Origin of the sequence: Alteromonas sp. 1_MG-2023 (assembly GCF_030547075.1) — a bacterium.
Classification (GTDB): domain Bacteria; phylum Pseudomonadota; class Gammaproteobacteria; order Enterobacterales; family Alteromonadaceae; genus Alteromonas.
The window spans coordinates 1-51840 of record NZ_JAUOQH010000024.1; the positions used below are offsets into that span (position 1 = coordinate 1).

46 protein-coding genes and 2 pseudogenes are annotated in these 51840 nt (G+C 42.3%); 13 read left to right on the plus strand and 35 right to left on the minus strand.

Going from position 1 to position 51840, the window contains the following annotated elements:
• Positions 1–287 precede the first annotated feature (287 nt).
• The 6 genes from Q4561_RS18410 (at position 288) to Q4561_RS18435 (ending at position 3503) form a co-directional block, all read left to right on the plus strand.
• Positions 288–953 (plus strand): Bax inhibitor-1/YccA family protein, encoded by a 666-nt coding sequence (locus Q4561_RS18410; RefSeq protein ID WP_303462715.1) that lies wholly within the window; start codon positions 288–290, stop codon positions 951–953.
• Positions 954–1079: 126 nt separating this feature from the next.
• A complete protein-coding gene (tusD, locus tag Q4561_RS18415) occupies positions 1080–1469 on the plus strand; it encodes a sulfurtransferase complex subunit TusD (protein WP_303462716.1) in 390 nt (129 codons plus the stop codon).
• Entirely contained in the window at positions 1469–1831 is a 363-nt protein-coding gene (locus Q4561_RS18420) for a DsrE family protein (RefSeq protein WP_303462717.1), read from the plus strand. The genes tusD and Q4561_RS18420 overlap by 1 nt, the downstream gene beginning before the upstream one ends.
• Positions 1831–2199 (plus strand): DsrH/TusB family sulfur metabolism protein, encoded by a 369-nt coding sequence (locus tag Q4561_RS18425; protein ID WP_303462718.1) that lies wholly within the window; start codon positions 1831–1833, stop codon positions 2197–2199. The genes Q4561_RS18420 and Q4561_RS18425 overlap by 1 nt, the downstream gene beginning before the upstream one ends.
• Positions 2200–2276: 77 nt before the next feature.
• Complete coding sequence (locus Q4561_RS18430; RefSeq protein ID WP_211072141.1) at positions 2277–2624, plus strand: TusE/DsrC/DsvC family sulfur relay protein; 348 nt, start codon at positions 2277–2279, stop codon at positions 2622–2624.
• Between the two features lie 60 nt (positions 2625–2684).
• Entirely contained in the window at positions 2685–3503 is an 819-nt protein-coding gene (locus Q4561_RS18435) for a Cof-type HAD-IIB family hydrolase (RefSeq protein WP_303462719.1), read from the plus strand.
• Between the two features lie 372 nt (positions 3504–3875).
• Here Q4561_RS18435 and Q4561_RS18440 read toward each other — a convergent pair whose 3' ends face one another.
• The 7 genes from Q4561_RS18440 to lrp form a co-directional block, all read right to left on the minus strand.
• Complete coding sequence (locus Q4561_RS18440) at positions 3876–6782, minus strand: TonB-dependent siderophore receptor (protein WP_303462720.1); 2907 nt, start codon at positions 6780–6782, stop codon at positions 3876–3878.
• Positions 6783–7260: 478 nt separating this feature from the next.
• Complete coding sequence (serS, locus tag Q4561_RS18445; protein ID WP_303462721.1) at positions 7261–8562, minus strand: serine--tRNA ligase; 1302 nt, start codon at positions 8560–8562, stop codon at positions 7261–7263.
• Between the two features lie 10 nt (positions 8563–8572).
• On the minus strand, positions 8573–8956 hold the full coding sequence (gene crcB / locus Q4561_RS18450; protein ID WP_303462722.1) for a fluoride efflux transporter CrcB: 384 nt from the start codon (positions 8954–8956) through the stop codon (positions 8573–8575).
• Positions 8957–8961: 5 nt separating this feature from the next.
• Entirely contained in the window at positions 8962–10296 is a 1335-nt protein-coding gene (locus Q4561_RS18455) for a replication-associated recombination protein A (RefSeq protein ID WP_303462723.1), read from the minus strand.
• 10 nt (positions 10297–10306) lie between these two features.
• A complete protein-coding gene (gene lolA / locus Q4561_RS18460) occupies positions 10307–11086 on the minus strand; it encodes an outer membrane lipoprotein chaperone LolA (RefSeq protein ID WP_303462724.1) in 780 nt (259 codons plus the stop codon).
• Between the two features lie 5 nt (positions 11087–11091).
• Positions 11092–13734 carry a DNA translocase FtsK 4TM domain-containing protein gene (locus Q4561_RS19830; protein ID WP_368411538.1) on the minus strand — a complete coding sequence of 881 codons (2643 nt, stop codon included), beginning with the start codon at positions 13732–13734 and terminating at the stop codon, positions 11092–11094.
• A gap of 250 nt (positions 13735–13984) precedes the next feature.
• Positions 13985–14470 carry a leucine-responsive transcriptional regulator Lrp gene (gene lrp / locus Q4561_RS18475; protein WP_013784161.1) on the minus strand — a complete coding sequence of 162 codons (486 nt, stop codon included), beginning with the start codon at positions 14468–14470 and terminating at the stop codon, positions 13985–13987.
• Positions 14471–14616: 146 nt separating this feature from the next.
• Here lrp and ald point away from each other — a divergent pair, with 146 nt between their 5' ends.
• Entirely contained in the window at positions 14617–15747 is a 1131-nt protein-coding gene (ald, locus tag Q4561_RS18480; RefSeq protein WP_303462725.1) for an alanine dehydrogenase, read from the plus strand.
• Positions 15748–15995: 248 nt separating this feature from the next.
• On the opposite strand, the gene pyrF is transcribed toward ald, so the two are convergent.
• The 10 genes from pyrF to gyrA form a co-directional block, all read right to left on the minus strand.
• On the minus strand, positions 15996–16691 hold the full coding sequence (pyrF, locus tag Q4561_RS18485) for an orotidine-5'-phosphate decarboxylase (protein ID WP_303462727.1): 696 nt from the start codon (positions 16689–16691) through the stop codon (positions 15996–15998).
• 7 nt (positions 16692–16698) lie between these two features.
• Positions 16699–17868 carry a lipopolysaccharide assembly protein LapB gene (gene lapB, locus Q4561_RS18490; RefSeq protein ID WP_303462728.1) on the minus strand — a complete coding sequence of 390 codons (1170 nt, stop codon included), beginning with the start codon at positions 17866–17868 and terminating at the stop codon, positions 16699–16701.
• Between the two features lies 1 nt (position 17869).
• Entirely contained in the window at positions 17870–18127 is a 258-nt protein-coding gene (locus Q4561_RS18495) for a LapA family protein (protein ID WP_303462729.1), read from the minus strand.
• A gap of 95 nt (positions 18128–18222) precedes the next feature.
• A complete protein-coding gene (locus Q4561_RS18500) occupies positions 18223–20562 on the minus strand; it encodes a PilZ domain-containing protein (RefSeq protein ID WP_303462730.1) in 2340 nt (779 codons plus the stop codon).
• 156 nt (positions 20563–20718) lie between these two features.
• Positions 20719–21006 (minus strand): integration host factor subunit beta, encoded by a 288-nt coding sequence (ihfB, locus tag Q4561_RS18505; RefSeq protein ID WP_013784167.1) that lies wholly within the window; start codon positions 21004–21006, stop codon positions 20719–20721.
• A gap of 76 nt (positions 21007–21082) precedes the next feature.
• Entirely contained in the window at positions 21083–22753 is a 1671-nt protein-coding gene (gene rpsA / locus Q4561_RS18510) for a 30S ribosomal protein S1 (RefSeq protein WP_303462732.1), read from the minus strand.
• Between the two features lie 121 nt (positions 22754–22874).
• Complete coding sequence (gene cmk / locus Q4561_RS18515) at positions 22875–23546, minus strand: (d)CMP kinase (protein ID WP_303462733.1); 672 nt, start codon at positions 23544–23546, stop codon at positions 22875–22877.
• A 157-nt stretch (positions 23547–23703) separates the two neighbouring features.
• On the minus strand, positions 23704–24984 hold the full coding sequence (gene aroA / locus Q4561_RS18520) for a 3-phosphoshikimate 1-carboxyvinyltransferase (RefSeq protein WP_303462734.1): 1281 nt from the start codon (positions 24982–24984) through the stop codon (positions 23704–23706).
• A gap of 2 nt (positions 24985–24986) precedes the next feature.
• Complete coding sequence (gene serC, locus Q4561_RS18525) at positions 24987–26072, minus strand: 3-phosphoserine/phosphohydroxythreonine transaminase (RefSeq protein WP_303462735.1); 1086 nt, start codon at positions 26070–26072, stop codon at positions 24987–24989.
• Positions 26073–26168: 96 nt separating this feature from the next.
• Entirely contained in the window at positions 26169–28865 is a 2697-nt protein-coding gene (gyrA, locus tag Q4561_RS18530) for a DNA topoisomerase (ATP-hydrolyzing) subunit A (protein ID WP_303462736.1), read from the minus strand.
• Positions 28866–29287: 422 nt separating this feature from the next.
• Here gyrA and ubiG point away from each other — a divergent pair, with 422 nt between their 5' ends.
• The 4 genes from ubiG to yfaE all read left to right on the plus strand — a co-directional run bounded on the left by ubiG (position 29288) and on the right by yfaE (position 34453).
• Entirely contained in the window at positions 29288–29992 is a 705-nt protein-coding gene (ubiG, locus tag Q4561_RS18535; RefSeq protein WP_303462737.1) for a bifunctional 2-polyprenyl-6-hydroxyphenol methylase/3-demethylubiquinol 3-O-methyltransferase UbiG, read from the plus strand.
• 552 nt (positions 29993–30544) lie between these two features.
• Positions 30545–32866, plus strand: a complete 2322-nt coding sequence (gene nrdA, locus Q4561_RS18540; RefSeq protein WP_303462738.1) for a class 1a ribonucleoside-diphosphate reductase subunit alpha — start codon at positions 30545–30547, stop codon at positions 32864–32866.
• 85 nt (positions 32867–32951) lie between these two features.
• The gene (nrdB, locus tag Q4561_RS18545; RefSeq protein WP_303462739.1) at positions 32952–34082 is read left to right on the plus strand and encodes a class Ia ribonucleoside-diphosphate reductase subunit beta; all 1131 of its coding nucleotides are present in this window, start codon (positions 32952–32954) and stop codon (positions 34080–34082) included.
• Between the two features lie 98 nt (positions 34083–34180).
• Positions 34181–34453 carry a class I ribonucleotide reductase maintenance protein YfaE gene (gene yfaE / locus Q4561_RS18550; RefSeq protein WP_057791965.1) on the plus strand — a complete coding sequence of 91 codons (273 nt, stop codon included), beginning with the start codon at positions 34181–34183 and terminating at the stop codon, positions 34451–34453.
• A 76-nt stretch (positions 34454–34529) separates the two neighbouring features.
• On the opposite strand, the gene Q4561_RS18555 is transcribed toward yfaE, so the two are convergent.
• From Q4561_RS18555 to Q4561_RS18610, 12 genes are all read right to left on the minus strand, one after another.
• The gene (locus Q4561_RS18555; RefSeq protein WP_303462740.1) at positions 34530–36017 is read right to left on the minus strand and encodes a cell wall metabolism sensor histidine kinase WalK; all 1488 of its coding nucleotides are present in this window, start codon (positions 36015–36017) and stop codon (positions 34530–34532) included.
• Positions 36018–36021: 4 nt separating this feature from the next.
• On the minus strand, positions 36022–36735 hold the full coding sequence (locus Q4561_RS18560) for a response regulator transcription factor (protein WP_303462741.1): 714 nt from the start codon (positions 36733–36735) through the stop codon (positions 36022–36024).
• 129 nt (positions 36736–36864) lie between these two features.
• Positions 36865–37587, minus strand: coding sequence for a spondin domain-containing protein (locus tag Q4561_RS18565; RefSeq protein ID WP_303462742.1), 723 nt, complete (start codon positions 37585–37587; stop codon positions 36865–36867).
• Between the two features lie 10 nt (positions 37588–37597).
• Entirely contained in the window at positions 37598–38302 is a 705-nt protein-coding gene (locus tag Q4561_RS18570) for a spondin domain-containing protein (protein WP_303462743.1), read from the minus strand.
• Between the two features lie 368 nt (positions 38303–38670).
• On the minus strand, positions 38671–39663 hold the full coding sequence (locus Q4561_RS18575) for an alpha/beta hydrolase (protein ID WP_303462744.1): 993 nt from the start codon (positions 39661–39663) through the stop codon (positions 38671–38673).
• A gap of 342 nt (positions 39664–40005) precedes the next feature.
• Positions 40006–40644, minus strand: coding sequence for a hypothetical protein (locus Q4561_RS18580; RefSeq protein ID WP_303462745.1), 639 nt, complete (start codon positions 40642–40644; stop codon positions 40006–40008).
• A gap of 137 nt (positions 40645–40781) precedes the next feature.
• Entirely contained in the window at positions 40782–41324 is a 543-nt protein-coding gene (locus Q4561_RS18585; protein ID WP_303462746.1) for a hypothetical protein, read from the minus strand.
• Between the two features lie 8 nt (positions 41325–41332).
• Positions 41333–43102, minus strand: coding sequence for a YHYH protein (locus Q4561_RS18590; protein WP_303462747.1), 1770 nt, complete (start codon positions 43100–43102; stop codon positions 41333–41335).
• A 160-nt stretch (positions 43103–43262) separates the two neighbouring features.
• Entirely contained in the window at positions 43263–43667 is a 405-nt protein-coding gene (locus Q4561_RS18595; RefSeq protein ID WP_303462748.1) for a DUF4124 domain-containing protein, read from the minus strand.
• A gap of 34 nt (positions 43668–43701) precedes the next feature.
• The gene (locus Q4561_RS18600; RefSeq protein WP_303462749.1) at positions 43702–44277 is read right to left on the minus strand and encodes a hypothetical protein; all 576 of its coding nucleotides are present in this window, start codon (positions 44275–44277) and stop codon (positions 43702–43704) included.
• 213 nt (positions 44278–44490) lie between these two features.
• Positions 44491–44958 carry a hypothetical protein gene (locus tag Q4561_RS18605; protein WP_303462751.1) on the minus strand — a complete coding sequence of 156 codons (468 nt, stop codon included), beginning with the start codon at positions 44956–44958 and terminating at the stop codon, positions 44491–44493.
• A 94-nt stretch (positions 44959–45052) separates the two neighbouring features.
• Positions 45053–45859: a hypothetical protein gene (locus Q4561_RS18610; RefSeq protein ID WP_303462752.1), complete on the minus strand. Its 807-nt coding sequence runs from the start codon at positions 45857–45859 to the stop codon at positions 45053–45055.
• Between the two features lie 248 nt (positions 45860–46107).
• Between Q4561_RS18610 and Q4561_RS18615 the strand changes: the two are divergent.
• Together Q4561_RS18615 and Q4561_RS18620 are read left to right on the plus strand one after the other, a co-directional pair.
• A pseudogene (locus Q4561_RS18615) lies at positions 46108–46331 on the plus strand (transposase); the annotation flags it as partial.
• A 70-nt stretch (positions 46332–46401) separates the two neighbouring features.
• Positions 46402–46503: pseudogene (locus tag Q4561_RS18620) on the plus strand (IS110 family transposase); the annotation flags it as partial.
• Positions 46504–46525: 22 nt separating this feature from the next.
• Here Q4561_RS18620 and Q4561_RS18625 read toward each other — a convergent pair.
• From Q4561_RS18625 to Q4561_RS18650, 6 genes are all read right to left on the minus strand, one after another.
• Positions 46526–47989 (minus strand): restriction endonuclease, encoded by a 1464-nt coding sequence (locus Q4561_RS18625; RefSeq protein WP_303462753.1) that lies wholly within the window; start codon positions 47987–47989, stop codon positions 46526–46528.
• A gap of 108 nt (positions 47990–48097) precedes the next feature.
• Complete coding sequence (locus Q4561_RS18630) at positions 48098–48460, minus strand: hypothetical protein (protein WP_303462754.1); 363 nt, start codon at positions 48458–48460, stop codon at positions 48098–48100.
• 18 nt (positions 48461–48478) lie between these two features.
• On the minus strand, positions 48479–49642 hold the full coding sequence (locus Q4561_RS18635) for an IS3 family transposase (RefSeq protein WP_303462756.1): 1164 nt from the start codon (positions 49640–49642) through the stop codon (positions 48479–48481).
• Between the two features lie 178 nt (positions 49643–49820).
• Complete coding sequence (locus tag Q4561_RS18640) at positions 49821–50927, minus strand: LPO_1073/Vpar_1526 family protein (protein WP_303462757.1); 1107 nt, start codon at positions 50925–50927, stop codon at positions 49821–49823.
• Positions 50917–51102, minus strand: coding sequence for a hypothetical protein (locus Q4561_RS18645; RefSeq protein WP_303462759.1), 186 nt, complete (start codon positions 51100–51102; stop codon positions 50917–50919). Before Q4561_RS18645 ends, Q4561_RS18640 begins: the two co-directional genes overlap by 11 nt.
• A gap of 110 nt (positions 51103–51212) precedes the next feature.
• Positions 51213–51749, minus strand: a complete 537-nt coding sequence (locus Q4561_RS18650) for a hypothetical protein (protein ID WP_303462760.1) — start codon at positions 51747–51749, stop codon at positions 51213–51215.
• Between the last annotated feature and the right edge of the window lie 91 nt (positions 51750–51840).

The window sequence follows — 51840 nt, forward strand, 5'->3', positions numbered from 1 at the left end:
TTCGCCTGATTTCAAGTCAGGTGCATTAAACCGAGCTCTGCCACCTCTCCAAGTGCTGCGTATCTTAATGATATTTTTATGACTGTAAAGTAAAAATTAAAAAAAATAGGTTAAGTGATGGCAATTCAAACAATTAGTGCGCTAATTGCGCTGTTAACACGTATTTCATACTTACTAACACTATTTTCATTTGAAACTACTTGAAAATGGGAACCAAAACCCATACAACATACACTAATAGTTAGTTTACCGTTTTGGTTAAAGACAAAGTCCTTTTGGAGGAAACAATGGATCAACGTTCGATGTATTCAAGTGCATCTCAACCATCAGTGTTGCAAACGAACAAGGTTTTGCGCAACACCTATATGCTGCTTGCGATGACACTAGCGTTCAGTGCCGTTTGTGCTGGTGTTGCCATGGCTGTAGGTATTTCTCCTATGATGTCATTAGGCATGACCATTGGTGCATTCATTACTTTATTTGTTGTACAAAAGAAAGCTGAATCAGCTTCTGGTATTTACTGGGTATTCTTGTTCACCGGTTTAATGGGTGCCTCATTAGGTTACACCCTTAACTTCTACTTAGGTGTAGCAGGCCCAGGCTTAATCATGGAAGCGTTAGGTGCTACTGCGTTAGTATTCTTCGCCCTTTCTGGTTATGCACTTACCACCAAAAAAGACTTCTCATTTATGGGTGGCTTCTTGGTAGTAGGCTTAGTTGTAGTGATTGTAGCGGCTATCGCGAATATGTTTTTCGCCGTACCTGCGGTAAGCTTGGCAATTAGCGCAGTTATCGTATTTATCATGTCTGGTTTCATCTTGTTTGATACAAGCCGTATCATCAACGGTGGCGAGACAAACTACATCCGCGCAACGGTTTCTTTGTACTTGAACATCTACAACTTGTTCACGTCTATGCTTCACCTTCTAGGTGCATTTGGCGGCGACGACTAAGCTTAACGTAAGCGTTTAAGAAAACACCCCGTTAATGGGGTGTTTTTGTTTCTACAGCGTAGTTTTTTCTACTAGATTTAGCATTAGATTTATCACTAAATTAATCACCAACCATATTGTAGAGTCATGGCACACTATTCAATTTTAGTCACAAGCTCCCCTTATGAAGGTACACATGCACAGCGTGCGGTTACCTTTGTTAAAAGTGCAATTGCACAAGGGCATACTGTTAATAACATCTTCTTTTATGGCCAAGGTGTGCACCATGCTAATGGCTTCATGGTAGAAGTGGGTGATGAGTTCTATCCCATTAAAGCCTGGCAATCGCTCAAAAACGACCATGACATTACCCTACTGCTTTGTATTACTGCCGCGGTCAAACGCGGAGTTATTGGCGAGCAGGAAGCCGCTAGCGCAGGCTTACCAGCTGCTAACGTGGCAGATGGGTTTGAACAAGCCGGTTTAGGTGAGTTTTTTACCGCGCTTCACGACTGCGATAAGGTGGTACAGTTTTAATGGCTACGTTACTGATTCGATTTACGCAAACCCCTTATCAATTTAGTACTAGCCAAGACGGGCTAGACTTTGCACTAGCTGCCACCAATTATGGCCATGAAATTATTGTGCTGTTCGAGCAACAAGGTGTATTGCAGTTAACTAAAACTGAATCAGCGCGCGGAACAAAAAACCATAGCAAACGGTTAGGCTCCCTGCCCTTTTTTGATATTGAAGAATGTTACGTTTGCGAAGAAAGTTTGAAATTGTCGCCACTAAATAACGATAAACATGAATTAATAGCGCAACTAGACGCTTCACTGTTATCGATTGATGAAAAGCTAGCACTGTGTGCGCGCGTTGACCACGTGGTGACCTTCTAATGCTGTTTATAGTAAAATCTTACCCGTTAAATGCTGTAGCAATTAAAACCCTTCAGCAGGCGTTTAGAAGTGCTGATTCTGACCAAGCGCTAGTGTTAATAGATGACGGCGTGTATTACGCCCAACAGACTGATGACGGTTTGTTAAGCGTTTTAGCGAACACATCTGACGCCAATGAAGATGTGCACAGTGCAACAACACAACTGTTTGCCTTACAAGAAGATATGGCGCTACGCGGAGTTGTTCCCAGAATAAGTAACGGGGCAAATCAGGGGTTCAGCGAAGACAATAAAACATCTATCAAGCCTATATCAATGGATGAGTGTGTAATGCTGACAGGTACTTTTTATCCCGTGGTTTGCCTTTAAATAGTTGCGTTTCATCAACACCTAGAATCAACACTGATACGTACAGTACACAATGCGTCAATTACAGAGCTTTATTAATGACCCAAGAACAGTTTCATTTTGAATTTAACGGCACAGCCATTCCCACCGACAAAGCAGGCTATCTGCTTGATCACACGTTGTGGAATGAAGATATGGTGCCAACATTAGCTGCAAACGAAAACATTACGCTTAGTGAGCCTCATTGGGAAGTTATTCGCTTTGTACGTAACTTTTATGAAGAGTTTGAAACTAGCCCAGCTATTCGCGCGCTAGTGAAAGCAATGGCAGCTAAGTATGGGCCAGAGAAAGGTAATAGTCGTTATTTACAACGGTTGTTCCCTAAAGGACCAGCCAAGCAAGCCACCAAACTTGCTGGGTTGCCAAAGCCAGCTAAATGCTTGTAAAACCTATTTCAGTTGGTGCATGCGCTTAGGCACTAATTAAGAGCTAATGAGGAGCTGTACATGGATCTTATCTTTTTCGATTTAGACGGAACGCTGTTAAACAGCGAATCGCAAATATCAAACTACACCCGCGAAACGCTAGCCCTGCTCCAACAAAACGGCATTGCATATACAGTGGCAACGGGCAGAACCATGCTGTCGGCTAACAGCATTATTGCAGAAGATAACTTTCTTCTACCTCATATTTATAATAACGGTGTGGCTATATGGGATCCCACTGCCAATGCATTAACCCTTGAAAATCTAGTGAATGGTAATGAACTCGAATTTATCATTAATCTTGCCCATCAAAATGATATTACGCCTTTTGTGAATGTGATTGATGGCACGTCTCATATTGTTTATCACCCCGCACCGAAACACCCAATAGAACAAAATTTATTAGACAAATATTTTAAGAAAACTAACGCAGTACTTCGCCCGTTAAGCCAGCTTTCCCTTTCAGCTAAAATAACCAACATCAGTATGATTGGCGACAATACAAGGGTTAGAAATATGTACAAAACAATCAACGACGTTGAAAACCTTATTGCGTATTCAGGGCCTGCAATTGAAGGGCAATCTTTTAGCTGGATGGATATTCACCACCGTGCGGCCAGCAAAGGTAGTGCGGTAATGAGTTTGAAACATAAACTTGGCGCTACCAATGTTATTTGTTTTGGCGACAGCGACAACGATTTAAGCATGTTCGAATTAGCGAACGAATGTTACGCCCCCGACAACGCTAAGCCGGTTATCAAAAGCGCAGCCAGTGAAGTGATTGGGCATCATAATGAAGATGGTGTAGCACGCTTTCTGAGGCAACGATTTTCACTGTAAGTCACAAATAAGCGACAAACACTACACGCTCTGCTCTTTGCTACTAGGCATTTGGCATTTACCAATAGACATTTACCAATAAAGATTTAACCTTCCCCCACCTACAAATAAGCCTCGTAGATTCAACATCTACGAGCTTAGATAACACCAGTTCGCGAGAGCTCGCTAGTAAAAAGCGATATAGTCTGGGTTAGCTCGACTTCTTCAAACAGGGCGATGACATCTGAGATGTCAGTTATACGTTGAATAAAGCTACACTTGAGATGAGACTTCAAAGAGATGAATATGGCTAAAAGTTATAAAAAATAGAAGAAGATTGATATAAAAAAAGAGCTATCACTTTGCATGATAGCTCTTTTGGTCATTTAATACTTATTCAAAACGAACAGTAACACCTGCATTTAAACGACGACCTAACAGGTCATATAGCGAATTAAACGTGTAGCCTGGTGGTATCTTATTGAAAGCATTCCTTAAGCCTACATATACGTCAACATTCTCGCTGTATGAATATTCAACGCTGAAGTCATGAGTCCAAATACTACCAACAAATGCCGGAGAAGTATCTTCAGGTGTATCACCACCAGGAGAAACGTCAAACAGCGCAGAACGATCAATAAATCGGCTTGTATAGTTGTAGTTCCAATCATTAATACGGTAATCAATAATTGTTCTTAGTTGATACTCAGGATCGCCAACTTCGCCCACTCTTACATCAATTTCATCAGGACGGTCTTGGAACGCGTACTCTTCAAGTTCGTTAACTTTGTTTCCTTGAAGGTTTAAACGTAATTCGCCTGGTAAGTTAAAATCACTTAGTTCTGTGGTATAGCGAATTTGGAACTCAACACCCGATGTTTTAATAGCTGACGCATTAATAAAACCAGAGCGTACTACTTCAATATTGTTTTCGCCGTTACGATCGATTTGAGAACAGAATCCAGCATCTGGGCCGCCTGTTGCGTCTACACAGTTGTCTAGAATATCCTGCGCTGTAACTTCTGTGATGGCGTCTGAGATTTCAATATCATAAAAATCAAGGGTTACAGAGAAGTTCTCAATAAATTCAGGCGTCCAAACAACACCGACTGTTTTAGACTCACTGCTTTCAGAGAATAAATCAGGGTTGCCGCCAGACAAGGTTTCAATACTTACGTTGTCATTTGCTTCGAACCCTTCAGGGATACCCAATGCTAAACAGTTAGCAGCACGATCTGGATCGTCGTTAATGTTGTCGGCGTCACATGGGTCGTTGATATTTGCAAAGCCTGGAGACTGTGGTGAAAATGCTTCATCAACGTTTGGTGCACGTACCGCTTCGCCCACTGTACCGCGAACGCGAAAGTCTTCAATTGGTGCCCACATAAACCCTACTTGCCATGCATCAGCAGTACCCGCGTGCGAGTAACTAGCTGTTCGATAAGCAGCATCAACTGATAACTCTTTTGCAAAAGTAACGTCAGTTAGCAGTGGTAATCGTAGCTCAACAAAGAACTCTTTAACATCATAACCACCTGAGGAATCAGGTGTAGCGGCGCTTGTGAAGAAACCTTGCTGAGTAAATACGTCAGTAGTCGTTGTAACATCTTCTTCTCGGTACTCATAACCTAGAGCGATGCCTAAAGGACCACCTGGAAGCTCAAACCATTCAGTCGTATCAAAAGCAACGGTTCCGCCAATCATTTCTTGCGTAATTTCATCTTCGCGCTGAACGTCACCAGAAACGAATGCTATAGACTCAGCACTTGCCTGACCATAACCAAATGGATTGAAAGGCGCACAGCTTTCTGGGTTAACCAGCGCTGGATCTTCATAACCTTCACCTTGAAGTTCAGGCACTTGACTACGACATGCGGCTTCCCCAGTTGCAGGGTCAATCACCGAGTCTAGCGCGGCCTCAAAGTTTGAAGGTATTAGATCATTAAGTGTACGGCGTACGTTCGACACTTCACCACGGGTGTAATATACATCAAAGTCGAAGTCTGTTTCACTTAAGCTAAAGTAGCCCTCAAAACCGCCAACAACGCGGAATAATTCACGGTCATTTGATGCAGAACGGTTGCCTATGTCGGTAAAGAAGCGTGACATTTGAACCACAGATTGGCCGCCATCAAGCAGACGTGAGCGCGTAGAGTTGTCTAGGTATGCATTATCTTCTACGTCTACGAACACACCACCAAACCGGAAAGAAGGCTGAAATTGCTGTTCTATTTCTTTATCAACATGTTTGATATCGCCGTAAAAACGTACATTATCAGTAATGTCATAACGGAACGTACTTGCCAAAGTAACCGTTTCTTGGTCTGGAATATAGTTAACATAGTCTTCGCCAAAAAATACCGAGTCGTAGCGTTGATCAAAGCTACCAAAAGCGAAGCTATTATCGCCGATACGCTCTACTTGGTCCATAGGCGTGCCGTCTGGCATGAAGGTAATTCTTGGACCGGCACCAAATGGGTTGAGAACACCATATTGGTTAATCATTTCAGAACCAACGAAAGGTACACGTAGCCTGTCAGCAATACCGTCGTCTTCACCTGTATCTAGCGGGTTAGCAATAGTACCCCAAGCTGCAGCTTGTTGTAGATCAGGTTCCATTACTTGATTAATATTACTTTTTTCAGCGAAGAAGGTAATATTACCTCTACCATCATCTGTAGTGTAACCATACAGCGCACTAAGGTTGTTCGTTCTATTACCAACGCCTTCCAAGTCGGTAGCACCGTCGAAGTTTAGTTCCAGCCCTTCATAGTCATCACGTAAAATAACGTTAATAACACCTGAAACAGCATCAGAACCGTAGATAGCTGAAGCGCCACCGGTGATAACTTCAATACGGTCAATCATAGCTGCTGGAATTGAGCCTGTATCTACAGCACTTGAAAAAGGTGAACCCGCTACATGGCGTTTGCCGTTTACAAGCGTTAGCGTTCTATTTTCGCCTAAAGAGCGTAAATCTGGTGAGCTTAGACCTGCATTAGCATTACTGTTGTTGTTACCAACCAACGTAGAGCCCGCTGCAATGGCAGGAAGCTCTGCAAGAATACTTCCTAAATCTGGTGTTCCAAAACGCTGAATTTCTTCAGCACTTACAGAAATAATTGGGGCGGGTGTTGATAGCTCAGCGCGTTTGATGCGAGAACCAGTTACCTTTATTTTTTCAACTGATTCTTCATCTACTGCGGTCTCTTGTGCCAGTACTGGATAGGCAAGTGAGCTCACTAAACCTACCAACGCGGCATTTCGTACCGCGGTGGTAATAAGACTTTTTTTAAACATGCGTTTTCCCTGGTTTTCTTTTTGAAGTTACTGGTAATAGCGAATAGCCAAAACCTGTTAACTTCAAACTAATAGTTATAAATGCGATCCGTTATTGTTTTAGAAGCTAATGCAAATCGCATTTTAATTTTGATATGGCTAGCGCAATTTAAGCCAAAAGTAGTAGATTGTAAAGAAAGTGTCAGTTTTGATTTTAGTGGTTGAAAAATAAACATTTTATTGTTATTCGTCGGCTTTTGTTTACATTCAGTAACGATTTTAATTTTAAAAACCATGAACCATAAGTCTCTGAATAAATGTCTATTTTTCAGATTTTTATGATTTAACTACCGTGTTGAATTAGAAAGACTTCAAAGAGTTATTAAATTTTATTTAAAGAGAGCATAAAAAAATCCGATACCTTATTAAAGTATCGGATTTTTGTTTGATTACTTATTGAACTAGTGGTTAATTAATAATAACTAGTCAATGTAAATTATTATGCTGAAGTTGCATTAATAGACTCTTGGCCAGCCATGTATGGTACCAACACTTTAGGTACTATGACGCTGCCGTCAGCCTGTTGGTAGTTTTCTAAAATAGCCACCAATGTACGGCCAACTGCCAAACCAGAACCGTTTAATGTATGAAGCAACTCAGGCTTGTTGGTTTCTGGGTTTCTGAAACGGCCTTGCATACGTCTAGCCTGGAAATCTAACATGTTTGAACATGATGAGATTTCACGATAGGTGTTTTGTGCTGGCAGCCATACTTCTAAATCATAAGTTTTACATGCGCCAAAGCCCATGTCGCCAGTACAAAGCAATACTTTACGGTATGGCAATTCAAGCTTCTGCAAAATGGTTTCAGCGTGCTGAGTAAGTTCTTCTAACGCGTCGAAGCTGTTTTCAGGCTTCACTAGCTGTACAAGCTCAACTTTGTCGAACTGATGCTGACGAATCAAACCACGGGTATCACGGCCATACGAGCCTGCTTCTGAACGAAAACAAGGAGTATGAGCGGTCATTTTAACCGGTAGCGACTTCTCATCTAATATTTCATCACGGGCGATATTCGTTAACGGCACTTCTGCAGTTGGAATAAGTGAAAGCCCTTGGCCTTCTTCCGTTGCTGGCTGAGTATGAAATAAGTCTTCACCAAATTTAGGTAATTGCCCTGTGCCATAAAGGCTGTCTGCGTTTACCAAAAACGGCACATACATTTCATCATAACCATGCTCAGTGGTATGAACATCTAACATAAACTGAGCAATGGCACGGTTTAAGCGAGCCATATCTCGGCGCATCACTACAAAGCGGCTACCGGTTAATTTAGTCGCCGTCGCGAAATCTAGGCTGTTATTAAGCGCTTCACCAATATCAACGTGATCTTTCACTTCAAAGTCGAAAGTACGCGGCTCACCCCAACGTGAAATCTCAACGTTGTCGTCTTCGTCTTTACCTTCAGGTACCGACTCATGTGGCAAGTTAGGAATGCCTTGGGTAAACGCAGTGATTTCATCAAGCAATACAGTTAGTTCAGCTTTAGCCGCATCTAAGTCATCGCCTAATTTGCCCACTTCTGCCAACAAAGGCGCAATGTCTTGGCCTTGTGACTTTGCTTTACCAATGGACTTACTTCGAACATTACGTTCGTTCTGCAGATCCTGTGTTTTGGACTGAAGTGTTTTTCTTTTTTCTTCTAGCGAGTTAAATGTTGCTACATCGAGGTTATAACCACGGGCAGCCAAACGCTTGGCAGTTTCTTCTATATCGCTTCGTAAACACTTTGGATCTAACATGTGTTCCTACTTATCCTTTCATGAGTTCAATAGCCAGCCAACCTGCTAATAAGCAAGCGCCGACGTTAAGAAATATGTTAGCAATGGCTTTTAACCACAGCTCGTTTTCTAATAATGTGAGCGTTTCCACAGAGAATGTTGAAAATGTGGTAAACGCGCCCAACAGCCCTACCCCAATTAATGCGCGATAGGGAGAGTCGGTTAAATCGTTGCGCTCAAGAATGCCATACAAAGTGGCTAAAGCAAACGAGCCCACAACATTCACCGCTAGTGTACCAAAGGGCAAATTTTTTCCAAACCAAGAATCTATGGTTGTGGTACAAAAATAACGCAAGCAAGCCCCAATTGCGCCGCCCGCTGCAATATAGCAGTATAAAATAACGCCTTGAGGCACAATATTCACCGTTTCTGATTATTCCGCGCACTTTGTGCGCTTTCATTTAGCTTGTCTAAATAGTCACGTTTTGCTTTAAGCGCTTTTTCTAAACCACGTTCATTAGGCTCATATAAGCGAGTACCTGCGATGCTATCAGGTAAATACACTTCACCTGCTGCAAATGCATTGGGTTCGTTATGCGCGTACCGATAACCATCACCATGGCCTAAGTCTTTCATTAGTTCAGTAGGCGCATTACGTAAATGCATGGGCACAGGCGCATCGGATGTTTGTCTTGCTAATGCTTTTGCTTGGTTAAATGCCATATAAACGGCATTACTTTTTGCCGCCAACGCACAATAAACAGCCGCTTGTGCAATGGCACGTTCACCCTCAGCTGGCCCTACGCGATGAAAAGTATCCCACGCGTTTATGCATAACTGCATGGCTCTGGGATCGGCATTACCAATATCTTCCGATGCAATTGCCAATAATCTTCTTGCCACATACAGCGCGTCACCGCCACCGTCTAATATACGTGCGTACCAATATAACGCGGCATCAGGATCGGAACCCCGTACCGACTTATGAAACGCCGATATTAGGTCGTAAAATGTATCACCTTTATTGTCGTAGCTGGCAATTTTTTCGCCTACCGCTTGTTCAATATCGGCAATAGAAATAACACTGTTCTCAGTAAAGTCAGCGGCCAGCTCTAAATAAGTGAGTAACCTGCGGCCATCACCGCCACACAGACCCAATAAAGCGTTACTGGCATCTTCCTCGATACTTAACTGTCGTGAACCTAACCCTTTTTCTTCATCGGTCAGCGCCCGTTGCATTAATTCAGCAAGTGCGTCTTGTTCTAGTGCTTTAAGTACGTAAACCCGCACACGAGAAAGCAATGCATTGTTCAGTTCAAAAGAAGGGTTTTCAGTGGTTGCACCTATGAAAGTAACAGTGCCCGACTCTACAAAAGGTAAAAAAGCGTCTTGTTGGCTTTTGTTGAACCTGTGTACCTCATCTACAAATAACAAAGTACGTTGGTTGTAACGGGAGTTTTCTTTCGCGGTGTCCATTGCAGCACGTATATCTTTAACCCCAGAGGTTACCGCCGAAATGCGAATAACCGAGGCATTGGTATAGGTGGCAATAAGCTCTGCTAGGGTTGTTTTACCCGTACCAGGTGGGCCCCATAAAATCATCGAATGGCAGTGGCCCGCTTCTAGCATTTTACGTAGGGGTTTGTTAGCGCCTAATAAGTGCGACTGGCCGGCATACTCATCTATGGTCACCGGCCGCATTTTGGCTGCTAGTGGCGCAAAAGGTTCAAGCGGTTCTTTGTTATCGTTAATCATCTATTCTTTGCTATCGCTGATCATCAATAATATAGCTTTGCGGCACGTCTACAGAGAAAAGATTGTCTTTAGCAGTATCAATAGCAAAATCTAAGTCTTGCTCGCTAAACACTAACGCACTGGTTTGATCTTGTGCATCAAGCATATCCAGCGTCGACAGAATGCCCTCGTTGTTGAACCCTAATGTCAGTGACTTTATTTGGCCATCCGTCGATTTAGGTACTACTTGATATTGTTCTAAACTAGAAGGCGTTTTGGCATCATCTAATTTGCTGATAACAAAGCTGTCCCACGTTTCATCATCGTTAGCCGTTAATAAAACAATAGGGTTGTCTTTAATTGCTTGGTCTTGCGAAATAATAGTAACCTGCTCAACAAAGGTATCGATATTCCATACCGCTTCACCATCGGCAATAAGCAAAGTTTCATCAGGAAACGTGGTTTCCCAGCGAAGCTTGTTCGGCCGCATCATGGTTAATGTACCTTGCGCTTCATGCACAATGTTACCTTGGGCATCGGTTACTGTTTGATTAAATGCGGCTTGGTATTGTTGTAACCCGTGTAAGCGTTTTTTTAACAGTACACTTGCATTATCTGCTGCATCAGCGGCTTTCGACATTTCTTTAGTGCTTTGAGTGGTAAATTCAGGCTTTGTTACAGACCCCACTACCACTTCGGCTTCGCTATTCGTCTTTAGCGCAGCGCTAGTTATATTAGTTACCTGCATTGCAGATAAGCTTAATGGTGCGGTTATTAACGCTGCCATCATAATAGGTAATACATTGTTCATTGTTGTTAATCCTTAGGCGCTGGCGGAGCTAATACTTCGCGGTTGCCGTTGTGACCCTGTGCACTTACGACGCCACTAGATTCCATTTGTTCCACTAATCGTGCTGCGCGATTGTAACCAATTCTGAATTTGCGTTGCACACTAGAGACACTTGCCCTTCTTGTTTCGGTAACAAAGGCTACGGCTTCATCGTAAAATGCATCAAATTCTTGATCTTCACCTTCGGCTTGCTCACCTGGTAAAAGTACCTCGGCAGACGCTTCGCCATTTAATATCTCATCAATATATTTAGGTGCGCCTCTACGCTTCCAATCTGCCACAACAGCATGAACTTCGTGATCGTCCACAAATGCGCCGTGCACACGAGTTGGAACTGGACTGCCTGGTGGCAAGTACAACATGTCACCCATGCCTAGCAGTGCTTCAGCACCTTGTTGGTCTAAAATGGTACGTGAATCAATTTTACTAGAAACCTGAAATGCTATACGCGTTGGTATATTCGCTTTAATTAAGCCCGTAATAACATCTACCGAAGGACGCTGCGTGGCGAGTACCAAGTGAATACCTGCCGCACGGGCCTTTTGTGCAATACGAGCAATAAGCTCTTCCACTTTTTTCCCCACAATCATCATCATGTCGGCGAATTCATCTACTACAACCACAATAGCAGGCAGCTTTTCTAAATCAGGCGCATGAGGCTCCATGCTTTCTTCACTCTTCCAAAGCGGGTCTTGAATAGGCGTGCCTGCGGCAATCGCGTCGGCCACCTTAGCGTTGTAGCCTTTTAGGTTTCTTACGCCTAGCGCGCTCATTAAGCGATAACGACGTTCCATTTCGCCCACACACCAACGAAGGGCGTTAGCCGCCTCTTTCATGTCGGTAACCACTTCGGCAAGCAAATGCGGAATACCTTCGTATACTGATAGCTCAAGCATTTTCGGGTCTATCATGATCATACGTACATCTTCTGGCGTGCTCTTATACAGCAAGCTTAAGATCATCACGTTAACCCCAACCGACTTCCCTGAACCGGTAGTACCCGCCACTAATAAGTGAGGCATCTTAGCCAAATCTACTATCACAGGCTTACCGGAAATATCCGCACCTAATACCATGGTAAGGGGTGAACTATTACGCTGAAAGGCATCACCACCAATCACTTCACTCAAGCGCACCATTTCACGCTTTTTGTTTGGCAACTCAAGGCCTATAACAGATTTACCTGGTATCACTTCTACAACACGTACCGATATTGCCGACATAGCGCGGGCTAAATCTTTAGATAAGCCCGTAATTTTGCTCACTTTTACCCCTGGCGCTAAATCTAGCTCGAAACGGGTGATAACAGGCCCTGGATAAACACCCACTACGGTGGCTTCAATATTAAAATCAGCAAGTTTCTCTTCAACTAAACGTGAAATACCCTCTATCTCTTCTTGAGTAAGTGGATTTTCGTGTTTATCTGCACGCTCTAGTAAGTCGAAAGAAGGCATAGCGGTGATAGGTTCGCTCCCCTCCCCTTCAATAGGCGTAATTGCTTTTGCCCCCATCGCGACAGGCGTAAATGGTTGATGTGCTGGCTTAGGTGCTGGTTGAGCGCGTTCTGTTTCAACCGGCGTAGCAGGTGATTGAACTTCAGCCGCTTTCGGTTCATCCAATGTATCTGTGTACGAAACATCAAAGGTAGGGTCAACCACTTCCCTGGTTTGCGCATCATTAGGTGCTTTGATGTCTACCGCTTTTTCAGGCTTCGCCTCTTTCACCTTATTACGCACTGCTTCACGCATACCCGATAACGAAAAGCTCGACTTAGATTTGCTATCGCTTTCAGTATTAACAGGCGCTTGGCTTTGAGTTTCGAAAGGTGGCTCGTCAACTTCATCAAATACATCATCTGGAATACCAAACGACGGCTCGCTTCGAGATACTTTTGGTTGATGTGAATAAACAGGTGTAGATGCTTCTACAGGCTCTGCACGCATACTGGTAATGTCTATTTCATCGTTATCTGCTTTAGCACCACGAGAAGGCAGCGCTAGCTTTGGCATATCTAGAGCTAATGCTTGTTGTGGTAAAGACACGCACTTGCGGCCGAACCACAACGTCATTTCACCAAGCCTATCCACAATACTTAACCAGCTGATTCCCGTTAATAAGGTAAAGCCGGTACAGAAGAAACACAGCAGCAATAATATAGTACCTGCGGTATTAAAATAAGGAACAAGGGCGGAGCTGATAACATCGCCTATAAAGCCGCCGGCTGAAAAGTTATATATATCGTCGAAATTTATACTGGCAATTCCCGTGGCACCTAGCGCCATCAGTAACCCACCAATAATACGTAAACCAATAGTTAGATAATCGAACTCTTCCAATGCTTTAATGTGCTGGAATAAAAACCAACCTAAGAATGCTGCGCCAAATGGAAGTAGATAGGCTAAGAAGCCAAAGGAGAAAAGTAATAAATCGGCACTCCATGCGCCAGTAGAGCCTACCCAGTTATGTACGTCTAATTGTAAGCCCGCTTGGCTCCAGCCAGGGTCGCCCGGATGAAAAGATACTAATGCCAGCAATAAGAAAAAGGCGAAGACACAGGCTATAATCATGCCGGCTTCCCAAATTCGCTGAATCCCTGTTAATTGCGTCATAACCCTAAATCACTTATTAAACTAAATTGATGTTTCGTTGTTGTGATAATTCTATCGATAAAGAAGAATACAAATGCAGTGCCAATATTATCGTAACGTTTTCAATAAGTACCGAAAAACTCATTTACTGAAAGATGGTATTCGGTTTTGCTTAGTTACTTCTATTACAAGGTGTTTTATACACGCCTTAAATAACCACTGTATTTTTGCACAGCCTATCACAAATGCCCATAATTGAGCCATGCTTTCATTACTTCAAATTAATCCGAAGTGATGTTGTACTTTTCACTTCTTCCATTACTACGTAGGTACGAGACTCACTTACCCCTGGCAATCGTAGTAAGGTATCGCCCAACAAACGACGATAACTCGACATATCAGCAACCCGTGCTTTTAATAAGAAGTCGAAATCTCCTGAAACAAGATGACACTCTTGAATATCGTCATGAAGCCTAACGGCCGCAGAAAATTCTGCAAAGATATCTACCGATGTCTTAGTTAGTGTTATTTCAACAAAAACCAGCATGGCGGCGCCCAGTTTTTCTGGATCAACCACAGCATGGTAGCCTTTTATATAGCCTTGGCTCTCTAAACGCTTAACTCGCTCTAAACATGGACTTGGGCTCAAGCCCACGTCTTTAGCCAATTCCACGTTTGATATACGGCCGTTTTTTTGCAAGGAAATCAGTATATTCCTGTCTATTCGGTCAAGGTGTTTTGGGGTTTTTACTAGCATATTATATTCGGCTATATACGTGATAAACGTGATTATATGCTGCAACTGATATTTTTTCAGCACATAGTTCGCTTTTATCTACCGTATACTAATTCAAATAATAATCGGCAAGTGAGCCACTGGGCTAATCAAATAGAGGAAAAGTTATGCTAATCGGTGTACCAAAAGAAATTAAGAACCATGAATATCGTGTTGGCTTAACGCCAGCGGCAGTGAAAGAGTTTACCAGTCATGGTCATTCAGTATTAGTTGAGACGCTAGCTGGAGATGCAATTGGTTTTACCGATGAAATGTACGTTGAAGCTGGTGCTTCAATTGCCACTACGGCTGAGCAAGTTTTTGCAGAAGCAGAAATGATTATCAAGGTAAAAGAGCCACAAACCAATGAATGTAAAATGCTTCGTAAAGGTCAAACCCTTTACACTTACCTTCATTTGGCCCCTGATCCTACACAAACAGAATTGCTCATTGCCTCTGGTGCAACCTGTATTGCTTATGAAACAGTAACTGACGACCGTGGTGGATTGCCTTTACTAGCGCCTATGAGTGAAGTTGCTGGGCGTATGTCAGTACAAGCCGGTGCACATTATCTTGAAAAAGCCCATGGCGGCAGCGGTACCCTATTGGGTGGCGTGCCTGGCGTAGCGCCGGGTAAAGTGCTTATTATTGGCGGCGGCGTTGTGGGTACCCAAGCCGCTAAGATGGCATTAGGCCTAGGTGCAGACGTGACTATTTTAGACCGTTCACTTCCTCGCCTTCGTCAGTTAGATGATATTTTCAACGGCCAAGTTAAAACCGTTTATTCTACCGTTGATGCGATTGAACATTATTCGTCGAAAGCTGATCTTGTTGTTGGCGCTGTACTTATTCCTGGCGCAGCAGCACCTAAGCTTTTAAACCGCGAACAGATTGCGGCTATGAAGCCAGGCTCTGTATTGGTTGATGTTGCTATCGACCAAGGTGGTTGTTTTGAAACCTCTAAAGCCACTACTCACCAAGACCCTGTATACATCATCGACGACGTAGTACATTACTGTGTTGCTAATATGCCAGGTGGTGTTGCACGTACTTCAACAATGGCCCTTAACAATGCAACTCTACCATTTGGTTTAGCGTTGGCGAATAAAGGCCCGGCTAAAGCCATGCTTGAAGATAAGCACTTATTGAACGGTCTTAATGTTCATGAAGGTAAAGTAACGTACAAAGCTGTAGTTGACGCACTAGGTGAAAAGTTAGGTTTAACTTACACCCCTGCTGAAGAAGCGCTTAACGCATAGGTCGTTTTCCATATTGCTAGTGCTGCTGTTAATGGCACTAGCAAACAAAAACGCCCAGTCGTGAATGCATATTTTATGCTATTCACTTACTGGGCGTTTTTTTATGTCTGGTATCTGGTATATAACGCTGTATGGCAGGGGTGGCCAATTCAATGTTTTGAACCGGCTTCGCCTAATAGCAGGTGAAAAAGACGCATCAACTTAAGATATGATACACCCGCAATATCAGCTACAAGATGAAGAGCGTGTTAGCTAATAGACGCGTTTACCTGCTTTAACACTTCCATAGGTTCGCTAGCTTGGGTGATAGGTCGTCCCATCACTAAGTAGCTTACGCCACTGTCTATTGCTTCTGGCGGTGTCATTACACGCTTTTGATCGCCGGCATCACTGCCCTTAGGGCGAATGCCCGGAGTAATCAACAAAAAGTCTTCGCCAATTTCATTGCGTAGCATTGCCGCTTCTTTAGCAGAACACACCACGCCATCTAAACCCGCTTGGGCAGTTAACGACGCTAAACGCAATACTTGTTGCTCTGGCGTCACGTTATTAATCACGCCGCTTAGCTGCGATTGGTCCATGCTGGTTAGTACGGTTACCGCAATTAATTTGGTTTCAGGTCGGCTACTTTGTGCAATGCCTTCTTTGGCAGCCTGCATCATGGGAAGTCCACCGCTGGCATGTACGTTTACCATCCACACGCCTAGTTCAGCAGCAGCTTTGCATGCTTTACCTACCGTGTTTGGAATATCGTGAAATTTCAAATCGAGAAAAACGTCAAAGCCTTTTGCCACTAGAGATTTTACAAACTCAGGGCCAAACAGGGTGAACATTTCTTTCCCCACTTTTACTTTACACAGGCTGGGATCTAATTGGTCTACAAACGAAAGCGCTTGTTCTTGGTTGTCATAGTCGAGTGCAACAATAACGCGAGGTTCTTGCATGGTGAGGTTATTCTCCGTCTAGCCCTTTTATCGGTTTTACTACGCCCCATTTTTTACATGAAGGGCACAGCCAGTAGAGTTTGCGCCCAGAAAATCCACAGCTATGGCAGCGGTATTTAGGACGTTGCAACATTTGCTTTTCTACTAGCTCTTTTAATATTCGTAAACTCTCTGCGGAGGTTTTATCGTCTAATTGGTCGATATATAACCCCATCAAGGTTTTAAAGCCACGCATGGTTGGGCGTTTACGTAGTTGTTCTAATAGGTAATCTGCCGCTTGAATGGTGTCGCCTTTTTTAAGCAATACATCAACCATGGCCAAATACGAGGTTGCGCATTCTTGCCAATGGGCTTCTAGGCTTTCGGCAAAGTTATCCCAATCGCCGGTTTCTTCCGCAATCTTTTCTAGGCTGGGTACGGCTTCACTAAACCAATTGATATCTCGTTCGGCCACTTGCACAAAATAAGCTCGTGCGTCGCTGTAGCGTTCTTGTTGCAGCGCTAGTTGCCCAAGCATCAACCAAGGTCTTACCGCATGCTCATCGGCGTTTACGGCCTTTTGCAGTAACGAAAGTGCAGATCCTTGATCGTCATCTTTCAATTTAGCTACCGCATGCTCACAATAAAAATGGGCTAAACGTTCGCACACATCGTCGTTGTCACCATGGCATTCAACCATGCGCTCGGCAAGTTCAATGGCTCTGTCCCACTCTTTTGTGGTTTGGTAAATACTAAATAGTTGTGTTTGCGCTACTAAATAATGCTTATCGCTATTCAATAACTGAAGGAATGCGTTCTCGGCACGTTCTAAAAAGCCTGCATGGGTATAATCGTGCCCAAGCTCTTTTAATGCACTTTCACGTTGCGTGGGCTGTAATTCTTCTCTGCTCACTAAGTTTTGATGAACTTTTATGGCTCTGTCTATTTCGCCGCGATGACGAAAGAAGCTACCCATCGCAATATGAGTTTCAACCGTGTCGCTGTTCACATTAATCATTTTAATTAACGTGTCGACCGCTTTATCGGGTTGATCGGAAAGGAGGAAATTTAAGCCTTTATAGTAATGCTTAGAAAGAATACTAGACTGTTTACGTTGTGCTTGGCGAACACTGTTACGGCCCATTATCCATCCGTAACCTGCTGCAACAGGCAAAAGTAAAAACAGCAGTTCGAGCATATTAGTGTTCTTTATTCAGGCTATTAATTTTTGAATTCGCCGACAAAAGCTGTACACGTAAACGCAACCAGCTTGCTGACATAATCAGTATTCCCACTAAAACACCTAATGACAGCGCAATAGCAATTAGGGTTGAAACCCGCATGTTAGCCTGAGCGATAAGATAGTTAACGGTAATATAGGCTTCGTTTTGGGTACCAATGACAAAAGCGAATGTCAGTAAAACCAAAATGATGAGAATTGTGAGGAGCCCCTTCAAGACCAAATCCTTCTTATACGTAATTAATTAAGAATAGCAAAATGCGACAAGAGATAACACCAAAACCCAAGGTTTTAGTTGAGCTTACGTTAGCGTTACGCAGCACCTTCCCCTTCAGTTACAGGACGCTCTTGTTTTGCAATTAATTTGGCCATAACCAAGTCGTGATGCAATGCAGACATATTAGTCACAAAAATGCAGTGTGTATAGCCAGCTTGCATAGTTTCTAACTTATCGTACATTGCCTTATCAAGTTTAGACAGCTGTGCTAAACGTTTCTTAGTAAGCGGGGTTGTCGCGCCGTAGCAGCGAATTGCTGTTACATTGGTGGCACTAATTTGTACTTTTTCGTCTTCTAATTGCCCTTGAATTTGGCCGCGTAATTTTGAATAAAGAAAGTCTTTTTCTTTTATGTACACTAAGCGATTGTCGCTTTTACGTACACAGTGCACCACAAGACTGTTCTCAACATCCCCTTTGAACATGGTTTCAAGCATATCTGATTTTGGTTTAGCCACAGCTTTATCGGCAAAAAATCCGTGTAAGGGAATAATGTTCGCAGTGCGAGAAAAGGGATATAAATCGTCAGATGAATCGCTCTGATAAACGGTTTTGAGTCTATCGAGGATATGCCTATTCATCACACACAGTACGGCGAGTGATGGCATATGTCTTACTGCCAATTCCCAAATAAATCGATGGGTAGAACGTTGTATGCGAGCTATGTCTCTAATTTTGAAATACGCGGTATTCTCTTCAACCATGGCATCAACGCTGCTTCCTGCTTTAGATTTTTTCACATCATCTAAACACAGGCGCACCACGCCAGATTTAGCATCATAGTGAACGACTTTATATTTTTCGTTTTTAATTTTAAGGTCTGGGACAGATACCCTCACCTCACTTTGCAGTTCAGTGCCTGGGGCCACCATTAACTTCATGCCACTTGCAGATAAGTCGGCAACACGTACGTCAATTGAAGACAGCAAACCGACTTTGATCATGGCGGGTTTATCTATGATGTAACGAGTTTCAGAGCGCCTATCAAGATCATCTTCCATCACAAAATCTATTGACCAATTTTCAGCTGATGAACGAAGTGTTTTCGATAACGGCTTGAAATCACACTTTTCACTAAGAGTTAGATTAGTCAGATACATTGAGATGTCGCGGCAATACAGCACATGATTTATCGCTGCAAGATGCTCAAAATCTTTGCTTGGAATGTCGTGAATAGCAAAAGCCTTAACTTTATCATCACGGCTTACTTCTTCTAAACGACACTGTGTACATGTGAAATTACCGCTTTTTACCAACAAATATACAATGGCGTTCAGTTGACCTAACTTGACTAACTGGCGATGAGTGGCGGTAATGGTTATCTCACCGCTTTTAGTTTTAATGATGCCGTGGAATATAAACGCTTCATTGTACTTTTTTAATTCTTGCGTAAGGCTTTCAAAATGGGTTTTATCTTGCAGGCTCGCAAGTAGCCTCTCAGAATCATTATTCTCAACGTTAGCTTTAGTAAATAATGCAATAACAGGCTTAAGCGACTTTTGATGAGGTGAAAGAAAAACAGGTAGCCATGGGCTATTTTCTAGAATGCGGTCTCGCTCAAGATCTTGCATGGCCCTTTCAATTTCTAAATCTCGTTGCAGGGGCTGTTTGTAAGAAATAGCTTTAATATAACGCTTTAAGTTGTTCAGCAGCGTAAGGTCAGTGTCTGAGGAAATCGTAAAAAACGACTCATACTTACCTAGGTGCTTGTTGTACTTAATGGAATCTAACTCGTAGGTCACTTCGGTTTGTTCTGTAGTGAGCCCCATTACCTCTGGAATAACGAAGGTGACTATGTCACCCGTAGACACATTTGGCGGCCGTTTAGTTTCTACTGCAATACCTGTAAAGGAAAGCGAACTCACCGTACAATGCCTACCCTTTTCAAAATCCACAGACGACACAGTGAAGTTTGGTCTTACCGCAATATCATCACCAAAATCGATATCGGTAAACGACTGACTTTCAACATTGAAGGCTTCAACAATTTTCTTGAACTGATCACGCTTAATCTGGGTTTTATAAAAATCGGTGTTCATTACCGATTCAAACACACCTACCGTATAGCGCTCTTGATACAACGCCGTTTCACTTTGAAGAATTTTAGCGCCCACTCTGTCTAAGCGCATTGGAATACCAAAGTGCTTAAACTTCATGACAGGGAATTGCGCGAAAGCAGAATTATCCGCAGATGCATCAGTCAAAGAAGTAAGTCGACCTACTTCCTCTTTAATGATCTTTCGGACATTGCTTGGGAGCCGTTTTGAAAATTTATTAATACCTTCCAACAAGCGGTTTTGTTGCTCGTATGGAATTAAGGCACGAATAAGCGGCTGATATTGTTTTATTATTTGTTGTTCTTCGCCGGCCGACATTGGTACACCACGCACCGTATAGGGTTAACTACCACATCTCCCTATGCCAATGAAAATACATCGCCACATAAGAAGAAATTAAACTTAAGGATTAAATATACCAAATTTTTTTTCAATAGATATAAAAAAACCGCAACAGGTGCGGTTTTTTTGAAATTAAGCTATGGAGGCGTCTACCCTTTCTCGAAGCTCTTTGCCAGGCTTAAAGTGAGGGACATATTTGCCATCTAACTCTACTGTTTCGCCAGTTTTCGGATTACGACCAACGCGAGGTGCGCGGTAATGTAATGAAAAGCTGCCGAAGCCTCGAATTTCAATCCTATCGCCTTTTTGAAGGGTCTGGGCCATCTGTTCGAGGAGTTCTTTAATCGCTAATTCTAGATCTTTCGCAGGAATTTGACGCGCTTGATCCGCGAGCCGTTCAATTAATTCAGACTTGGTCATACAAACCTCGTTTCAATATTATCGTTAAACAGCTACAGCGAACAAGGGAGCATTAAACACTCCCACATATAGCTTATTATTCGCCTTTAGCAGCTTTAAATGCTTCTGCCATTGCGCTAGCAAAACCAGCATCTTCTTGCTGATTAACCTTGTCGATTGCATCTTTCTCGTCAGCCTGATCTTTTGCTTTCACAGATAGGTTAACGGTGCGGTTTTTACGGTCTACGCCCATAAATTTCGCTTCGATGCTGTCGCCAACGTTAGCAGCTTCAGTTGCGTCTTCAATACGGTCAACAGATAAATCTGCAACACGAATGTAGCCATCAACTTCTTCAGAAAGGTTAACTGTAACGCCTTTAGCGTCAACTTCAGTAACCGTACCTACAACGATAGCACCTTTCTTGTTATCTGTCAGATACTTGTTGAAAGGGTCTTCTTCGATTTGCTTAACGCCAAGAGAGATACGCTCACGCTCAGGGTCAACTTGAAGAACAACAGCTGAGATTTCGTCGCCTTTCTTATAGTCACGAACAGCGTCTTCACCAGACTTGTTCCAGCTAATGTCAGAAAGGTGAACTAGACCGTCGATGCCGCCGTCAAGGCCGATGAAGATACCGAAGTCAGTGATTGACTTGATCTTACCAGACACTTTGTCACCTTTTTCGTGTGACTTAGCGAAAGTTTCCCAAGGGTTGTCGATGCACTGTTTAAGGCCTAGAGAAATACGACGACGTTCTTCGTCGATTTCAAGAACCATAACGTCAACTGTGTCACCTAGGTTAACAACCTTAGATGGGTGGATGTTCTTGTTAGTCCAATCCATTTCAGAAACGTGTACAAGACCTTCAACGCCGTCTTCGATTTCAACGAAGCAGCCATAATCGGTAAGATTCGTAACCTGACCAGAGATCTTAGTACCTTCTGGGTAGCGTGAAGCAATTTCTTGCCATGGATCGTTGCCCATTTGCTTCATGCCAAGAGAAACACGTTGCTTCTCTTTATCGAACTTAAGTACTTTAACGTTGATTTCGTCACCAACATTTACGATTTCACTTGGGTGCTTAACGCGCTTCCAAGCCATATCGGTAATATGTAGTAGACCGTCTACGCCACCAAGGTCAACGAATGCTCCGTAATCAGTAAGGTTCTTAACGATACCTTTGATTTCGTGGCCTTCTTCAAGGTTAGCAAGAAGCGATTCACGCTCAGCGCTACTTTCTGCTTCAATAACTGCGCGACGAGAAACAACAACGTTGTTACGCTTAGCATCAAGTTTGATAACTTTAAATTCTAACTCTTTGCCTTCAAGGTGAGTTGTGTCACGTACTGGACGTACATCAACTAGTGAACCAGGAAGGAAAGCGCGCACTGTGTTAACTTCAACAGTGAAACCGCCTTTAACTTTACCGTTGATAACACCTTTAATGGTAACTTTATCATCGTAAGCTTTTTCCAGCTCAACCCACGCTTCGTGACGCTTAGCTTTTTCGCGAGAAAGAATAGTTTCACCGAAACCATCTTCTACCGCATCAAGTGCTACATCGACTTCATCACCAATAGCGATTTCAAGCTCGCCTTCAGCGTTTTTAAATTGGTCAACTGGGATAGCACTTTCTGATTTCAAGCCTGCATCAACAAGAACGATGTCTTTATCGATAGAAACTACAGTACCTTTTACAATTGAACCTGGACGTGTTTCTAGTTCTTGTAAGCTTTCTTCAAAAAGTTGTGCAAAATTTTCAGTCATAAGGTTTAAATTAACTTTAAGTTGATATCCACGCTTCAAATCCGGATAACGTGGGGTTATTAGTAAAAGCCGCCACTCCCTGTGGTAGCACTGCTTTGAATACCTTAAAAACTCACCTTACTTAAAGGCGCGAATTGATGATATCCATCGCTTTTTCAAAGACTTGGTCAATATCCAAATCAGTTGAGTCTATAATTACCGCATCTTGAGCCGGTACCAATGGAGCCACTGAACGTTGTGTATCTCGCTCGTCTCTCGCCTTGATATCGGTTAAAAGGCGCGCAATATTAACATCCATACCTTTAGCTTTCAACTGGCTATAGCGACGTTCGGCACGGGCTTCAGCGCTAGCAGTAAGAAATAACTTCACTTGCGCGTCTGGGAAAACCACCGTACCCATGTCACGACCGTCGGCAACAAGGCCGGGTTCTTGTTGAAAAGCGCGCTGGCGTCGAAGCAATGCTTCACGAACGCGAGGTAACGCAGCAACCTTTGACGCTACACTGCCTACATCTTCTGTACGAATGTCGTCAGTAACGTCTTCGCCTTCCAAAATAACGCGTGTGGTGTCTTTGTCAGTTTCAAAACTAACATCAAGACCGGTTGCCAACGGAACAACACATTCTTCATCGTCGCACGGTAAGTCGTGGTGCAGTGCAGCGACAGCTAAAACACGATAAATCGCGCCGCTATCTAAAAAGTGCCACCCAAGCTTCTTTGCGAGTAAGCTACTTAACGTTCCCTTACCTGCACCGCTAGGACCGTCAACCGTGACTACGGGTGTAGAATGCATACCTGCTCCAGAATTTATAAAATACGTAAAAATCGCGCGCAATTATACGCGTTAAGCAGAGATAAGCAATGCCATCAAACGTTGATGGCATTGTACATAAGGCTAGCTTTCGTTTTAAAAAGAGTACACTTCAAACTAAATAGCGTCTTTTAACCAACTAAGAATATAACGTAGCAAACCGCGTGAAGTAGTCAGGGAAGGTTTTGCGGGTACAACCTGGGTCGTTAATGGTTACCGGCGTATCACTGAGCGCCACTAACGAAAAGCACATTGCAATGCGATGATCATTATAGGTATCTATATCGGCATGCTTCAACGTATCCGTTGGCCATACCTTTATATAGTCGTGACCTTCTTCAACTTCTGCACCCAACTTTCTAAGCTCAGTGGCCATGGCGTTTAAACGGTCAGTTTCCTTTACTCGCCAGTTGTAGATGTTAGTAATACTGGTTGGGCCTTCAGCGAACAGTGCGGTTGTCGCAATGGTCATGGCTGCATCAGGAATATGGTTCATATCCATGTCTACACCTTTAAGCGGAGCACCTGTCACTTCCACATATTCATCATGCCAAGTGATTTTAGCGCCCATCGCTTCAAGCACATCGGCAAAACGAATGTCACCTTGTATGCTATTTTGACCAATTCCGGTTACGCGTACCGTGCCGCCTTTAATCGCGCCGGCTGCAAGGAAGTAAGAAGCCGATGAAGCATCACCTTCCACCATGAATTTACCTGGTGAACGATACGATTGCCCCGCACTTATGGTAAAAGTTTGATAGTTATCGTTGTTCACTTCAACGCCAAACTTCGCCATGGTATCTAAGGTAATATCAATGTAGGGTTTTGACACTAATTCGCCTTTAATGCGAATGGTCACGTCACCGGTAAACAAAGGAGCAGACATTAATAGTGCAGTCAAAAACTGACTAGATACACTACCATCTACTTCCATTTGACCGCCAGTTAACGTCTTACCCTTAATTTGTAGGGGTGGAAAACCGTCGTTTTTAAGGTATTCAATTTCTGCATTGCCTTCCCGCAAAGCATCAACCAAATCGCCTATAGGGCGCTCTTCCATACGCGGCTCACCGGTAAGGACTACTTGTACATTACTGGCTGCTAATGCCGCACATAGTGGGCGCATTGCCGTGCCCGCGTTACCTAAGAAAAGCTCTAGTGGCTCAGCGACTGAAAACGCGCCGCCGTTACCTACTACTTTACAGCGGGTTTTATCTTCGCTTAGTGAATACGTTACGCCAAGCTTGGTTAACGCATTTAGCATGTGCTCAATATCTTCACTATCAAGCAAGTTTGTTAGTTCGGTTTCGCCTTCAGCTAATGCAGCAAGCAGTAATGCTCGGTTCGACAGGCTTTTAGACCCAGGAACGTTTACTATCCCCGATACTTTGCTAATAGGTTCTAATGTTAACTGTTCCATGACTACCCGTTTGCTCGTTCAAATTCACGCATAAATTCTACTAACGCCATTACCCCTTCAACGGGCATAGCGTTATAAATGCTGGCACGCATTCCGCCTACAGAGCGGTGGCCTTTTAATGCCATTAAGCCAGCGTCTTGTGCTTGGCTTAAAAATAGCGCGTCTAATTCAGGGTTAACTAACTGAAACGGTACGTTCATTTTAGAGCGGTTGTCTGGGTGTACTTGGCTAGCATAAAAATCTGAGCTGTCGATAGCAGAATACAACAGTGACGCTTTTTCGCTGTTGCGTTTTGCCATGGCATCAACGCCGCCCATTTCTTTAAGCCATTCAAACACTAACCCCGCCAAATACCACGAGAACGTAGGTGGCGTGTTATACATAGAGTCAGCTTTCGCTGCTAATGCGTAGTCGAAAATTGACGGTGTTTCTTTGCGAGCTTTACCCACCAAGTCTTCACGAACAATCACTACCGATAAACCGCTGGGGCCAATATTTTTCTGCGCACCGGCATAAATAAGGCCGTGTTTAGCAACATCAATAGGCTGAGACAATATGGTAGACGACATATCTGAAACCAGCGGCACATCGCCAGATTCTGGTAACCAATCGTACGCGATACCGTCAACGGTTTCGTTTGGACAAAAATGATAATACGCTGCTGATTGGTCTACATTGGCAAGCGATGGTTGAGGCATGTGATGCAAACCATCTTTTTTAGAAAGCTCACCAACGACCACAGCGTTGTTGTATTTCGCGGCTTCGCTTACTGCACCATCAGACCAAGATCCACTCACTAAGTGAAGGCTGGTGTCTGACGCAGACGATAAATTAAGGGGAACAGCTGCAAATTGACCACGTCCACCGCCATGGGTGAAAAGAACATGGTAATTTTTAGGAACCGAGAGTAAGTCGCGCAAATCTTGTTCAGCTTTGGCTGCTATCTCGATGAAATCTTTTCCACGGTGGCTGACTTCCATTACCGAGCAACCTGAGTCGCGCCAGTTAGTAAATTCAGCTTGTGCTTTTTGCATTACGGCTTCAGGCAACTTTGCCGGGCCAGCGCTAAAATTGAAAACCTCTTTCATTGCGTTTTTCAACACCTATAAAATAACAAGCGGCCTAAGCCGCTTGTAATAAAGAACACCGATAACTGCCCGCTTATAAATTAAGCGGGCAATACCCTACTCTTCTGTCGTTGAGCTGTCGCCGTCTTGTGCAGCGTTTTCTTCTTGCTCAATAGGTTCTTCTATAGCGATTGGATTGCCATCTTCATCTAGCTCTAGCAATTCTTCAACTACTTCTTCTATACGTTGTAAGCCAACAACATGCTCGTTCTCAACAGTACGGATTAAGCGAACACCTTGGGTATTCCTTCCTACTACTGAAACTTCGCCAACGCGGGTACGTACTAGGGTACCTTGGTCAGAAATAAGCATAATTTCATTGGATTCATCAACTTGAACCGCGCCAACCACTTTACCATTACGCTCAGAAACCTTAATAGATACTACACCTTGTGTAGCACGGCTCTTAGCTGGGTAATCTTCAAGTGGCGTACGTTTACCAAAACCGTTCTCTGTGGCAGTCAGGATAGGACCATCACCACGAGGTACAATGAGGGAAACAACGCGTTGGTCGTCTTGTAATCTGATACCACGAACACCAGTAGCAGTTCGGCCCATTGGACGTAGTGCTAATAGTTCTTCGCCAGTTTCAGGATCTAACTTAACGTTACCTGTTTCGCTATCACGAAGTTTTTCGTTAAAGCGAACCACTTTACCTGCGTCTGAGAACAACATAATGTCGTCATCACCATGGGTAATGTCAACACCAATAAGTTCATCACCTTCGTTCAAGTTAACGGCAATAATACCGCTTGAACGTGGACGTGAATAAAGGCTTAAATCTGTTTTCTTCACGGTTCCGTTAGCCGTAGCCATTAATACAAACTTACCTTCTTCAAATTCTTTGATAGGTAAAATTGCAGTAATACGCTCGTTATCTTCTAAAGGAAGAATGTTTACAATTGGACGACCACGGGCATTTCGGCTCGCAAACGGCAATTGATAAACTTTCAACCAGTACAAACGGCCACGGGTTGAGAAACAAAGAATGTGGTCATGAGTATTGGCCACCAATAGTTTCTCAATGAAGTCTTCATTTTTCATCTTAGTTGCCGATTTACCACGGCCACCGCGACGCTGCGCTTCATAATCGTTTAGTTTTTGATACTTCACATAGCCTTCACGAGACAAGGTAACGACAACATCTTCTTGTTCAATCAGGTCTTCAATATCAATATCGTGACTAGCAGCAGTAATTTCAGTACGGCGCTCGTCACCAAATTCGTCACGAATTTTCTCAAGCTCTTCTTCAATCACTTCCATTAATCGTTCTGGGCTATTAAGGATGTGAAGCAGTTCAGCGATAACTTCTAGAAGTTGTTTATATTCTTCAAGAATTTTTTCGTGCTCAAGACCAGTAAGTCTGTGCAGACGAAGGTCTAGAATAGCTTGTGCTTGTTGTTCAGTAAGGAAGTACTGTCCATCACGAATACCAAACTCAGGCATTAGCCAATCTGGGCGTGCAGCATCATCACCGGCACGTTCAAGCATTTGCGATACATCGCCTAAATCCCAACCTTGTGCAACTAATGCTTTTTTCGCATCAGCAGGGCCAGGTGAGGCTTTAATTAGCTCAATGATTGGGTCGATGTTGGCTAGCGCAATGGCTAAACCTTCAAGGATGTGTGCACGGTCACGGGCTTTACGTAGTTCAAATACGGTTCTACGTGTTACTACTTCACGGCGATGTAGAATAAAGGCTTCTAAGGTCTCTTTTAAGTTAAAGACTTTAGGTTGGCCGTTATCTAACGCAACCATGTTAATACCGAATACAGTTTGTAGCTGAGTATTGGCATATAAATGGTTAAGTAGTACTTCCGCTGATTCGTTACGTTTTACTTCAACAACAATACGCATACCGTCTTTATCAGACTCGTCACGTAGTGCAGAAATACCTTCGATACGTTTTTCTTTAACTAGCTCAGCAATTTTTTCAATTAAGCGAGCTTTGTTAACCTGATACGGAATTTCATTAATGATAATGGTTTCTTTACCGTTATCTTCCGTTTCAATTTCCGCTTTGGCGCGCATGTATATTTTGCCGCGACCAGTACGGTAAGCGTCATCAATACCTTTACGGCCACTGATCATAGCGGCAGTTGGGAAATCAGGACCAGGGATATGAAGCATTAAGTCATCAATCGTAATTGATGGGTCTTTAATAAGGGCAATACAGCCGTTAATAACCTCAGTTAAGTTATGTGGCGGAATGTTAGTTGCCATACCTACCGCGATACCAGAAGAACCGTTTACCAGTAAGTTAGGAACCTTAGTAGGTAACACTTCTGGAATGTGTTCAGTACCATCGTAGTTAGGTACGAAGTCGACGGTTTCTTTATCGAGGTCGGCAAGAAGTTCGTGGGCAATTTTTGCCATACGTATTTCGGTATAACGCATCGCAGCGGCTGAATCGCCATCTACCGAACCAAAGTTACCTTGGCCGTCTACCAACATGTAGCGAAGCGAGAATGGCTGGGCCATACGTACAATAGTATCGTATACCGCAGAATCACCATGTGGGTGATACTTACCAATTACATCACCTACCACACGGGCAGATTTCTTGTATGGTTTATTGAAGTCGTTTTTCAGTTCGTTCATTGCGAACAGCACACGGCGGTGTACAGGCTTCAAACCATCTCTTACGTCAGGCAATGCTCGCCCGACAATAACGCTCATCGCGTAATCGAGATAGGAGTTCTTTAACTCTTCCTCAATATTAACGGGGAGGATTTCGTTAGCGTTATCAGACATAAACTGCTTAATCCCTTTATTTCGGTTTGTTCTGCATTATCTATCTAGCTCAATCTACACAATATAGAGAAGCAAATTATAGATTTGCATTGTTATTATGGGCTCATAATCTTGCTTCGAGTGTAACACTTGATGACACATTTATGTAGCGCTTAATTACGCATCCTTTCCTACTTAGCACCAAGCGATTATTTTTCGTTCAAGCAGGCGGTCGAAACCCCATTGCAATGCCAAAAACGATGCCTTAATGATGGTTTTGCGTTATGTTATTAGCCATATGAAGGCAGTAATTCATTAATCGCAGATATCACCTATCTGTCGAGTAACATTAGTAATGCGCGTTCTTTTGCGAAATTGGTGTGCAAAACCGGTTTTATAAATAAAAGCAAAATAATAAGCAGGCGCAGAAAGGAAAAATATAAATGACAAACGTTGATGAGCAGGAAATTGATAAGTTTTCAGAGTTGGCCTCACGGTGGTGGGATCCTGAAGGTGAGTTCAAACCCCTACATTTAATTAACCCACTTCGTTTAGATTTTATTAACCAACACACTAACGGATTGTTTAACAAAAAAGTGGTGGATATTGGTTGTGGCGGCGGCATATTGGCAGAGTCTATGGCGAAAGCCGGTGCAGAAGTGGTTGGCCTAGACATGGCAAGCGCATCTTTAGAGATTGCTAAGCTGCATGGCTTGGAGTCTGGGGTTAAAGTAGATTACCACTGTGTTACTGCTGAATCATTCGCAGACAGCCATGCGGGTAAATTCGATGTAGTTACCTGTATGGAGATGCTTGAGCATGTACCAGACCCAGCTTCAGTAGTGCGAGCTTGCGCTAAATTAGCTAAGCCTGGTGGGCATGTTTTCTTCTCTACATTAAATAGAAATATAAAGTCTTATTTAATGGGGATCGTGGGTGCGGAGTACTTGCTTAAACTTGTGCCCAAAGGCACTCACGATCATTCTCGATTCATTAAACCTTCTGAACTCTTGAAAATGACAGATGATGCAGGTTTGTTACCTCGAGACATGACCGGCTTGCATATGGACCCCGTTTCCCAAGGTTTTTATCTGTCAGACCGTAACGTGGATGTTAACTACCTACTATATACGGTGTCACAAGATTAATTAGCACTACATATTGGGGCTTGTTGATAATTTCAACACCACATATCGTGTTTAGGTGTTAAGTACGATATTAAGTTAAATTATTTTAAGCCTCGATCATTTTTTCGAATAGTACTTGCAATCGGTATATTTAAGGCTTGTACGATGCTAAAAAGTTAGTCACTACTAACCTAAAATCCGTGCCAGTTTAAGTGCTCGTTTAAGCACCAGATATTGGGTTGCAATCAGAGGCAAACCTCACTATCTTGTGTTTAATCCAACGCGGGATCCCAAAGCAAATTTTTGGAAATATTGAGATCGATATCGATCCTTTTACTGCGTTTTTTCGGATTATCAGATAAAACATACTATTAATGAAAAGAATTCAGCGGCTTCTCTCAAACTTATGCGCTAATAAGTTTAGGGTTGGTCGTGGTTAGTTGTGTAAATCGCGCAAAGGGTCTTACGCTGATGTATTGCTTCGCAGCGAAACAACTAACCTAAAAAGAATACACATTATAACAGGGTTATATACCCACGCTTCGCGCGCTAACAGACAACGGCCAGAGAAACATGAATAATAGTTTATCCGTCACCAAGCGAAATGGTGAGCAAGAATCCATCGACCTAGAAAAAATTCATAAGGTGGTGACATGGGCTGCAAAAGGACTTGAAAACGTCTCAGTTTCACAAGTTGAAATTAAAGCTCAAATTCAGTTTTTTGATGGTATTAATACCAGCGAAATTCACGAAACCCTTATTAAATCAGCGGCAGACTTAATTTCTACCGACGCACCTGATTATCAATACTTGGCAGCTCGCCTTGCTATTTTCCACCTTCGCAAAAAAGCTTACGGCCAGTTTGAGCCCCCTGCACTGTTTAACCATGTCACTAACATGGTTGAAATGGGTAAATACGATAAGCATTTAATTGAAGATTATACTGCTGAAGAATTTGCCGAGATGGATGATTACATCGATCATTGGCGCGACATGAACTTCAGCTACGCCGCCGTTAAGCAGCTTGAAGGTAAATACCTAGTTCAAAACCGTGTAACCGGTGAAATTTACGAAAGTGCTCAGTTTCTTTATATCTTGGTAGCAGCGTGTCTGTTCGCTAACTACCCGAAAGATACCCGTATGAGCTACATCCGTCGTTTCTACGATGCAGCTTCTACATTTAAGCTATCTTTACCTACGCCAATTATGTCTGGCGTACGTACCCCTACTCGTCAATTTAGCTCGTGTGTATTAATTGAAACTGGCGATAGCCTTGATTCAATCAACGCCACGGCTAGCGCTATCGTTAAATACGTAAGCCAGCGAGCAGGTATCGGTGTGAATGCTGGCCGTATTCGCGCACTAGGTAGTCCTATTCGCGGTGGTGAAGCTTTCCACACGGGTTGTATCCCATTCTATAAATACTTCCAAACAGCGGTTAAAAGCTGTTCTCAAGGTGGTGTTCGTGGTGGCGCAGCTACCTTGTTCTACCCGCTATGGCATATGGAAGTTGAATCGTTATTAGTACTTAAGAACAACCGTGGTGTAGAAGAAAACCGCGTTCGTCACTTAGACTACGGCGTACAGTTCAACAAACTCATGTATCAACGCATGATGAAAGATGACTATATTTCACTATTTAGTCCATCTGACGTACCTGGCCTTTACGATGCTTTCTTTGCTGATCAAGAAAAGTTCGAGCGTTTGTATGTTCAATACGAAAACGACGACAACATTCGCAAGAAGCGCATTAAAGCCATGGAGCTTTTCAGCTTGTTCATGCAAGAGCGTGCAAGCACGGGTCGTATTTACCTTCAGAACGTTGACCACTGTAATACCCACAGCCCTTTCAACCCTGAAGTGGCACCTGTACGTCAAAGTAACCTTTGTCTTGAAATTGCGCTTCCTACTAAGCCGTTGCAGCACGTTAACGACGAAGAAGGTGAAATTGCCCTTTGTACGCTTTCTGCCTTTAACTTAGGTGCCATTAAGTCGCTAGACGAATTTGAAGAGTTATCAGACCTAGCAGTACGTGCCCTTGATAACCTACTCGATTACCAAGACTACCCTGTTCCAGCGGCATACAATGCCACTATGGGTCGCAGAACCTTGGGTGTGGGTGTTATCAACTTCGCTTACTACTTAGCGAAAAATGGTGTGAAATATTCAGATCATAGCGCTAACGGCCTAGTTCACCGCACGTTTGAAGCGATGCAGTATTACCTACTGAAAGCATCGAACAATCTTGCGAAAGAAAAAGGTGCATGTCCTAAGTTTAATGAGACCACCTATTCGCAAGGCATCATGCCTATCGATAGTTACAAGAAAGATCTTGATGGCGTATGTAACGAGCCACTTCATTACGATTGGGATGCCCTTCGTGAAGAAATTAAAACTCACGGTTTACGTAACTCTACCTTGTCTGCGTTAATGCCTTCTGAGACATCTTCTCAGATTTCAAACGCAACCAACGGTATTGAGCCGCCACGTGGTTTTATTAGCATTAAATCAAGTAAAGACGGTGTGCTTAAGCAAGTAGTACCAGAGTACGAGCGTTTAAGAGATCAGTACGAATTGTTGTGGGATATTCCTTCGAACGATGGTTACTTACAGCTTGTAGGTATTATGCAGAAGTTTATCGACCAAACTATTTCTGCTAATACCAACTACGATCCTAGTCGTTACGACGGTAGCAAGGTTCCTATGAAGCTGTTGCTTAAGGATCTATTAACAACATACAAACTGGGTGTGAAAACCCTGTATTATCACAACACTCGTGATGGTGCGACTGACGCTTCAGCATTAGAAGTTAAAGCCAATGAGCCGTTACCGCGTCAAGAAGAAGTGATAATAGAAGAAGATGATGATTGTGCAGGCGGTGCGTGCAAAATATAGCGCGCACCCGCTTTTGCGAAATCGGTATCGCAGCAAGAACATAAATAAAAAACGCGTTTATCTTTAAGTTTTTAGTTAGGCAATCATGAAATATACTACGTTTAATCAGCAAAGTACCAACCCATTGGTTGAACCTATGTTCTTCGGTAACCCGGTGAATGTAGCCCGTTACGACCAACAAAAGCATGCCATTTTCGAAAAGCTTATTGAAAAGCAAATTAGCTTTTTCTGGCGCCCTGAGGAAGTAGATGTATCTCGCGATCGTGTTGATTTTCAAAAATTAACCGAACCTGAAAAGCACATCTTTATTTCAAACTTGAAATACCAAACTCTATTAGACTCGGTACAAGGCCGCAGCCCTAATATTGCCTTTCTACCTATCATCTCATTGCCTGAGCTTGAGACCTGGGTTGAAACATGGTCTTTCTTTGAAACCATTCACTCACGCTCTTACACGCATATTTTGCGTAACTTGTTTTCAGATCCTAGCGACATTTTTGAAGACATTGTGGTTAACGACGAAATTAAGCGCCGTGCTGCGGATATTTCGAAGTACTATGACGACCTTATCTTTGCTACTCAGCTATGGCAAACACAAGGTGAAGGCATTCACACTGTTGATGGCGTGCCACACACCATTAATATGTATGAGTTGAAGAAAAAGCTATTCTTGTGCATGAACTCTGTGAATGCTTTAGAAGCGATTCGTTTCTATGTGTCATTTGCTTGTACGTTTGCCTTTGCGGAACGCAAGTTGATGGAAGGTAATTCAAAAATTATCCGCCTGATTGCCCGTGATGAGAATTTACATTTGTCTTCTACCCAACATATTTTAAATTTGTGGGCACGAAGCAAAGACGATCCTGAAATGGCGCAAATTGCAGAAGACTGCAAAGAAGAAGCACGCGCTATTTTCATGAACGCGGTTGAGCAAGAAAAAGAATGGGCTGATTACCTGTTCAAAACCGGTTCTATGATTGGCCTTAACAAAGAAATCCTTTGTTCTTATGTTGAGTACATTGCGAATCAACGTATGACGGCTATTGGCCTAGACGCGCCATTTGAAATTAGCAGTAACCCTCTGCCGTGGATGAATAACTACCTTAACTCTGACAACGTTCAGGTAGCACCACAAGAGTCTGAAATTAGTTCTTACTTGGTAGGGCAAATCGATTCTTCTGTAAGCGAAGACGATTTTGCTGATTTCGAGCTCTAGCGCGAAGCTAATTTTTAGCGCTATCGCGAAGCTAATTTCGAGCGCTAACGCTAACAGAGCACGCAGAGAAAAAACGCCGGAATCAACACCGAAAAATAATGAGCAATAACGATAAAACACTCCGCATCGACGTTGTTGATGTGGGGTGTATTTCTTCTCCCCCTGATACTACGCTTCTTACTGCCCTTGAAGCCGCTAATATTAATATTCACTACCATTGCCGTGAAGGCTTTTGTGGTGCGTGTAGAACTAAGCTCATTGAAGGCGAAGTAGAATACACTACCGATCCCCTCGCCTTTATTGACGATGACGAAATTCTTCCATGCTGCTGCGTAGCCTTATGCCCGCTTAAAATCAAAGTCCCGCTATAATCACAGCACCGTTATAATTGACCTGCCGCGATAATCGCAGCACAGCGATAATTAACCTGCTGTTATAAACCCAACGTTAATGGCTTTGCGCTAAGTTAAGTTCAAAGCTAAAACACGTGCCCTTTCCTAATTGACTCTCTACCCGTAAATCTGAATTCAGCAGCGCCATTAGCTTTTTACATATTGCCAAGCCTAAGCCAGCATGACTGCATGTATCTTTCTCTGTGTTACTAGCTTGATACCTAGCATCGAAAATATAGGCTATTTCTTTATCGCTAATTCCAACACCGGTATCACGAATATCAACCCTTAGCTTATCGTTGTGTAGCACCACAGCAAGGTCTATGCTGCCATCTGCAGGGGTATGGCGAATAGCATTGGCAATAAGGTTCGTTAGCACACGCTCAAGTTTGCCAATATCAGCAAATACGTAATATTCGAAGTGGTCGGGAATAACTCGTATGGCGATATTTTTCTGCTTCGCGTCAAGCTCGAACTTGGCGGCCACGTCATGCAGTAATTCGCCTAACGGGAAAGACTCCTGATTAAGCGTAACTTGCCCACCTTCTAAATACGCTAGCTCAAATATTTGATCGATAAGGTGCTTTAAGTTCTTTGAATTTTTTAACGATATATCGACAAAATGCTTTCTATCTTGTTTAGACAAACTGTCTTCATTTAGCGCTAAGGTTTCAATGTAACCTTGCAGGCTAGCCAAGGGAGTACGGAGGTCGTGGGATAAGTCGGCCAACAACACTCTTCTTTGGGTATCAATTTTATTAAGTTGGTCGAACTGATTATCTATATGGGTAAGCATATCGGTGAATGCGCAGCCCAAACGGTCGACCTCGTTCGCACTGTTTCTATTCCATTTAGCTAAATTCGGCGGCAACTTTTCACGATGAAAATCGGCTTCACGAACACTGTCCATATCGTCGCTTAAACGTCTTAATGGCGTGGTGAAATACTTAAATAAAACCAATAAAGCGACTAATAACAACACTAAGCCAACAAACATAAACAACGCCACTTCACGCATGCTCTGACTGTTTTGCAAATTCGCGATAATTGAATCATAACGCTCACCACCAATAATTACGTATAGGTAGCCTTGTAGTTGTTCATTGTTATAAACCGGTGCTGCTGAAAATATTTTCTGAAGGCCAATATTTCTTGGGTCATCCCCTTCAATGGGAAAACCGCGATCGGTATTAATCAGTTGTTTAATAGGTGCAATATCCACCGCATCGGCTTTTACTTTACCAGGTTCGGCTGAGTAGGTAAGAATAGTGCCTTCTGGGTCAAGGTAATAAAACTCAAAGCTTGGGCCTAATATCATTAGCGTATGGAAAAGATTTCCAAGGGCTTCATAGTCGTAGACCCCTTCTTTAAGCAGCGGGTTATCGCTAACAAGGTGTTCAGCCAACCCGATATGCAGTTTTTGCTCTGCTTCTTGCTGAGTACGCTTTTGCAATAAGTTGGTGGAGTAAAAACAGGCAATCATCACCACCATAAATACGCCAACTAAGCACACGGCTAGGCGAGGATAAAAGCCAAATTTCATGGGGTTAAACTCCTTGAGGATTAAATTTATACCCTACACCCCAAACGGTTTGTACTATTTGCGGGGCGGTAGCATCATTTTCTAATTTTGAACGCAGCCGGTTAATGTGTGAGTTCACCGTGTGCTCGTAACCACTATGGTGATATCCCCACACTGACTCTAATAATTGACTGCGACTAAATACTTGCCCTGGATGACTGGCCAAGTGGTGAAGCAATTCAAATTCTGTGGCGGTTAGTACCAACTCTTCTTCAGATAAAAACACCTGATGATTTCGCTGGTCGATAGTTAACCGGCCTAATTTTAAAGGTGTATCTGCTTGTTGATTTACGACGGGGGTTTGCTGAACTACGTGATACTTTCGAAGCTGTGAACGAACCCGAGCTTGAAGCTCTCGCACACTGAATGGCTTTGTCATGTAATCATCAGCGCCAAGCTCTAACCCAAGTACTCTGTCAGTTTCAGACGTCTTAGAAGTAAGCATAATGATACTTTGCATTGGTAAAGCGTCTCGCAGCTTTCTACAAATATCTAGCCCGCTCATACTAGGTAACATTACATCTAACAGCACAACGGCATACTCGCCTGTTAAAGCGCATTCAAGGGCTAGTTTGCCATCGGCTTGATGTTCAATCTCAACGCCTAACTCTAGCAAGTTGACTCGCATAAGATTGGCTATGTCTAAGTCATCTTCAACAATTAATATTTTGTCGGTCATTTTGGGAAAGCCACGGTTCAAAAACTAATAGAACGATGGAAAAGCGTTAATCTTTCACAAGATTAACGCTTTTTATTTACTTGCCCGTTAAATTAGCCTTTCGTCTAATACTTGGGGCATCATTGCTCGTTACTCTGTGCGCGTAATTTGAATACGAATAACAGGGTTATCGAACTTGTGTTCAACCGTTAGTGCAGAGCTTGAAAGGCCATCGTCAGCACTAACCACACCTGGGTGCATAGAGATAAAGCCTGTGTCGTCACGGCTTGGGCTAAAGCCCTCTCCGTTCGCTGCAGGCCCTGGTACTGTTGCTGCACTTTCAGTGTTTGCTTCTGTACCTGCGTCATAAGCTGGACGCGTAGTGGTATAGGTAGCGCCCACTTCAAGGTTTGCTAGGCTGTAACTGTTAATACCGGTAAAGGCATCGTTGGTATTGCCCAACATTGCGGCAATCGTTAGGTTAGCGTCGGTAATATCGTTAATCGATACACTAATGGTTTGTGAATCGCCTGGGGTAATTGGGCCAGTACCGCCAGCGCTTGCGTCACCTAGCATTAAAAATTCGGCTGAATCGCCTACTTCGGCAATACGCTCTAGTTCTACCGATGCAACCGCGCCCACTTCCCACAACGTACCTTCGCTATGCAGCACTACCGCAGGCGGCGATACTGGCTGGCCATTGGTTAAATTAGTTACGGTTACGTCGTACGATACCGGTACGGGATCTGGAATTTCAGCGGGTACTTCAACTTCTACAATTACTTCACGGGTATCGTCATCGCCACACGCCGCAAGCAAAAAGGGTAACGTGAGTACCAATGCTTTTTTATAATGTTTGGCTAAATATTGCATAACAGCCTCCTTATCGTACGGTTACTGTTACTTTAGCTACTGGGTTCAACCAACGGTGAACGGTATTATTTAGGTCGCTGGCACCGTCAGTTAACGAGTCATCGCCAATAGTACCGCGATGAATATGCACAGCGGCATTCGTATCAGCTCCAGCTACACCACTTCCCCCGGTACCAACCATATCTTCCAACGGTGGTGGAACTGGCATACCTGGAGTACCCGGTTCGCCGCCGCCTCGTATTTCATCGTTGGCTTCAGTGCCTGCATCGTAAGCGTTTACGTACACTGTGTAGGTACCGGCATCTGCGGGAATTTCCCAGTTATCTAATCCAATAAAGGCATCATTTGACGGCACAATCATAGCAACTACTGATAAAACAGTATTATCGCCAGTGGTCATTAAGTCAGCAGAAGTTGTCATTCCAGGCGCTAATAGCCCGCCTGCAGGGTTAACAATCATATCTGCACCAATCGAAGTGCCTATGGTAGTAATACCATCAAGGTTGCCACCTTCTGCTAGCATTTGAATTTCTGTGCTTGCTGCTTCACCTACTTCAAATAAGCTCGCATCAGTGGTATGTGCTACCGCAGCAATTGGGGTAATGTATATGCCGTGAGATAAGTTCTGAATTTCTACGGTTATGTCAGCAGCGAAGCTTTGTTGGCTAGCAAACGCAAGCAATGCCGCTGCAGAAATTTTATTAAGTCGCTTCATGATTGTTCCTTAGTAATGAATGAGTGTTAACGCCCTATCAATACTGAAAGACAAATATCACGAAAGTATCCAGAAAGTCGGACAAAACTATGCTGATGACATAACAGGTTTGTAAACGTGGCTTAAATAGAAGCGCAAAGGCAAAAATAGAAGTAAAAAATAAACGTGAGAACTAGAGGTGTTTAGTAGATGTAACGAATTAAGGTGACGATTTAAAGGTAAAGATTTAAACGAGAGAACTAGAGATTCGAGGCCAGTTATATAAAAACTGAAACCCCACTTCTGTTCAGGCAAGGAGGCCAAGCCCTTCATAAAACTAAAAGGCTTGGCAGAAGTAGAGTTTTTAAGATTAGCGAATAAGTTTCATATTACTTTTTTATGTACTCAATAACATGATGTTGGTCGGGAGGATTCACTCGTCCTCCATCTATTGCGGCTAACATATGCAGTAACGCTGGGCTGGTAAATCCGCCATTGCTTAAAAAGTAAGAATGTCCTTTTGGGCTATCAAACCTATTATTGAAATCATCACAATCAACTTCATAAACGTTTTTCGGCACCTTGGTAATATCCTCTACTCCAGTCATACCTAGCCGTCTAGACAAAAGCCGATTTTTTATATTAGCAACTTTACTGGCCGGCATTGCTAAATCGTCGTTCGCGTAATAAACAATTAAATTTCTGGTGGTTGTAGGTATTAGTGCCCCACTTCTACCTGGCTCGAAGCAATGATTAACCACATCTGCGGCAATCATAAATACATTACGAAATAACATTGGCACCATGCCGTGATGATCGTACTTTCCCCAGTAACTGATCGCGGTTCTAAGTACCCTATTTCCCATTGAATGGGCCAACAAATTTATTCGCCGCATACAAGGGTCGGCAGACATGGCTTCTTCCTTTCGCCATGAATCGAATTTAGACAACATTCTGGCAAACGCATTGCCACTATAATCTGCCGCTTTCTGGTCGTCCCAATAATCATCTAAAAACCGAGATTTACCATCGTCATCGCAAGGCCATAGCAAAGGCACCACTAAGGCGAAATCTTTACCTTTTTCTTTATCAATAAGGTGCTGCAGCGCTTCAGCACACCCAAACACATCAGGCTCGGGGTTATTATTGAACCCGTGAATATAAAGCAATATTTGAGTGTATTTACCAAGCTCTTTTAAAGAGGTGAAAAACCTACGTCCCCCTACTTCTACATAGTCACCGGGACCATTTCGTCTGCAAAAATACATTTCAGAGGCTGGCCGAGTATTTTGATTATCAAAATGGATTTTACGGTTTACTTTGGTGACCGGAGAAATAGTGGTGGATTTTCTAGTGGGTGTTCTATTGGTAGCGAATAACATGCGACAGTTCCTTTGCTGTTATAAAAATAAGGAACTACGTGAATACAGTGAATCAACAACCACATCCTTGTTAAGTGTAGCTAGACTAGTTCAATATATTAAAGATTACAAACAAACGGCGTTAATCCGCGCCGCTACTACAACATGATTTTTACCAGTGGCCTAGTTCCATCATAGCGCAAAGGCCGAAAATTCACTTAACGCATAGATTCTTGGTAATGCGATACACCTAGGGCTACATGCTGGTGTTAATTAGCTTTAACGGTATGTTTAAAAAACCACTACTGCATAACCTATAGCCAAAGCTACTTATTCACGGGTTAAGGTATTAGCTAGGTATTTTTAAATCTTTGCTAATAATTGCGCATTCAGTTCATTGAGCGCGTGGTAAATTGCCATATATACATCCTTTCCGGCCTCGAATGAGTAGTCCGGCACAGCCATACCAAAATTTGTTGCGGCGTTATACGTGTATATGCTCCCACTTTTTAGTGAGTTATATATTGCTTTATCTTCATCACTTTTTAACTCATAAGTGCCAGTGGCTTCGATAAAATATGGCTTATAAGGGCTAGCCCGGGTAATTTCGTATTGGATAGTTACTGTAGTTTTTGTATGCATTAAAACTAAGGCAGGGACAGGAGCAGAAAAAGACAACACCGACGGCGTAATTACTACATCAAAGTTGTCACTAGTATTTGTATTTTCTGATTGGGCAACAGATTCAAATATAGAGGAGAGCGAATCATGAATGGCATTTTTAAGGTAAAAGCCAAGGTCATACTCAAAAGTAGTGCCGAGTTGTTTTTCGTGATGCTTTAAGGAAGCCAGTTCCTCATTAATAACCAGCAATACCGTTTGAGGTAGTTTGTCTTCCACCTCTTCAATAGCCATTTTATTCATTACGACAGGACTGGTAACACAGCCACTTAGCATTGAAATAAACAGCGAACAGGCTAAAACAAAAAATAGCTTTCTCATACTGATGTACATCCTTTTACTGATTTAATATTTACTACTACTCACTTTAAACCAAGCGGCGCTGATGTGGAACAGCTGAAAGGTTAGTTAATTTGTTAGGCGATATTCTTATGGCTGGCATCATTATTTTTACCCCGCTATTTTAATTTTACGCTACTGTAACTGCCGGCAGGAATCATTCGATATTGAGGCTTAGTAAAACTACTGTGAATGTTTCCTAAGCTTTTTGGAAAGCTTACCCCAATGCTCTCGACATTTGCCGACTTGTGCGTAGCGTACATCACGATAGTCATTTTTTGGCTTTGCTCGTTTTCAATTACAGTAATACCTGCAATAGCTTGCTGATTGTTATTAACCCTTACTAGTGTTTGTTCTTGAAGTACTGATTTAAAAAAAGCGTCCTGCTCCTTTATGGTTAGCCCATGCGGAATAACGTCATCAATTTCGCCTAACAAAAATGCACTGCTATCACTCACCGCTTCTACCCAATGGGCTCTATCCGTTTGTAACCGTATTTCTACTTGTCCGTCTCTCAGTATGATTTGCGCGGTGGTTTCCTCAACGGTATGTGCATAAGCGGGGTTACGCATAACCAAAAACATGACTAAGGCCGTTACCACAAACAAACTTTTAAGCGAAAATACGCGCATAAACGACCCAGCAAATAACAATGCATTCATGGTATACCTCATGGCTTCTGAACCGTGAATTTGCATATAAGGGTGTTAGTTGTTTCTAAATCGTCGCCCCAAATTAAGGTTGCACTTTCATCCCAGCTTACAAGGTTGTACCCGTCTTTAGGGCTTACATCTGAAGCGCTATATTCAATAGCATTTGGCCAGTCACTTACGTCGAACCCTGCCTTTTTCCAACCAGAAGGTTCTGCTGTACTCGTAAACCCACATGGCGCTACGCCAACTTTAGGGTTCGTTTCGGTTTCACACTGTTTATTCAAAGGTGCTTCATGGAGTACCTTGCAATGCCACGCGCTATTACTAGCGGCAACTGTTTCATTGGTTGAAACGTCGGTAAGTTGCATTATAAAACCGCCATCTCCCATTTGCTGCCTAGGTGTACCAATATATTCCAGCCCGGTATCGTCCTGCTTAAAGTCTTTAATCACTAGGTTAATGATTAGCGGATAATCTGCCGAGAATATAACTTCTTCTGCATTGAATGAACGCTCGGTGGTTATGGGTACCGAATCTTCAACAATAAGTTCCTCGTCAAGATATGCTGCAAACCAGTTGTCGGCCCACGCTTCAAGTTTGAACACATGGCCTTTGTTAACCATTGTAGTGTGAGTAGTTTTGTTCACTTTTGCGCTATTAGGGTCGTTCTGTTGAGGTGGCTTTCTATCACCTTTTGGTGGCGGTGGCGGAGATTGGTCTTGTCTCCTGCCTGGTTCTTCATTTTGGCTTTGATTTTGGTTTTGGGGTGGATTTGGTATTGGTTTTGGGTTTTGTTTCGAATCTAAATTACGACAAAAGGTACCCGTTTCTACTATTCCACCGTTACTTACCGTTTTCTGTTCGAAATCGAAACAGTTTGGTTTGCTGGAATTGGGCGTGTAATGAACATAGTAATCCTTCCCTTGGAAGGTATAAGTCATAGACCGTTTACCATTCTCAGACACAACATGCTTTAAGTTTTCAACGCCATCTCTGGGAGGCGTTAAGTTATCTCGCATAGCATTAATTGTTGTTGTAGAACCATCTTTATCGGTGCTGGTTAATGGCGCTACTCTGGGTAAATTAGCAACGTCAACCTTACCCACCAAACACTGAACAATGTATGGCGGCGCCTCGGAAGTGTGATATCGATAACCGAATGCGTCGTCAGCCTGACCGTTACAGTCATCCAGTGCGCCACTTTTTATTTTACTACCATCAGGGTTATCATCACCGTAAATGGGGTAACCGTCGTACGCCCACCCTATAATCGGGTTCTCGCCCCGATTAGCCATAGTTTCAATCATACAAGTTGGAGCAGCATGATAATGGTAATCATCCCCTCGCCCAGCATGGCCACCACAATTATCTAACTGGCCTAACTTAAGCGTATCAACGTTTTCATTGTAATGTGTTAAATCAAGCTCACCTTGAGATGAATAGTCGTAAATGGGCACGCCATTAACGGCCACACCCAACGCGGCATCAATACTGGTTAATGCATCTGCTTTAGTAGGTTTAAGCTTAATAGGTGCTGAATAACCAAAAGCTGGAACAGGGATTTGTTCGTTTGTACCCGTTATGCCATTCATTAAATCGTGGCTAGGATACGTGGTAGACGACAGATAAGCATAATCGTCGTTGCAGGTTACCTGTACCGACTCATCAAAGCCTGCCTCTTCTACAGACGTTGAAATGATTTCGCATTGAGCGGTATCTGGCTGATGGCAAGCCGTTAGTACGCCGCCACTTAAAAGTAACACTAAAAGAACGTGATTGTGTTTCATGAGGAAAGCTCCACCGTTATTCCGCTGCTTTGCGCTTAGTTCGCGCTTAGTTCGCGCTCAATTTGCCGCTATTAGTCATAGTGTAACAACAAAGTGTGGGGAAATTATGGAGAAGGCGGCAGTATGGTGAACATCAAAGTTGAAACTACGGTGTGATTATTCAGAAAGGTAAAGGTTTTAGTTTATTAGATGCTTTTATTTCACCACGGCCTGCCCCGCCAGCTTTTGGCTGCACTAGTTTCATTAAAGCAACGGGCATCTTACTTAAATTACGTACTTGCTTTAAAAAAGCATTTGAGTCAGCAATAGTTTTAAATTCGTACTTAATTGTGGTTTCCCCCTCTTCAGAATCAATTTCAATGATATTAATCGACGAAGGCTTTAAGCTTTGTAAGCGAGACTCCCAGCTTTTCTTCTCAATATTAAGTACTTCTTGAGAGGACTTAGTTGGGCAAGGGCTATCAGAAAACGCCAACTTTCCATCGGAGTCTTTGCATTTGTAGATTTCTGAAGCGTATCCAGATATAGAACACGTGAGCAGGATAATTAATAAATTGTATTTCATCATTTCTCTTCAATACAGACAATGCGTACATTTCTTATAAGCTATTTGCACAATGCTTTTCAATGAAGCTTTTAACCATTGCCTCATAACTTTCAAAGGCTGGGTTATGAGGGTGTACTCGCCCTACATATACATTTTTATCGCTTTGATAAATGTTCAATGATTCTTGAAATTTTGAGCAACCATTAGCGTTGTCGTTATCGGTTAGGTAAGCATTGCCCATTGAGAATAGCGCCTTGGAAACACCCCAGTAGTCGCCATCTTCTTCAAATGCTTTTGCCGCTAACTCAAAGTGATGGATAGATTTTGAAGCTGTAGGGTCGTATTCATTATACTTTTCGTAAAATACTTTATGTTCACGGTAACTTTCATTTTTGTAAAACAACCCTAGGAAAGTATGTGCTTCTGCTACCCCATATGTATTGTTAGATTCCTCTAATTCAGCTAGTGCCTGTAAACCCAGCTTTTCGGCAGCTAATCCTCTGCCTTGTGTTCCCATTAATTGATAAGCGTTATCAAGTTTAGTCATAGAATCATTAGAATACGGAACGCCAGCTGCAGCACAGCCGAGTAAAAACAAAGTAATTAGAGAAACAACTGTCAGCTTCATGCTGTATTTTTCCTTATTGGTGTGGCGGTTAATTGGTGAAACGAGCGCAAAACGCTTAGTGGTATAAGTTGAATAGAAGTCTAAAATTACTCTGACCCCGTTATTCATTTTTTGTACGATAACCATGGCTTAACGTGTAACGCCTAGGTAAACGGTGCAGCTTTAGCTGCATTCGGTGGAGGCCTTAACGTATTTGACCTACATGTAAGTATTTTATTTAGGTGTATATGGAGGAAGAACTTCACCACTAGTTAATACAACTACGGTATATATGAGCTCACTTTCCACTCCTCGTTCAGTTATATCACTCGGCTTTGCAAGGCTAATTAAGTAATACCAGACAGTAGAGTTAACTGAATAACCTAAGCGAAGTTCCAACTCTATTAGTTGTAGCTCACCTTCAGCTTTGTAGTATTCCTTAGCTCTGCTAACTGCATTTTCTATTGTTAAGGCGGGGCTACCTAACCCATTCCAGTTTTTATCGGGATCAAATTGATTTCTCCAAAGTGTATAGTTTGCAGGTTTACCTCTTGAACGCGTGCCAATTAAATAAAAGAAATCTTCTCTTTTCTTTCCCTCTATACTTTCTTTTTGAATTATCTCTAATTCATCTTTTGCTTGAGATATTGATGGGATAGAGATTGATAGCGCAAAGACAATTAGAAGCAATAATTTGTTCATTTTATAATCCTTAATTCGAATCGAAGCAAAAATACTAACGCATTGCTAAGAGGAAAATAATGATTGGCCATAATCGCGAAGCGATGGCCAACTGTTATTTCTCCTGCTTGAGCAAGTTGTTAGTTTTTGTTCCTGTTGCGTTATTATATGACTCTAGGGCAATTTTTTTTATGTCCAATATTAAGCCTTTTAATTTTTCATCTTTATTGACTAGTTTTTCTGCTTCAGAAACTATTCTATTTTGCATTCTTATTTTGTCTTTTTTAGTCTGCCAGAAAATAAAAATAAAAAATATAATTACCAAAGGTATTAATACGGAAAGAGCCTCAATTATTTCTTTTCTTTCTCGTCTTGATTGGTCGTATTTATATATATCAATCACCTTGCCGTCAGTGAAATCTGATTGTACCTTTACCGCTGGAGCTATATCACCCAAGAAAATAAACGATGCAACAAAATCAGTTGAATAATCATCTTCTATTGGGAAGCTTTTGATTTTGTATCTTACAGAGCCTGTGTTTTGTTGAGGCACTTCTGAGACAGAGTCTTTAGGAAATGTTTCAGGTTTACTTAGTTGCTTACTTAGTAATTGTATAGGCTTTGATGGCTCAGGTGATTTAAATTCAAATGTTATAGGGATATCTTTTAAATCTTTGTGCGAGCGATTAAAAAGCAGAATATCTACTGACGTTAAGTTTTTTTGAGGTTTACCATCGACTAATATCTCAACTCTTCCATCTAGCAACTCAGGTACATTGATATATTCATTTTTATTACTTTCAAAATACTCAAGTTCAATAGAATTAGCCTCTAATATTTTAGGGATATAATGTGATAACAATGCTGTAATTATTATTGAAAATAAAGAAATCCACACTTCTCTTGGGATACGGTTTAACACTTTTGACTACTCCATAGTACTGATTGATGATAAAAAACTAACAGCCTATTATATGGAAAAAATCCTTTATACAAGATGGAAAATTTCCGTACATCATATCCTTTGTTGACAAACTTTCGCACGAAAGTCCCATGATATCAATCCATTGCACTCCAACATTTCAAAGTTCCCTCCCAATATTCAGGCACAATTTCACTTTATCTGCATAGATCGTAGAACCGCCAAACAATCAGAGTCTGACAGCCGCAATGCTTAAAGCCCGAAAGTCGCTAATTAGTTTATTGGATACGCCATATTGTCACTGTGTTTCCCGCTGTGACCGTGCCTTTTTGTGTGGAGAGGAAAACAGTAGAACCTTTCAACATCGTCGCCAATGGGTGAAAGACCGTATTCATGTTTTGAGTGAGGTATTGCCATTGATATATGTGCTTATGCGATGATGAGTAATCATACGCATTTGGTGTTGCACATAGCTAATAGAGAGTAAGACGGGCACAAAACGTATACCTTTGTACACAAAGATGCCTGTCTTGTTTAGTCTTAAGAAAGTGGCTATTATCGCCTGTATCAGAAAGATGGTTGTTATCTTAAACTCGATGCTGCGAGAAGGGGTAATGTGGGAAGCGCCAAAGGCTATAAATTAACTATTGACGCCATAGTCTCTTGTTAGGCGTTTTCATCAAAGCATACAATATCTTGATATTTACTAACTAAATCAGGGTTATCATCAAGCATACTTTCTATTTCAGATCTGTCCCAGTAGTCTGCCCATATGCCTTTGCGTCTTAAGACTTCAATATGATCAAACAAACTTCTTGCGATTGATTTAGAGGATATAATTAACATTCCATCAGCTTCAAAACGATCTAGTGTATCTCTAATACTAGGGATATCATTTTTACCAATATTTTTAGACCAAGCCTTACATTGAACGACAACTTTACGTCTTTGTAATAGACCTGTTCTTTCATCCTGAGGCATATCTGATAATGCAGTAGAATCCCAAATACAAATTAAATCTGCGTTTGCATCTGGCTCATTCGTTACCGAAGTATTACTCACTTTGATCACACCTTGCTTACGTATTAACAACTCTCTGGAAAGCTCCTCAAAGCGCCCACCATCTATTTTAGGTGCCCATTTATAAATACGGCCTTCAAATAAGAATTCTTTTTCGATTTTACGTCTTTGAATTACCGTACTTTTTCCTTGAGAGTAAATTCTCTTGTCACACTCACACTCAAGCGAAATTATATGTTCTTTGGCAATAGCGATGAGTCTATTTTCAATAGGAACAAAAGTCACAGATGTAATACTTTCACCAAGGGCCTCTAAGACATTAATAATTTTAGATTTGTCAATATCGGTAAACGAATTTAGTGTATCTTCTGATTTGTAAAAATTAAAACCATCTGTTTCATGCCTTCCCAATCCCTTCTTATTTGAAGCAATTTCGTTCAACATAAAAGCGGTTTTGGGAGAAAATAAAACTGAAATTTTTTCTTTTTTAGAACGGAAGTAATACCAAGATGGGTTTACCCTCATGTTATAAAGAACAGAGTCAGAATTTGTATCTTCTTTGAGTGCTTTGACTAAGGTCATCGCCCAGATGTGTAAATTCAAGTCTTGATAGACACATTTTGCTTCTAATTTTTCACTACTTTCAATAAAGTGATATAAGCTTACTTCATATTGAGTTACGACATCCAAGAACTTATCGATGAACTTGAGGCTTTCTTTCGTCCTTGCTAATAAACCATTATTTAATGGCTGGTTTATTGTTATATAACGAGCGTATAATTCAACAGGTCTAATCGCACCATCATCACCTTGGCCAAGAGGGTGTTCAAGATCCAACAATGTACATGAAATATTTATATCGTTAACTCTTAAGAACAAAGCAGGTAATGTCGAAAAAATGTCATTCATATCAGTTCTGTCACCATCTGCATCCCAAGAAGTAGTTCTTGCATATAAATAGATAGCTACTTCTTTCTCAGAAAACTCAATTGGTACAGTAAGGAGTGTTTCTTTCCTACACAGAACTATACGATCCTCTCGATAACTAGGCTCGTAAAAGTACGTTCGTGAAAGCTTATCTAACTGCTTTATAAATTTTTCTATTTCCATAGTTCAGATAAAAACTCCATGAACGCCTAACGCATTTGTAACGGGCCGCGTTGTGGCGAAACCACGCTTTTAGCGGTCCAGCACGAAGTGCGAACGTTGACAAACTTGTTAAATGTTTTGCTCATACCAACCATTGATAAGCATTGATTTGAAACTACCATACCAGCCTGCATCCATGCCAAAGTAGTCATCATTGGTAAATATAAGCCCCCAAGGGTAACCACCTGCGCCATGACCACCAGTACAATATGCAGCCCCAACATTTCGCTCACCAAAGTCAGCGAATTCCCAAGCAGTAAATTCTTCATCGTTTCCGTACTCCCACTTAAGTATTTTTTTCTTCAGAGGGATTAGCAGCGAAACAGCATATTCCTTTAGGACTGACTCCATTTGGTCAATCTCTTTATCTATAAGAAGTCGCATCTCTTCTTCGGAAGGCAATTTATTCATAATGACATTGGTCTTACCCACTGAAAGTGGACATCCATGTTAAGCGTATGCCGATTCGTATTCATATGGGCTTACATAACCCAGTGTTGAATGCTGGCGTACGCGATTATAAAAAATTTCTATGTATTCGAAGATACAAGATTTGATTTCTTGAAGCGAGTTGAATTTCTCCCCGTATATGAGTTCGACTTTCATACGACTGAAGAATGATTCCATCACGGCATTGTCCCAGCAGTTGCTTCTTCTACTCATGCTGGACACTGCACCGATGCTCATTATAAGGTCTTGGTATCGCACGGAACGATATTGAACACCTCTATCAGAGTGTATGATTAACCCAGGCTCTATATCTCGTTGACTAATCGCCATATTGAGCGCTCGTATAATAAGTTCTTCGGTCATATGACCATCAAACGCCCAGCCAACAATAGCTCTTGAATACAAGTCCATTACGGTAGCCAAGTAATGCCATTGGCCTTTGAATCGAATGTAAGTAATGTCTGTGACCCACTTTGTGTTGGGCGTTGTCGCCACAAATTGCCGGCGCAATACGTTTTGACTTACGCGTACATTACTGTGGCTATATTGCGAATATCGAAACGCTCTACCGTTGCGAGCGCGTAACTGTAACTGCTGCATGATTTTCGCTATCGTATTAACGCAGCAGGGCACGTTTTCAGCTTTTAATGCACGCGTTAATCTGGGCGCGCCATAGCGCTTTTGAAATTTCTCAAAGAGCACCATGGTTTTCTCACGCAGCTGTTTGCGTCGTTGCTGGTGTGCGGATATATCGCGGGTGAGGTACTTGTAATAGCCAGAACGAGACACTTTAAGTGCCCGACACATCACGGTTATTCTGAATTGCCCCACATATACTTTAATGAGTGCGTACTTTACTCTTGGTCGCTCGCAAAGTACGCGGCTGCCTTTTAGAAAAGTATTCTCTTCTTTCAGATCGGCAACTTGACGCTTAAGTGCTTGTACTTCATCAGAGTCTTCTTGATGAAACTTCACACCTTGAATAGTTGAGAACTGATTGCCGCCACAGCGCTTGAACTGTCGACGCCAGTTGTAGATTTGTTGCGCGGAAATGCCCAGCTCTGCGGCTACGGATTGGTTGGAGTTACCCTTTTGATCTGCTCTACGAACAGCTTCCTTACGAAACTCTTCAGTATAAGCATGAACCTTCTTTTTATTAGCCATAAGCCACCTCTTATCTAACTATAGGAGATGTCCACTAAGTTTGGGTAAGTCCTGCAGCTAACGCCCTGTTAACAGGCTAAATATTGTTGGCTAAAATAAGCGACGAAGGAGCAAAAGCCAACTATATTTTGTCCTTGTTAAACAGCTTGTTATACATTTCTGCACTGCCTCTTTATTTTTAGTTCAGAGGAGGAAGATGTTTGTCGCATCTCTGGGCATTCGAATGAGCTAAAACTCTTCCAACGGAAGTTATTTGAATGCCTACATTTAAATTATTCCACCAAGATTTAAGAGCTTTTAGATTGGCTCTTTTATCCCATAGATCCATTAAAACTCTCGTATTTTCGTTTCTAATATTTACATTGGAATCGTACAGTTCATAGATTGCATACAAAGCTTGCTTTTGTGTTTCTGTTAAAGCAACTTGCCTTTGCATTAATCGTCCAGCATGGGGGAGCTGTTGTATTAGTGTTAATGAGTCAATTTGCTGCTTAGCTGAAACTGGCAACCTTACATATTCAGAATTTAGAGAATGCTCCACCAAAATATTTCGAGGTAATGAGTTTGTATTTAGAATTTCTATTGCTTTAGCAAAGTTATCGGAATCTTTTCTTATCCCTGCGTCTATGTAACCAGATAATCGCTCTGGGTAGTATTGATCAATTTTTTTTAAACCGCCAAAAGAGCTTAAACGCACCGCATCTAATATATCTAAGTGATCTAACCAGTCTCTACCCACTGGTAATTTTCCGTAGAAAATCTTGCCGAATAATTCATCTAAAACATCTAATCCTTGATTAATATCTCCTGTAACAGGTAAAAAGGTATTTACCGCATGAAAGGCTGTCAATCCGAGTAGAGCATCATCAGAAATTTCATCCACTATTTCTACAGCTCTGCTTATTCCTGCTCGGACAATTCGGTTCTCTCCTTTTTGAAACCTGTGAATCAATAGTTCCGATAAAAGATCGTAGTCTGCTGGTCTTTCTGAAGCTGCTGCTGTTTTCTGGGCTTCTACAAGTAATATCTGAAAACTAGGGTCGGCAAACGCGCCTAGAGCACCCTCAACTTCTTCCATTTTAGGCATGAGCCTATTTTCAAATTCTGAAACACGTTGATTAGCCACTTTTAATGCTTCATCAGTGTAATCTTTCTTTAGCTGAAGGTTCATTTCTTGGTATATTTCGCGAGCACGCTTTTCATCTATACCAACTTGAACAATCATTTGCTCGGTTTGAATATTCGTTGAACCATCTCCGCCTTTTTGACTTTGCTTACTCAACATCTTTCTTTCCACCAATATTTAGGCTTCCACCAACTTGAATATTCGTAGAATTCTTACCACCTTTTTGGACTTGTTTATTTCCCCGAGTAGAAATAAACCATCCAATAATCGCAATTGGGATAGCAATTGCAACACCGCTAAAGAGCCAGTCTTTATTTTCTATAATCCAATCCATAGTTGTCTACTCCGGAAAATGTATAACGCCAGCAGCAATGGCGGGCAAAATTGGCGCGGCTTTTGGAACAAAAGGCGTGCCACTTTTGACTGTCCGATTGCCTGCGCTTGTTAGCTGATGCCTAGAAATGAAGGAACTACCTTTATTGCTAAACCAACACCTATTTTTTGGGCTGTATCTGTAGAAAATATGCTCTTGATAGCTTTGATATAGGTGCTATCTTCGTCTTTTATGCCCCCATTTTCAAACCCCTTATTAAGATGTGAAAATGCTTTAGCTGTTAGAACATAACCTCCACTTTTTGCTTCACGCACCAAGCCTTCAGAAAGTAGGAACTCTAACGTGCTCTTAAAAATTGCTTTTTGAAGATAGATCTCACTGTATTTTTCATTTTCAAGGGCTGAGTGCCCATGTTTTAACTCAGAAAGCTTACCCTCTATTCTTTCGGCGTCTTCATGACCAATGACTATCAGAAGTTCAGCTATGTCTTTCTTATTTTTTAAATCTTGTAACTCTTCATGTTTGGCAAAAGAAAGACAATCTGAAATTGCTTTATCCTGATCTAATCCTTTGGGGATAGGAAACGAATCATAAAGCTCTTCAAATATTTTGGCTGTATATAGACTAAATTGCTCGATATTGTTCATATGTTCCTTTCAGCTAGACACAATGACTCCCTGTGAAATGCTAGCCTCCGCATTTTCGTGGGTTAACTTTTCAGCCAGAGCCATAATTAGT

What these genes read in the sequence shown, in the direction of transcription:
- Q4561_RS18410 (WP_303462715.1), top strand. Translation starts at nt 288, where the DNA reads ATGGATCAACGTTCGATGTATTCAAGTGCATCTCAACCATCAGTGTTG.
- tusD (WP_303462716.1), top strand. Translation starts at nt 1,080, where the DNA reads ATGGCACACTATTCAATTTTAGTCACAAGCTCCCCTTATGAAGGTACA.
- Q4561_RS18420 (WP_303462717.1), top strand. Translation starts at nt 1,469, where the DNA reads ATGGCTACGTTACTGATTCGATTTACGCAAACCCCTTATCAATTTAGT.
- Q4561_RS18425 (WP_303462718.1), top strand. Translation starts at nt 1,831, where the DNA reads ATGCTGTTTATAGTAAAATCTTACCCGTTAAATGCTGTAGCAATTAAA.
- Q4561_RS18430 (WP_211072141.1), top strand. Translation starts at nt 2,277, where the DNA reads ATGACCCAAGAACAGTTTCATTTTGAATTTAACGGCACAGCCATTCCC.
- Q4561_RS18435 (WP_303462719.1), top strand. Translation starts at nt 2,685, where the DNA reads ATGGATCTTATCTTTTTCGATTTAGACGGAACGCTGTTAAACAGCGAA.
- Q4561_RS18440 (WP_303462720.1), bottom strand. Translation starts at nt 6,782, where the DNA reads ATGTTTAAAAAAAGTCTTATTACCACCGCGGTACGAAATGCCGCGTTG.
- serS (WP_303462721.1), bottom strand. Translation starts at nt 8,562, where the DNA reads ATGTTAGATCCAAAGTGTTTACGAAGCGATATAGAAGAAACTGCCAAG.
- Q4561_RS18455 (WP_303462723.1), bottom strand. Translation starts at nt 10,296, where the DNA reads ATGATTAACGATAACAAAGAACCGCTTGAACCTTTTGCGCCACTAGCA.
- lolA (WP_303462724.1), bottom strand. Translation starts at nt 11,086, where the DNA reads ATGAACAATGTATTACCTATTATGATGGCAGCGTTAATAACCGCACCA.
- Q4561_RS19830 (WP_368411538.1), bottom strand. Translation starts at nt 13,734, where the DNA reads ATGACGCAATTAACAGGGATTCAGCGAATTTGGGAAGCCGGCATGATT.
- lrp (WP_013784161.1), bottom strand. Translation starts at nt 14,470, where the DNA reads ATGCTAGTAAAAACCCCAAAACACCTTGACCGAATAGACAGGAATATA.
- ald (WP_303462725.1), top strand. Translation starts at nt 14,617, where the DNA reads ATGCTAATCGGTGTACCAAAAGAAATTAAGAACCATGAATATCGTGTT.
- pyrF (WP_303462727.1), bottom strand. Translation starts at nt 16,691, where the DNA reads ATGCAAGAACCTCGCGTTATTGTTGCACTCGACTATGACAACCAAGAA.
- lapB (WP_303462728.1), bottom strand. Translation starts at nt 17,868, where the DNA reads ATGCTCGAACTGCTGTTTTTACTTTTGCCTGTTGCAGCAGGTTACGGA.
- Q4561_RS18500 (WP_303462730.1), bottom strand. Translation starts at nt 20,562, where the DNA reads ATGTCGGCCGGCGAAGAACAACAAATAATAAAACAATATCAGCCGCTT.
- ihfB (WP_013784167.1), bottom strand. Translation starts at nt 21,006, where the DNA reads ATGACCAAGTCTGAATTAATTGAACGGCTCGCGGATCAAGCGCGTCAA.
- rpsA (WP_303462732.1), bottom strand. Translation starts at nt 22,753, where the DNA reads ATGACTGAAAATTTTGCACAACTTTTTGAAGAAAGCTTACAAGAACTA.
- cmk (WP_303462733.1), bottom strand. Translation starts at nt 23,546, where the DNA reads ATGCATTCTACACCCGTAGTCACGGTTGACGGTCCTAGCGGTGCAGGT.
- aroA (WP_303462734.1), bottom strand. Translation starts at nt 24,984, where the DNA reads ATGGAACAGTTAACATTAGAACCTATTAGCAAAGTATCGGGGATAGTA.
- serC (WP_303462735.1), bottom strand. Translation starts at nt 26,072, where the DNA reads ATGAAAGAGGTTTTCAATTTTAGCGCTGGCCCGGCAAAGTTGCCTGAA.
- gyrA (WP_303462736.1), bottom strand. Translation starts at nt 28,865, where the DNA reads ATGTCTGATAACGCTAACGAAATCCTCCCCGTTAATATTGAGGAAGAG.
- ubiG (WP_303462737.1), top strand. Translation starts at nt 29,288, where the DNA reads ATGACAAACGTTGATGAGCAGGAAATTGATAAGTTTTCAGAGTTGGCC.
- nrdA (WP_303462738.1), top strand. Translation starts at nt 30,545, where the DNA reads ATGAATAATAGTTTATCCGTCACCAAGCGAAATGGTGAGCAAGAATCC.
- nrdB (WP_303462739.1), top strand. Translation starts at nt 32,952, where the DNA reads ATGAAATATACTACGTTTAATCAGCAAAGTACCAACCCATTGGTTGAA.
- yfaE (WP_057791965.1), top strand. Translation starts at nt 34,181, where the DNA reads ATGAGCAATAACGATAAAACACTCCGCATCGACGTTGTTGATGTGGGG.
- Q4561_RS18555 (WP_303462740.1), bottom strand. Translation starts at nt 36,017, where the DNA reads ATGAAATTTGGCTTTTATCCTCGCCTAGCCGTGTGCTTAGTTGGCGTA.
- Q4561_RS18560 (WP_303462741.1), bottom strand. Translation starts at nt 36,735, where the DNA reads ATGACCGACAAAATATTAATTGTTGAAGATGACTTAGACATAGCCAAT.
- Q4561_RS18565 (WP_303462742.1), bottom strand. Translation starts at nt 37,587, where the DNA reads ATGCAATATTTAGCCAAACATTATAAAAAAGCATTGGTACTCACGTTA.
- Q4561_RS18570 (WP_303462743.1), bottom strand. Translation starts at nt 38,302, where the DNA reads ATGAAGCGACTTAATAAAATTTCTGCAGCGGCATTGCTTGCGTTTGCT.
- Q4561_RS18575 (WP_303462744.1), bottom strand. Translation starts at nt 39,663, where the DNA reads ATGTTATTCGCTACCAATAGAACACCCACTAGAAAATCCACCACTATT.
- Q4561_RS18580 (WP_303462745.1), bottom strand. Translation starts at nt 40,644, where the DNA reads ATGAGAAAGCTATTTTTTGTTTTAGCCTGTTCGCTGTTTATTTCAATG.
- Q4561_RS18585 (WP_303462746.1), bottom strand. Translation starts at nt 41,324, where the DNA reads ATGAATGCATTGTTATTTGCTGGGTCGTTTATGCGCGTATTTTCGCTT.
- Q4561_RS18590 (WP_303462747.1), bottom strand. Translation starts at nt 43,102, where the DNA reads ATGAAACACAATCACGTTCTTTTAGTGTTACTTTTAAGTGGCGGCGTA.
- Q4561_RS18595 (WP_303462748.1), bottom strand. Translation starts at nt 43,667, where the DNA reads ATGAAATACAATTTATTAATTATCCTGCTCACGTGTTCTATATCTGGA.
- Q4561_RS18600 (WP_303462749.1), bottom strand. Translation starts at nt 44,277, where the DNA reads ATGAAGCTGACAGTTGTTTCTCTAATTACTTTGTTTTTACTCGGCTGT.
- Q4561_RS18605 (WP_303462751.1), bottom strand. Translation starts at nt 44,958, where the DNA reads ATGAACAAATTATTGCTTCTAATTGTCTTTGCGCTATCAATCTCTATC.
- Q4561_RS18625 (WP_303462753.1), bottom strand. Translation starts at nt 47,989, where the DNA reads ATGGAAATAGAAAAATTTATAAAGCAGTTAGATAAGCTTTCACGAACG.
- Q4561_RS18635 (WP_303462756.1), bottom strand. Translation starts at nt 49,642, where the DNA reads ATGGCTAATAAAAAGAAGGTTCATGCTTATACTGAAGAGTTTCGTAAG.
- Q4561_RS18640 (WP_303462757.1), bottom strand. Translation starts at nt 50,927, where the DNA reads ATGTTGAGTAAGCAAAGTCAAAAAGGCGGAGATGGTTCAACGAATATT.
- Q4561_RS18645 (WP_303462759.1), bottom strand. Translation starts at nt 51,102, where the DNA reads ATGGATTGGATTATAGAAAATAAAGACTGGCTCTTTAGCGGTGTTGCA.
- Q4561_RS18650 (WP_303462760.1), bottom strand. Translation starts at nt 51,749, where the DNA reads ATGAACAATATCGAGCAATTTAGTCTATATACAGCCAAAATATTTGAA.